Genomic DNA, 57,671 nt, shown 5'->3' with positions numbered 1-57,671 from the left:
GAATTGCCTTTGTCGAAGATGGTGACCTGGGAACCGGCATAGCGGCGGAACTGAAGCGCCAGGAGCGCCAGCAGCACGGACTTGCCGGCGCCGGTCGGCCCAACGATCAGCATATGACCGACATCGCCGACATGGGTGGAAAGCCGGAACGGCGTCGAGCCGCTGGTCTCGGCGTAGAGCAGCGGCGCCCCATCCAGATGGGCGTTGCGCGCCGGGCCAGCCCACACCGAAGACAGCGGCATCAGATGGGCGAGATTCAGCGTGTGGACGAGCGGCTGGCGAACATTCGCGTAGACATGGCCGGGGAGCGAACCGAGCCAGGCTTCCACCGCGTTGACGCTCTCGCGGATGCAGGTGAAACCCATCCCGTTGACGATGCGCTCGACGGCGCGGACCATCTCGTCCGCCCGAGCACGGTCCTCGTCCATGACCGTGATGGTGGTGGTAAGATAGCCGAAGGCGACGTGATCGCCGCCCAGCGCCTGAAGGGCCAGATCGGCGTCCACCACCTTGTTGTCGGCGTCGGAATCGAGAAGCTGGGCCGGCTCGCTATAGAGCACCTCGCGCAGCAGGGCCGTGATCGACTTGCGCTTGGAGAACCACTGCCGGCGCAGCTTCGTCAGCGTCCTGGCCGCCTCGGTCTTGTCGAGGGCGACGAATCGCGTGACCCATCGGTAGGCGAAATCCTGATGGTTGAGCGCGTCGAGAATCCCCGGCCGGGTCAGGTTCGGAAAGCCCAGCACGGTCAGCGTGCGGAGATGCCGGTCGCCCAACATCGGCTCGATACCGCCGCTTAACGAGGTATCGACCAGGATGCCGTCCAGATAGATCGGTGTCTCGGGAACGGCGAGGCGATGCCGCTTGGTCGAGACGGTTCCGTGCAGGTAGGTCAGCGTCCCGCCATCGTCGAGTGCCCGCGCTTCCGGCATGAAGCCGGAGAGCAGATCGAGCACGCGGTCGGTCTCGGCGATGAAGCCGGCTAGGTCCTGCCGCCAGTCTCGGCCCTTCTCCTCACGGTCGGTCTCCAGCAGCGCCCGCTCGGCCCGGCTGACCTGATCGGCGGGCGGCATGTAGAGAAGGGTGAGATGGTAGGCGCTCTCGAAGTGCTGCCCGCGTTGTCCCTCGAAAGCGGCGCGGCGCTCCTCGTCCACCAGCCACGACGCGGCATCGGGGAAGGTCGCGTCTGGATAGCCGAGCGCTTCGACCCGCTCTGCTTCGAAGAAAAGCGCCCAGCCCGAGCCGAACCGCCGCAGCACGTTATTGGCCCGCGCGCAGACGCCGACCAGCTCGGCTTCGGTCGCGCTCTCCAGGTCCGGCCCGCGGAACCGGAAGGTCCGCTGGAAGCTGCCGTCCTTGTTGAGCACGACGCCGGGCGCGACCAGCGCCGCCCAGGGCAGGTGGTCGGCAAGCCTATCCGCCTTCTGGCGATATTCGGCGAGGTTCAGCATGACCACCATGCCTTCTGGCGGAGGTGACGAGCCAGCACCTGCGCGAAGTCGGGATCGCGCTTCGCCGCGAACACCGCCAGCGAATGGCCGACCAGCCACAGCACGATGCCAGCGATCCACATCTGGAGGCCGAGGCCCATTGCGGCGGCCACCGTGCCGTTGACGATGGCGATGGCGCGCGGCGCGGCGCCCAAGAGGATCGGTTCGGTCAGCGCGCGGTGCAGCGGCGCCTCGAATCCCGCCAGGTGATTGGCGCTATGGACGCTCATGACACGAGCGCCCCGCCGCCGAAGGAGAAGAAGGACAGGAAGAAGCTCGACGCCGCGAAGGCGATCGACAGCCCAAAGACGATCTGAATCAGCCGGCGGAAGCCACCCGACGTCTCGCCGAAGGCGAGCGTCAGGCCGGTGACGATGATAATGATCACCGCCACGATCTTGGCGACCGGCCCTTGCACGGATTCCAGGATCTGCTGAAGCGGTTGCTCCCAGGGCATGTTGGAGCCGGCGGCGTGGGCCGTCGCGGTCACGGCCACCGAAAGCACGGCGCCCGAGACGGCCGTTCGCAACGAACGAAGATGAGCACGCATGTTGGGTCTCCCGTCTGTCAGAGGTCATGAAGCCGGTGGGGGGTGAGATCGGTGACGGCGTAATCGCCGTCCGCGTCGAGGCCCGTGACCTCGGCGATGGTCTCGATGCGGCGCGCCAGGCCCCGGCCCTGGATGAAGACGACGAGGTCGATCGCCTCGGCGATGAGGCGGCGCGGCACGGTGACGACGCTTTCCTGGACAAGCTGTTCGAGGCGGTAGAGCGCGGATCGGGCGGAGTTCGCATGCACCGTGGCGATGCCGCCCGGATGGCCGGTGTTCCAGGCTTTGAGCATGTCGAGGGCTTCCGCGCCCCGGACCTCGCCGACGATGATGCGGTCGGGACGCAGGCGAAGCGTCGAGCGGACGAGATCGGCTAGGCTCACCACGCCCGGCTTGGTGCGGAGCGCCACGCAGTCAGGCGCCGCGCATTGCAGTTCGCGCGTGTCCTCTAGGATGATCACCCGCTCGTCGAAGCGTGCCACCTCGGCAAGCAATGCGTTGGCGAGCGTCGTCTTGCCCGAGCTGGTGCCGCCGGCGATCAGCAGGTTGCGGCGGTCACGAACGGCCTTACGCAGCGCGTCTGCCTGGATCGGCGCCAGAATGCGATCGGCGATGTAGTCGTCGAGGGTGTAGACCCTGGCCGCCGGCTTGCGGATGGCGAAGCAGGGTGCGGTCGAGACCGGCGGCAGCAAACCTTCGAAACGTTCGCCGCTGATACCGTCATCGCGCGGCGGTAGCTCGGCGCTGACCACCGGATTGCCGGCATGCACCTCCATTCGGACGTGGCTTGCAACCAAACGAATGATGCGTTCGACCTCGGCCGGTTCGAGCCGTTCCCCGGTGTAGATCCGTCCCTCACCGAGACGATCGAGCCGCAGGCTGCCGTCCGGATTAACCATCACCTCGATGACAGCGGGATCGGCGAGCGCCGCCGCGATCGCCGGTCCCATGGCGGTGCGCAGCATGGCGCGGCGGCGGCCCTGGGCTTCGGGATGAGAGAGACTGCTCATGGCGTTCCCTCTCCATCCGTATTGCCGCCGAGGGTGCGGCCGCCGCCGGCGATCTGCCGGCCGACCTGGTCGATGAAGGCTTGGAAGCGGTCGCGTCCGACCGCGCGCGCCGCTTGACCCGGTTCGGGCAGCGGCGCCGTGACGGTGAGCTGGTAACGGACGAACAGCGCCAGGCTCTCCAGCAGCACTTGGCCGTCGCGCTCGATGCGGTTGAGCTGGGCGCTGATCCGATTGAGGCGGAGCCCGAAGCGGTCGTCGAGTTCCTGCGAGCCGCGCCGGGTGAGCCACGCCGCCACCGCATCGGCCAGGATGGCGGACTTGGACGCGCCGGGCTTCGCCGCCAGCGCCTCTAGCTTCTCGCTGAGATCGGCGTCGAGGAAAAGTTGATGGCGGATCTTGGAGCGTTTCATGGGGCGGCTCCTCAGAAGGACGGCAGCAGGTCGTCGCCGCGACCCGTGCCCTCGTTCATGGCGTGGGCGCGCGCGACCGAGCCGAGACCACGCAGTCGATCCATGGCGCGCTTGTCGGCGGCCGTGTCGGATTCGTCGTCGGCCAGGCCAAGATCGGTTTCGTGCTCGGCGGCGGCTGGCTTGGTGACACCCTCTTCCGGCAGACCAGGATGGCGTTGCTGCTGGAGCCCGCCCTCTTCTTCGGCAAGGCCGCCTTCCTCATCGACCACGGCGGCGAGGCGGATATGAAGGCCGCGCACCTGGCCGCTCCAGTCATCCGGCCGAGACGCCGGCTTGTCGTGATAGACGACATCGGCCAGCACCGGTGCGTCCGCCACGCGCGATGTAAAGTTGCGGTCTTCGTAATAGCGGAGCTTCTTCGCCCGGATCGGCGCCAGGCCGGAGACCAGCACCAGTTCGTCGGCTGGCGGCAATTGCATCACCTCGCCCGGTGTCAGCAGCGGGCGGGCGGTCTCCTGCCGGCTGACCATGACGTGGGAGAGCCACGGCGCCAGACGATGGCCAGCATAGTTGCGCTGGGCACGCAGCTCGGTCGCCGTGCCGAGCGCGTCGGAAATCCGCTTCGCCGTCCGTTCGTCATTGCTGCTGAAGGCGATGCGAACATGGCAATTGTCGAGGATGGCGTTGTTCTCGCCGTAGGCTTTGGATATCTGATTGAGGGATTGGGCGATCAGGTAGGCGCGGATGCCATAGCCGGCCATGAAGGCGAGCGCGGTCTCGAAAAAGTCGAGCCGCCCGAGCGCGGGAAACTCGTCCAGCATCATCAGGAGCTGGTGCTTACGGCGCTTGCCGGGATCGCCCTCCAGCCGCTCGGTCAGCCTGCGGCCGATCTGGTTCAACACCAGCCGCACCAGCGGTTTGGTCCGCGAGATGTCCGACGGCGGAATGACGAGATAGAGCGAGACCGGCCGCGCCGCATCGACCAGATCGACGATGCGCCAGTCGCAGGCCGCCGTCGTCGCCGCCACGGTCGGATCGCGATAGAGGCCGAGAAACGACATGGCGGTGGAGAGCACGCCCGAGCGTTCGTTCTCGGACTTGTTCAGCACCTCGCGCGCGGCCGAAGCGACGACAGGATGAACCCGCGGATGATCCGGCGTGCCGAGATGATTGGTCGCCATCATCCGGCGCAACGTGTGGGCGAAGGAGCGCTGCGGATCGGAGAGGAAGGTAGCGACGCGGGCGAGTGTCTTCTCTTCCTCGGCGTAGAGCACATGCAGGATGGCGCCGACCAACAGCGAGTGGCTGGTCTTCTCCCAGTGGCTGCGGCGTTCCAGCGCGCCTTCCGGGTCGACTAAAATGTCGGCGATGTTCTGGACGTCGCGAACCTCGTCCGATCCCTTGCGCACTTCCAGAAGCGGGTTGTAGCGGGCCGAACGCGGATCGGTCGGATTGAACAGCAGGCAGTGCGAGAAACGTGACCGCCAGCCGGCGGTCAGTTGCCAGTTCTCGCCCTTGATGTCATGAACGACCGCCGACCCGGTCCAGGAGAGAAGCGTGGGAATGACGAGGCCGACGCCCTTGCCCGAGCGCGTCGGCGCGAAGGCCATGACATGCTCGGGACCGTCATGGCGCAGATACTGACCGCCGAGGCGGCCGAGGAAAACGCCGGCGGCCCGGAAGAGTCCGGCCGCATCGATCTCGCGCTTGTTCGCCCAACGCGACGAGCCGTAGGTGGTGACGAGCCGGTTCTGGCGTGCCCGCCACAGCGAGCCGATAACCGCCGCAGCGCACCCCATGAAGCCGCTGGCGCCGGCCAGCATTCCCGCCCGGTCGAAGATGCGCGGGGCGTAGGCCTCATAGGCGTACCACCATTCAAACAAACGCCAGGGGTAATAGACCGGGAGTCCGGTCAACATAAACCAGGGCGTGCCCAATTGCGCCTGATAGCCAAGCTCGGCGGCGGTCCATTGCGTCGACGCCCAGACGCCCGCGATCACGATCGCGAAAACGATCAGGATCGGGCCGATAAGGAGCTTGGTCGGGGTCATTTGCTGTCTCCCGCCGAACGCGGACAGCGCATTCGGGAATGGAGACAGAATTCAGGCAGAAGATAAAAAGAGAAAATCGCCTTTATTTACGACTACTTACGCTCATAAGCGAGGGGATGAAGGAGATCGTAAGAGAGGGTATGAACAACAACGTCCGGCCACATCGAACGATCGTCGATAGTCTCCGGTCGTCAGAAATGAAACACAATTCCAATGACAATGAATATGCCAATTTCGAGCGACTCGTCGCTGCTGTGTCATAGGATGAGCAGCCGGATCTCGGGATCTGCATCAGCAATCCGCCTCATGCGACCATCAGCCGTGACGAGAATGAGGTCGCGCTCCTTCCCCTGCGCGCACATCCACACGTCGTTCTCATCGACCTGGAGTTTCTGTCCACTTGTCTTATCCACCCATTCTTCCAGCCAGCGCGGCCGATCTCGACGGCTCGCCTTGGCCAAATACCGCTTGGCGAGATTGGTCTTCAGTTCGGCATAAGCCGCCGAGGTATGATGGGTCACGTCCAGCACTGCATACGCACGAGCCTCTATCAGCATCTGCTGAAGGGCCGGCAGAGAAGCTCCGCCGAAAGCCTCGGCCATCCGCACACCGAAGGTGAGTTCCGCCAAGGACATCGCGGAGACGAACTGCGCCGAGTCTTGATCCAGTGCCTCGATCGCCGCCCGCACATCGCTGTGCCAGTGGTGTGAAGGGTCGAGGTGAGCCGATAAGACGGAGGTGTCAAGAATGTATCCGTCCACGGCCGATCATGCTCCATAAGTACGCAGGAGCATGGCTTCCCCGTTCGGCAATGGCTGGAACACTTTCTGAATCCAGGAGCCGTGCGGATGAAAACGCCTGGACACGCGCTCAGCCAGTGTCAAACCGGGCGTCGGGTCGCTGACGTCCCAATGCCGCCACGGATGCGCAACAGGACGATCAACGCCACTGAAATATTCCAGAAGCTGGCGTTCCAGTCGTGGCGGCAGATCATAGGCACCAAGCACCGCTGCATCGATTTGCGTAAGAAGCGCCTCCAGTCGCTCCTCGTCCGGATTTAACGCTCTTGGCTCCGTAATTTGCCGAACATACTCCGCCACCAGTTCCCCTACATGAAATGGAAGCACCGATGGAACAGGACTCTGCTCAACGGCAGAGATTCGAATACCCTTTGCGGGGGAATGGACCGCGAGAAAAGCATTTGCAACCGGCCCATTCAGAATCGCCGCGAAGGTCAGAAGCTGCGTGTCAGTAAAAGACTCATGCGGCCACAGTCCAAAGAATTGCTGCGAGCATAGCAGCCCTTCCTTGTCGAGCATCGCCGCGATACGCCATGGTCCGCGGCTTAGGCGCCCCGCGTTTACAACCAGCTTCGGACGGTCCCATGGCAAGTCGATTGCCCTAGCTCGAAGTCTTTCTCCCCGGCAGTCCAGCCATACTGGATTCGGCAACATAAACTGTCGCGCCCCCCGGGCGGTGTGCAGTCCCCGTCTGTAGCCAGCGCGACGGTGAGTGCCCCAAGCCGAGTCTTGCGCCGACTTCCATTCAATCCCGCGATGGATAGTGAAGTGACGCTCCAGTCGCGGTGACGCTTGTAGATAATCCCAGACTGCCTGCAACGGCGGGACCCAAAGTTCTCCCGAGGGCGGATCGCCAACCTCACGCACGACATTGCGTTCCGTCGTCGTTTTCCCAGTTTTCAGGAAAATGACACGATCACGGTCAGACACTTCGGTCGACCGCAAGTTGATGACGGCTGGAGCCGGTGGCCTTGGCTCGCGAGCGATCAGGAGCGCCGATTCGATAACGGACGCGCCAAAGATGCGATCGGGCAATTCGACTAGTTCAACATCGCCATAGAGCTTCTCGATCTTCCGCCGTTGTTCCGCGAATTGCCGGTCCAAAATGAAGGGACGTGGTAAGACGAAGGCGAGCGCGAGTGGATGTACATCAAGCGCAGCGTTCAGCACCGCCACGGGTTTGGAGTAAAACTCGCTCGCGATCGGATAGCGTGATCGTTCCTTGGCGGTAAAGGCTTCGAAAGGCGGATTGCAGAGGACGACATTGCGCCCCTTGATGCGGTCTTGCAGGACCCCGTCCTCGAAGAGGTCAGCTTCGGCAATGTGCCAGCCGTTCTGATTCGGGTAATCAGCCAGAATCAGGGAGAGCGTCGCGACCTCGCAGGCAAAGGGGTCGATTTCGTCGCCCGCGAGATGCCCGACCAGAAAGTCATGGCGCTGCTGGTCGCTCCAATCGATCGGCAGCAAGTCGCGCATATGCCGCAGGGCGGAAACGAGAAACGCGCCAGCGCCGGCGAAGGGTTCATAGACGCTTAGTTCATTCGGCTTGTAGCGATGAAGCTCCAATCGGGCGACGGCATATTCGGCAAGCTGACGCGGTGTGCTGTGCGTGCCAAAATGCTTCCGGGCTTCGGGGGTAACGAGGGTATTCTCATAAACGAAGGCTAGATCGTCCGATGAAATATTGGCGAAGCTGATACCGCCACGCAAACATTCCCAGGCGGCCGAAAACGCAGGCGGCACTTTCTGGCGGCTACTGATCGGAACGGACGCCAGGGAATAGTAAGATTCGATGGCACGGAGAACGGAGGCGAGATCGGCAGCGTCCCAGCCTTGAGCATAGGGGTGCTGGCGATCCTGCAAGACCTTCGCGGCAAGCAAGCGAAATACGACGCGAAACAGCAGCCTTGTTTCGGGGGCCTTGCCGCGTTGGGCGGCGGATGCAGCCGTAAGCGTGTCAACCAAAAGACGGTCGAGTTTGAGATGGATTTCACCCTCGATGGCAGGCAGCAAACCGAGATCGACAAAATCGAGTTGGTAGCTCCGGTCGATGGCGCCGATCGATTTCGCGCGGTGAATAGCATCCGGGCGCCAGGTTTCCCGATGTCGCTCGAACAACGCCGGTAGGTCGTTAACCGGCAATCGTTCAAGCACGCGCGGCGGAGCATCACCGCGAACCTGCCAGAGCGAAACCTGATCGCCTTCGATGACAAACAGCAGCGGCGCGCCGAGCGCGCGGTGCACCTTGACCAACTCCAGCGTATCGCCGTCTCCCACCGAAACAGCAGCGAGTGCGGCCGACCGGTAGGACGGGGGCGTTTGTGTAAAGGCGGCGAGCGAGACTGTTCGCGTCGTGTCCGCCGGATCGAGAACATCGACGAAGGCATAGTCGCGGACGATCGCTTCGTCCCGATAGCCCGTGGATCGCGCGGCCTTGGCGATGATGTCGACGGCGTTCACGATCGGCCTCCCGTCGATACCGCTTCGGTCTTCGAGGGTAGCGGGGTTGGCGGAAAGCGGAGTGTCTCCTGGTTATCGACTTCGCCGTCGGTCAGAAGCGCACCTCGCAGGTGACTCACCAATGGCCGCAAGGGGATGGTGATCACGGGCGTCTCGGAAACGACGTTCTCAAGCTCTGGCCTGATTTGAAGGCGGCCAGTCGCTAGATCGACAATCAGCTTGCTACGTTCCAGAGTTGGCCAGGAGGTGGCGTTGCACGCTTCGAAGAGAGCTTCAGCAATAGCTGAAAGTGCACCGACCCGGACAGCGAGATCAACGGTCAGAACACGCACGATTGCAACGCTGAGTAAATCGCCCGCTGTAAAACAGGGACTATGCCCTGTCCCCCGACGCAGGGGAGCCAAGGCCTTCTTCCAATGACGATAGGTCTCCTGTGGGATTGTCATCGCACCACGGAGTTGACCGGGAGTGTAGTGAACTGCCACCGCTGACCTGCTATCTTGTTGTTAACAACAAGATAGCAGGTCATAATGGCCGTAACAACTGCTAATTAGGTCACCGATGGCCCGCTCCGCTGCCGCCCGATGGTCCAGGAGATGCTGTCGCCGCGCGATGCCGGAGATCTGCTTGCCGAGATGGCGATCTAGCACCGGCCGCCACGGCGCCAGCGTGAACTCGCGGGCTTTCTCAATGACGGCGAACCGGCCACTCGCTAGATCAACGTGCCGGCGGTAGAAGCCGTCAAACTATATTCGGCGGTCCCTGAGCGCCCCTCGTTCCTTTGATCGTCGATGCTCGATCAACCTCGAATCGCCAGTTCCTCTAATTTACCATACACATCAAGGCCTCGGTCACTCCGCAGCATCGGCTGGCACTTCCTCCCCGGCGACAACCTCAGCCTTCTTCTTCCGCTTCTTCTTTCGGCCCTCCGCAGTGGCTGTCTGATCGGTGACGAACATGACCGTGGCGGGCACATCCATCAACTGAAGCGTTTTCATGCTGCGCATGAGGCTGATACGTGAGAATAGCGGCAGATTCAGCGAGCGGCCTGCCGGATCTTTGCGCGTAACAATGCCGAAGACGATGCGGTAGTGCCGATTCCGGATCAATGCCACAAGCGGGTCCGGATCGCCCTCAACTAGCGCCTCTCGGATAAGGGCCTCGAGCCGGTCGATGGCCTGAGGCTCAAGCCGTATCAACTCGACCGCGTTGACTCCCTGGTTGAACAGGTGGCTCAGCTGCGCTGACAGCGTCGAGACTTTCACATGATAGAAGACGGCTGTGTCACCCCGCGATGCCAGCAGGTCGCACGGCTCCACTTGTGTGTGCCCGGCCGGACTGATGTCCTTTCTATCGAGGCAGATGACGGCAGCATCACCCGCGGCGACCGCCTGATTGTAAGCACCTTCACTGGCGTGATCATAGGGCGGAAGGTCATTCACGGCGCAGAGTGGATCGAGATAGGTCTGCAAGCGGGCAATATAGTCGTTGTCGATCCGATACCACCCTCCTTCGCAGAGGTGGTAGGTTTCACCAGCAACTCCGGGCAGGGTGGTATCGAAGACAAGGCTCTTGAAGATGCTGTGACGGTCGCGGCCATTCCCGTCCTCGTCAGTCAGCAAGAGCTTATGACGTTTCAACGTGTCAATGTCGATGGCCGCAAAGTCGATCTCGTTCGTATCCAGGTATTCATAGTACCGGCCGATATAGACATCGTCGTAGATGAGGCTCCGACCTGCCCCTACGAACATGACGTAAAGGTTGTCGCTATAATTGATGATCTCCGGGACCGTTATGTTGAGGTCCGGGTTCCGCTCCCGGAAGGCCACAAGAAGATTGGCGTTCAGAGCGGCGATCCCTCCAGGATCGCGAACAGGAACGATGTTCTGAATTTCGGGAAACGCCGTCTTGTAGTCCTCGCTCTCATAGAGAGCAAGGACCGCCGTGCAAAGTGCCTCAAGCCCCTCGGCGGCAACATCGGTGCTGATACGCAGATTGCTGCTGCCGGTTGCGTGACGAAACAGATCCTTGTGTTCCTCCCTCACTTTGCCGGTAAGGCTACGCAGAATCGTGCTGTCCCGGTCGAAATCGAAGAATGTCAGTTCGGATTCGATCGGCAGTTGTGTGCGCTGCCGTTTGGCGACACCGGGATCGAGAGTATCCGTACTTTTCAGCTTCTGAGGATCGAGACTGTTCAGCGTTACGCGAAGGCCGAAGTCATACTCGTAGCTGGCGTCTTTCAGGTTGTGGGCGACATGACCAAAGGAAAGCGCGAAGCAGCGCGTGCCGAGAGGCAGGAAGACCAGTGCGCCCTTGTGAGCCTGAGTCAAATTTATCCCGATCCCGAAATAAGAACGCCACCATGGTGCTCGCGGTTCGCCGTCCAGTATGAAGATCGACGCGCCCTCGGGAAGGTTAGCAGCTTCGACATCCGAGGCCAGGGCATGATCGTCCTCAAGGGCGCTCGACGCGTCGAAGCTCTCTTTGAGCAGGTAAATCGAAAAAGACCGACTTTTGGTCATATATGACCTGCAGCGCTCGTATTGAGAAACGACCTCCGTTTGCGCGAGTATAGCCAACAGTCCTTCTATGGGCGAGTTTCGTGGCCAATCAGCGCTCTACGACACTGACGGCCCGCTCCGCTGCCGCCCGATGGTCCAGGAGATGCTGTCGCCGCGCACGATGCCGGAGACCAGCTTGCCCAAATTGCGCTCCAGCACGGGCCGCCACGGCACCAGCGTGAACTCGCGAGCTTTCTCGATGACGGCGAAGCGGCCGCTGGCGAGATCGATGTGCCGGCGATAGATGCCTTCGACCTTCTCTCCCGACTTGGTCTCGACATAATTCAGCCCCAGTTCGCCCGATAGCTGCCCGACGGCGCGGTTCAGTTCGCACCGACGCAAGATGCCGAGCATGTTGGCGCGATAGACGATCCGGTCCTGGTCCTCCTGCGCCAGACCTGCCGCGATCAACCATTGCCGTCGACGCGACTGTGCCTCGCGCACGTCCCGCCCGAAGCCCTCGTCGCGCACGGGTTCCGGAGTCTCCGCGACAAGCTCGCGGTCGAGCCAAGTCGCGCCATCGGCGCCGACCTGACGTTCCAGCGGCAACGACGACAGCGTTCGCACAACCACGGGCGAGGCCTGTGCCTGGCGGCGCTCGAACGCCGCCACCCGCTCCAGATGGTCGGGGGCGATCACCCAGGTTCCATCGGGCTCGCGCTCGACGCCGCCGGTGACGCGGCGGATCGCCTCCAGCCGGCGCACATGGGTTTCTGCAAAACCGGCGTTGGCGGACGGGTCGTGACGGAGGTGGATATCGACGTCATACCGTCCACCATTGGCAGCCGCGATTTCGGACACCGTGCGATCGACCTGCCGGGGCTCGGGGCGCTTCGGCTCGATGCGCACGATGGCGCCTTCGGGCGTGGGCTCAGTCCCTTCCCCCTTGCCGATGTCGACATAGTGGGCGCGACCGTCGAGAGCGTCGACGATCAAGTAATGACGGTCGTTGATCTCGTCGGACAGACCTCGTGCGACCACCCGGCCCGTGATCGGGCGGATCTCTTTCGCGGCCGGGTCGAAGATCACGTAATCGGCGGCCGCACGCACCAGAGCTTTCGCTGTCATCTCGCGCTGCATCGTCTTGATGATGTCGCCGCGCTCGCCCATGCGCTTGAGCGTCTCCTCGAGGTCGTCCGCCAGACGCCACTGGCCCGGCCGCACTGCCTCGGCCAGTCCCAGATGTTTCAGTTTCTGCAGGCGGCCGGCCCGCAAGGTTTGCTGTAACGCATCCCTGTCGGTGGACCAGACCAGCCCTTCCCCATCCCGGTCGCGCAGCAGGCGCCGGTCGATACTGGTAAGCCGCTCCTGTTCGACTTCGTTGCGCAGGCGGTTCTCGATCTCCAGATCGGAGCGCGGCCCGAGGTCCAGCGTGACCAGTTCGGCGGCGCGCTCGCGCAGCCCCTTTGTGATGTACTCGCGGGCAATGACCAGGTCCCGGCCCCGGTCGTCCTTGCCGCAGAGGATGATGTGGCTGTGCGGATGGCCGGTGTTGTAGTGATCGACCGCGACCCATTCGAGCCTTGTGCCGAGGTCCTCCTCCATCTGCGTCATCAGGCGGCGGACGAACGGCCTCAGGTCGTCGTATTCGGCGCCATCCTCGGGCGCGACAATGAAGCGGAACTGGTGGCGGTCGCCTGTCGAGCGCTCGATGAACGCCTTGCCGTCAGCGCGATCCTGCTCGGCCGAATAGAGCTCGCCCGGGTGGCCGTCGCGGGTCACGCCATCGCGCTGGATATACCGCAGATGCGCCCGTGCGCCCTTGATGCCGTTGCCGGCGAGCTTGACAATGCGGGATTTGACGACGACACGGCGGCTCCGGAACGACGCATAACGATCGCGCGTGGCGAGCATGCGGCCAATGCTGGCGCCGCGACCGATCTGGCTGCCGTGGAAGGCGCTGCGACGGGGTGACCAACCGCCGCGCACGCGTCCGCCGGCCAGCGCGGTCGCCTGCAGTATCTGGTGCAGATACTTGCGCCCGCGTTTGCTGCCCTGGGACCGTATCTTCCCAAGCTTCGGCTTGAAGTCGTCGTCCTGCGTCATGACCACGCCTCACGGACGATCCATGGTGTCCACGAACACGAGGAAGCAACGCTCTCGCGTCGATCGCAAGGCGTCTCCATCGCCATGCTGTAAATCAACGAGTTACAAGAAACAGTCTCCATGGGCACAGCACCCGTCTCTATAAATAATGATGTGCAGACAAGGACATGGGCGTCTCGTGGAGACAGCCCTTTTATCTTGCCTTACGCGACTTCCGATCTGCTCTCCGTCCGTCCTGCGCTCACCTACGCTCTCGTGCCCGGCCTCGACTCAAGACGATGCCCATGCACCAGGTGGATTCGTCGTCTGAAGTGACGGGAGCGACGCCGTCACGACGCCGCTCCCGAAGCGATCGGCGGGGTCAATCACCGCCCGCCAGAAACGCCTTTTCGGCGCTCTCAAAGCTTTCGAAATGACGTAGCCGGAGCATCCAACGGACGTGACGTTCGGCATCCACGACGCAGGTCGCGACGTAATAGCGGCTGCGGAAATAGCCGATGATCGCGACGGTTTCGAACGCTTCGTCTTGGTCGTCGAGGCTCTCATAGGCGCCGAGATTCATCTCCGCGAGCCGCCCGTCCCAATGGAAATCGGCGCGTTCCGCTTCGATGAAACGCTCGACGTTCGACATGAGTCCCTCGGTGCCGAACTGCTCTTTGACGCTCTCGACGAGCATTGGGAAACGGTCGAATGCGGCGTGCGGATGGATGTGAAGCGTGGTCATCTGAACCTCCAGGGTTGATGTCCTCCTCATCGAGGACAGGCCCTGGCATCGGCCGGCGAAGCGCCGGTCAAGGACGCCGAAGGCGCCGCGCAGCGGGGCGTGGGGGAGCCAAAATGCGCCAGCATTTTGGGGGGACCGCGCATCCTTGACGGGCGTTTCGTCCTGGCTGGTACGATAGGCATACCGAGACGAGGCCCCTCTCTCCGGGAGGGCTCCAATGGCACCAGCGCCGCTCATCGCCGGCCATCCGGCACGGTGGTCAGGGGGACAAACAGATCGCTCGACGGCGCCACCCCATCGCGGCCGGGCGGCGCATCGGCGGTGGTTCGCAGCGCGAAGAACAGCCGCGTTCCCGATGCCACGGCAAGCGGCGACGGCAGACTTGGATCAATCTGCGCAATCGCGGCGAGATAGGCGCGCGTCTCGATCGGCAGAGGCCGGCCATCGCGCAGATACTCGTCGTATCGCTCCGGCCCAGCATTGTAGGCAGCGAACAAGCCGGGATAGCCATAACGGTCGTACATCGCGCGCAGATAGGCCGTGCCTGCCAGGATATTGTCGCGCGGGTCATACGGATCGGAGCCGAGACCATGCGCGCGCCGCATCTCCTCATAGGTGTCGGGCATCACCTGCATCAGGCCCATCGCCCCGGCGCGCGAGGTGATCGGACGGCCGTTAAGCGTTGACCGGCCTCCGCTCTCGGCCTGCAGGACCGCGCGTATCCAGGCCTCGGGCACGCCGAACCGGCGAGACGCCTCGGCGATGAAACCCTGCCAGCGATCGAGCGCAGCATCGGTCGCAGCGACGGGTTCGGCATTGGCAGGCGTGGCGCTTGCGATGGGTCCGATGGCCAATGCGCCGAGGATCAGGAGCATCATTCGATCCATAGCGGAGCGAGCCTCCCTATGATCGCGGCAGTCGGTGTTGGCCCGAAATACCGGCCGTCGAAGGAATCGGAGACGCCCTCCATGAGCAGGAAGACTTCGCCGTCATCGAGAAGATGGCAGCCGGTCCAGGCGGGCAGCGGGCGGCCGAGCCGGTCGCGCGCCAGCCGCTCGGCGACGACGCGGCCATTGATGGAGATCGCATCGCCGGCGGCGCAGACGACGTCACCGTCGAGCGCCGCGACGCGCTTCACCAGCGGAACGTTCGACGGGAGATAACCCCGTTCGGCTGCAAGCTGTCGCACGGCTTTCGGTGTGCGGACGAGCACCAGGTCGCCGCGCACAGCGTCGCCCAGAAGGACACGATAGAAGCCGATGGGCGCGCTGGCGCTGGCGTTCCACACCAGGCACGGCGCCGGCGCCCACAACACAGAATTGGCGAGCGTCGCGAGACCGATCAGGCCGAGCCCGAACAAGGTGAGGGCGAGGACTGTGCGCGGGCGCCTACGCACGCGCCGGCGCCGCTTCGCGCGTGTGAGAAACCGTTCGATCATCGCCGTGGCCCGCGACTCTCAGGCCGGGCGGGATGCTCACGGTCGGGTTCCGAGGTCGAGGTCTTGCCGTGCTCGGCCGACCATTTGTCGAGGTCGTCGATGTGGTAGCGGACGTAGCGGCCATGCTTGCGAAAGCGCGGACCGCCGCCGGCCGTGCGCATCTTTTCGAGCGTCCGGCGCGACAAGCCGACATAGTGGGCGGCCTGGTCGGTGTTCAGAAACGGACTGCCCTTCTTCGCATTGGCGGCCCGGATGATCTCGTCGTCCATGTTCGGCGCTCCCCGGTTGCGATGCAGGCGACGACGGCGAACACGGCAGCGTGCCGAGCGAGGATGGGCGCGATGGGGCGGGTTCCGGGACGCTCGAAAAGGCACCCCCCGCGAATTCGAGCGGGCGTGCGAAATCACACGCAGAAGGAAAGCCCCGCCGCGGCGATCCGCGACGGGGCTTGGGGGCGTTATCGGTCGCGCGGTTCCCACAGCGCGATGTGTGTGGCGCCGTCCCCGTTGGGGTTCTCGAGCTTGACCAGCCGGGCCCGGACCCAGTTCGGCCCGAACTCCGGCGCGCCGATCTTAAGGTTCAGGTAGGTCTCGCCGCTCGACTTCGCGACCTGGCTCCAGGCCGCTCCGACCTCGTAGCGCTGGCCGGCATAGACCCGATAGTCGGGCGCGTTCTCGGACATCTTGTCGATCGGAACGATGGTGAGCGCGGCGGTGACGTTGAGGGTCTTGAGGGTGCCCGTGAAGACGCCGTCGTCGAGCTTGGTGAAGGTGCCGAGGGTGATGGCCATGATGTGTCTCCTTTCGCTTGCGTCGCAGGACCGTCCTGCGATGGCTCGGCGCTCAGAGACCGCAAGGCGCCCCTCATCACCGCGAGCGTGAGCCGAGCGGCCGGAACGCAGTGGAGGACCTGGGAGGCGGGAGAATTTGGAGCGAAGCGTCCGCGAGGAGGCCCGCTTGCGGGCCGGGGAAATTCTTTCGCCGGACAGGTTGGAGAGGGGCGACGCGGACTCTAGCGCTTTGAGAGACATGCAGGGACGGTCTGCGAACCTCAACCCGCAAGGAGACCCTGGCTTGAACACCCGCGCACCTTCACCTTGGTTTCGACCGTGCAGGAACGGGCGCCCCTGACCCGCGTCATCCCGGTCTTCCAGACCCGTTTCGACGATGTCCGCCGCCACATCACACCGGCCGTTAAGGCGGCAGCGCGGGGTCGGTGACGGACTGCCGCGGCAATGCGGTCGAGTGGTGAGACTGGCTGATTCTCATGGCGAACCGGCCGATGACCGGGCTGATGCGTCCCGGTGCCGGCCTCATGATCGGCACAACGACGGACGCAATCTACGCTCACGGCGCGCGGCGGACGCGATACCGATAGCCGCCACGAAGCCGTGCGGATCACCGCCGCGGGGCATGCTGAAGTTCTGAACGCCGATCTCTTGGAACGACTCCGATGGGAGACCATCGCGGCTCGCCTTGATGCCCCTTGGTGCCGGCAACCGTGAGCGCTGCGCTGGGGGGTGGAAGCCCGCTAGCGCTGAGACGCCGAGAGGACACCTCCGGACGGAGCTCTTGCGCACCACCAATCCTTCTCCTTCATAAGACTGGAGAAAGGAATTTCATCTTCTGGCTGTCGACGATATTCGGCACATGAGCCCGGCACGCATCATCGATTCGCGGGCGCCAGAATTCAAAGGGTTACCTTCCGAGAAACGGCCCCAGCGGTGCAGAGCTTTTGGCAGCTTGGCTTGTTGCACCTCTTTACTGATTGTGAAGATTGGGAAAGTGGGACGGTCCGTGAGCAGCATTTAGGTCGCGGCTGCCACCGCGCGCCGGACCGAGTGCAACGGCTGCCTTGTGCGGTGTCTCTGACGGCGGTGCTTCCCAAACACGGTAAACGCCGCCGCGCTGGTCCCGACGGCAGCCATGAACAGAAGTGTCGCGCATAATGGCGGCGTAAGCGAAACGTTTAGGAGCGGGTAGCACGCGCTAGTCTCGCCAACCCTGGCCTTACCGACCGCGTTGCATAACGAGCAGCTTGGGTAAGCAGCGATATGTCCGCGGAAGCGCTGAGTTCCTCCTTTTCGCGCATCGCTGACTACATCAATCCGCTACAGGCCCCCGCTTTTAAAAGCTTTGCCGCCAGCGCGCCGGCTTGACCGGCGGCGTGAACGTTGATGGGATTCCTACGCCGCTGCTTCCATGCGCCTGATCAGAATGTGATCGTTGACCGCCCGTACCCCTGACGTCGTTTCCGCAGCCACGCGAACGGCATTGCGTTCCGTCTCCGAGCTGCTGAAGCCCCAGAGGTCGACGACGCCATCATTCACGGTCACATTCAAAAGGCCGGTGTGAGCCCAGCTTTGCTGTTTGAGCTTCTCCATCAGCTTGTCGCGAACCGTCGTATCCGACAGCGGGATTTCGAGCTTTGTTCCGCTGCTGGCGAAGGCTTGCACAAGATTAGCTCGGCTGACGATTCCGACAAGTTGCCCATCCCTCACAATGGGTACGCGTTTGATCCCATTCTTTTCCATCGTCATCGCTATTTCGTGCAGCGGCGTTTCCGGCGTAGCGGTAATGACCGTTCGTGTCATCACGTCGGCAACCTTGATCGCATGCGTCTTAATGTAGTCGGCTGCAAGCGCCTGTTCCTCCGCGACGAGCAACAGCCACCAGGAACGGCGTCGTTCCGTTCCGATCTCCGATCGGTGGATCAGGTCGCCTTCGCTCACGATCCCGACGAGCCTGCCGGCATCGTCAACAACAGGAACAGCGCTAATCCCACGGTCCAGAAATAGCGTGGCCGCTTCCTTCACCGATGCATAGGGCTTCACCGTAATGACGGGCGATGACATGACGTCACTGGCCTTCATGGTCTTTGCCTCCTTTCATTTGGATCATAGGCGGAACCCATATTCGCGCACTGTCGCGTGTCCGTCCTCTCTCGATGCGCGCCCGCTTCCTTTACTTGCTAGGCCTGTAAAACGATGAACAAGGCGCGTCCCTCCCGTAGGAGATTGAGCAGCAGGCGCTTCGGCGATTCCTGGACTTTGGCCGCAAAATCGCCGGGATTTGCCACCGGCTCCTGATTGACGGATGTGACCACGTCGCCCATGCGCAGCCCGGCTGCCCATGCCGCGCTTCCAGTCTGGATGGTCACGATTTCGATGCCGCGTGCCGTGGCATTTGGGCTTGTCGGAGCGAAGGAAGCGCCCTCCAAGAGGGGGCTGAGCTCTCCGCCCTGCAAAACGGTCCTGGGCCGCGCCGTCAGCGTGGCGCGCACAGTCATGGATCTCCCGCCGCGCAAGACTGTCAGTTCGGTTGTTTCGCCAACGGGCAACAGGCCAATCTTGTTGCGCAGATCGGCGGAGTCCCGCACGGCGGACTTGCCAATTTCGGTGATGACGTCGCCTGCCTTCAGGCCGGCGCGCTCCGCTGGCGACCCCGGTTCAACCCCGGCGATGACCGCACCTCCCTGTTGGGTGTGCAACCCTAGTGCCTGCGCGATATCGGGGGTCAGGTCCTGGATCGTGATGCCGAGCTGTCCCCGCCGAACGTGGCCGTACTTTACAAGCTGGTCCATGACGTCGCGCACCATGTTCGAAGGGATTGCAAATCCGATGCCGACATTACCGCCGCTTGGGCCGATGATCGCGGTATTGATCCCGATCAGCTCGCCCTGCAGATCGACCAGCGCACCGCCCGAATTGCCGGGGTTGATTGGCGCGTCGGTCTGGATGAAGTCCTCATAACCCTTGATGCCGAGGCCAGTGCGCCGCAGGGCGCTGACAATTCCCGAAGTGACGGTCTGGCCCAGCCCGAACGGATTGCCGATCGCCACCACGAAATCACCGACCTCGAGCTTGTCGGAATCGCCAAGCGGGAGCGCGACCAAATTCTCCGTCGGTATCTTGATCACAGCCACATCCGTATCCGCGTCGGCGCCGACCAGTTTAGCCTGAAAGCGACGGCCATCGGTGAGCGTGACCGAGATCTCGTCGGCATGCTCGACGACATGATTGTTCGTGATCACGAGGCCCTGCCGCGCATCAACGATCACGCCCGACCCGGCGGCGCGGATTTCCCTCTCAACGGGCATTTCGGGAATATTGAAGAAGCGACGAAAGAAGGGGTCGTTGAGCAGAGGGTTCTGCTCTTGGGCCATGCGGCCCTTGATCGCGATATTCACGACGCTCGGCATAACTTTTTTGACCAGGGGGGCGAGCGTCGAAACACCTTGCAGCGGACTCGCTGTCCGGACTGGTGGCGGTTCCTGCGCCAAAGCAAACTGTGACAACGCCAAGACAATGGAGAAGGTCGCGATCAAAAGACGCATGGCAGCTCTCCCGATCCCTCGCACAGGCTGCCGTCCGAGCCGCTGATGGGGCTCGGACGGCACTACGCTTCAGTCCGCCGGCTGATTTGCTGGAGGATTAGGCGGCTGATTTGACCTCGATCTTCTTCTCCGGCTTGATCGCCTCGGGCTTCTTCGGGAGCGTGACCGTCAGCACGCCCTTCTTGAAGCTCGCCTCGACCTTGTCGGTGTCGACGCCTTCCGGCACCGCGAAGCAGCGCTCGAAGGAGCCGAAGCTGCGTTCGTGGAGGTAATAGTCCTTTTTCTTTTCCTCCTTCTCCTCCTGCTTTTCGCCCTTGATCGTCAGGCCGCCGTTGGCGAGCTTCACCTCGATGTTCTTCTCGTCCAGGCCGGGAAGCTCGGCCGTAATCTCGTAGGCCTTCTCCTTCTCGACGATGTCAACGGCGGGTTCCGCGGTCCAGCTTTTTGCGCGGCCCCAGAACGGCTCGATGTCGAACATTGAGCGCCGGAACGGTGACCGCCAGAATCCCCGGTCGAAATCCTCGAAAAGCCGATCGACTTCACGTCGCAGGGTTTCGAACGGCCGCCAGGCCTGCAGCGCGGTTTCCCGCGCGGGAGCCTTTTCTTCCATCTTCACCGGTACCTTGCTTGATGCTTCGGCCATGGGTAGGTCCTCCATATGGAATTGGAAACGACGGATTTAACTCATGCGTCCACTGGGATCTGTTCGCCTTGATCCAGGTCAAAGCACCCTCGGCCCCGCCTGATATTTTGTTACTTATGCCCATTATCGGTATCGACCTCGGCACCTCCAACTCGGCCGCTGCGGTTCTCCGCGGAGGCCGGCCGATGATCATTCCGAGCGCCGAAGGCATCACGCTCGGCGGGAAGGCTTTTCCAAGCTACGTCGCGCTCACGGCGGATGGCCAGATCATCATCGGGGAACCGGCGCGCCGGCAAGCAACCGTCAATCCCGATGGGACGGCGACGGCGTTCAAGCGCCTCATGGGCCGGCGCGAGAAGGTCCGGCTGCGAGAGCGCGAGTTTTCGCCGGAGGAGCTTTCGGGGTTTCTTCTGCAGAAGATCAAGCGGGATGCCGAGGCGTTCCTCGGTGAGCCTGTCAAGCAGGCCGTGATCACGGTGCCCGCCTATTTCAACGATAATCAGCGCAATGCGACGAAGGATTCAGCCCGCATCGCCGGCCTCGAGGTGGTGCGATTGGTGAACGAGCCGACGGCGGCCGCGCTTGCCTACGGGCTCGATCGCCTGGGGCAGGAGTTGCGCATTGCGGTCGTCGACTTCGGCGGCGGCACCCTCGACGTGACCATCATGGAATTCGGCAAGGGTGTCTTCGAAGTGAAGGCGACGAGCGGGAACACGCAACTTGGCGGCACCGACATGGACAAGCTGGTGTTCGAGTTTCTTGCCGACCGTTTCAAAGCACAAAGTGGTGCCGATGTGCGTGCGGACCGTATGGCGGCGACGCGCATCACAGAGGCCGGTGAAGTTGCCAAGATAGAGTTGTCCACCAATACGACAACGCATATCACCTTGCCGTTTCTCGCCGCGGGCCCTTCGGGACCGGTTCATTTCGAGATCGACCTCACGCGCACCGATCTCGAGCGTATCGTAAGGCCGGTTGTCGAACGCTGCCGCGAGCCGGTCCTGCAAGCCTTTCACGATGCCGGTATCGAGCCTAACAAGATCGATCGCCTGGTTTTCGTCGGCGGACCGACGCGTATGCCAATGGTGCGAAGCTTCTTCGAGGATCTCACCGGGCATAAGGGCGAGACCGGCATCGATCCGATGGAATGCGTGGCCCAAGGGGCGGCGATTCAGGCCGGTGTGCTGGCCGGCGATGTCGGCTCGATCGTCCTTGTCGACGTTACACCGCTCACGCTCGGCATCGAGACTCTCGGTGGCGTCGCGACGCCGCTGATTGCGCGCAACACCCCTGTCCCGGTCAAGCGCTCGGAAATCTTCACGACCGCGGCCGATATGCAGACCAGTGTCACCGTGCACGTCTTTCAGGGCGAGCGGCCGATGGCGCTCGACAATACAAGCCTCGGACAATTCAACCTCGATGGGCTCCCTCCGGCCCCGCGGGGCGTACCGAAGATCGAGGTCACGTTCGATATTGATGCCGATGGCATCCTCAACGTGACGGCCAAGGACATGGCGAGTCAGCGCTCGCAGTCCATCCGTATCACCGGGTCTACGCGTCTGCCGGACGCGGAAAAGCAGCGCATGATCGATCAGGCGCAACAGTTTGCGGAGCAGGACAAGAGACGCCGCGACCAGGCCGAGAAGCTCAACAATGCGGATGCGATCTGCTATCAGGCCGAGCGCACGCTGGCCGATTTCGGGCCCCAGCTGTCCGACGACCTGCGTCGGCGCGTCGAAACGGCGCTGCGTGAGGGACGCGAGGCGCTTGCAAAGCGCGATGCCGAGCTCGCTTCTCAGAAGGCGGAAGCCTTGAAGACCGTGCTGCAGGAGGCAGGCCAGGTGCTTTACGCGCAGGCACCCCAAGCGGGACCGCAGCCTAGGCCCGATGTGAGCGGGCCAACCGGTGAGGCGCGACCGACCGGACCCGGTCCGGGCGGCCGGGTGGTTGACGCGGAGTACAAGGAGACTGCGGGCGACAAGCGATAGGTGGGCTGGCAGCCGTGGCCGAGCCGCGCGACTACTATGAAGTACTCGGAGTTCCGCGCGATGCGGACATCAAGGTCATCAAAGATGCCTTTCGGCAGCTCGCGCTCAAATATCACCCTGATCGAAACAAGGACCCGGGGGCGAGCGAGCGGTTCAAGGAGATCGCCGAAGCCTATGCGGTCTTGAGCGACCCGAGGAAGCGCGCTGAATACGATGCCCGCGGCCACGCCGGCATTGCTGGCTTTTCCGCCGAGGACCTGTTCGGCGGGATCAATTTCGAGGACATCTTTGGCGGGCTCGGCTTCGATTTCGGCGGCGCCGGCCCGTTCGATCGCCTGTTCCGGCGTCCTAGAGCGCCGCGCCACGGTGAGAATCTCGAGGCGACGGTCACTATCCCCCTTGAGCGCGTCCTGACCGGGGGCGAAGAAACGGTCCATGTCAGGCGTCCGGTACCCTGTCGAGCCTGCCAAGGATCCGGCGCCAAGGCGGGAACAAAGCCGCGCACCTGCTCCAAATGTGGCGGCAGCGGACAGCTCGTGCACAGCCAGCGCAAGCAGGGCGTCACGCTGCAGCAGATTACGACCTGCCCCGACTGCGCCGGCAGGGGAACGATCATCGACACGCCGTGCCCAGAGTGCGGGGGGACAGGGCAAGTCATGAACGACGAAACCCTCACAGTCCGCATTCCGGTCGGGGTGGAGGACGGCATGGCCTTGCGCGTGCCCGGCCACGGACAACCGGCGGAAAAGCCGGGGCTGCCGTCGGGCGATCTCTTCGTCGTCATCCGCACGGCTGACGATCCGCGCTTCGAACGTCACGGTCGCGACCTCTACCGGGTCGAAACCATCGATGTGGTCGACGCGGTCCTCGGCACGAGCATTGAAGTTCCCACGCTTGAGAAGCCGGTCTCGGCCAAAGTCGATCCGGGTACGCAGCCTGACACAGTCCTCCGCTTGCGCGGCAAAGGCCTGCCGCAGTTCGGCGGCGGGGTTCGCGGCGACATCTATGTGCGGCTGCAGGTGCATATCCCGCAGCGCCTGACCGAGCGAGACCGGCGCCTGTTCGAGCAGCTACGGGCGGGAACTCGAAAAGTGGTCTCCACGTGATTTTGGGGGACGGCCGCGGCTTTACGCACGAAGTTTGAGCCAAATCAACGCCGGCGGTTAACTCATGCATTATGAGAGTGTGGACTCCCACGACTTCGACTGCGATCTCAAAACAGGAGATGATTGCCGTGGCCTCCGGCGCCGCATGCGGTGACGATGTCCGAAACATCCTGGGCGATATCGGCGAGTCCAACATTATCGAGATCCTGGCATTGCAGCCGACGCTCGCCGAGATCGAAGAAGCCGCTGTGTGGGCGCTCGGTGACGGCGACGTTCTGGCAAAGAGCGGCCATCCGCAGACCGGACTGATCGCGCAGATCGTCGATATCTTATTGCATGACGAAGAAGAAGCCGAGCAAACCTGGTCAGGCATTCGCGAAGGAGGGTGATCGGAGATGCCACATAAGCAAGTCCTGTTCCGATCGGCCGCGCGGGAAAAGATTCTGCGCGGCGCGACGCAGCTCGCGGACGCCGTGCGCGTGACCTTGGGTCCGAGATCCAAGTCGGTGCTGATCGAGAAGAAATGGGGCGCTCCGATCGTCTGCAACGACGGCGTCACGATCGCCAAGGAATTCGACCTGAAGGATGCTGAGGAAAACCTCGGCGCCCGCATGCTTCGGCAGGCGGCGGAGAAGACAGGTGACATGGTGGGTGATGGAACGAGTACGTCGACTATCCTCGCCCACGCAATCTTCGCCGATGGGGTCCGCAACGTGGTGGCCGGAGCGAGTGCGATCGACATCAAGCGCGGCCTTGATCGGGCCGCCAAATGCGCCATCGCGGCGCTACGCGCATTGTCGCGTCCGGTGAAGACCCAGAAGGAAAAGGCGCAGGTCGCGGCGATTTCGGCGCACAATGATCCGGCGATCGGCGAACTCGTTGCCGACGCCATGGAAAAAGTCGGCGATGACGGCGTCATCACCGTAGAGGAATCCAAGACCACCGAGACGACGGTTGAAGTCGTCGAAGGCATGCGGTTCGACCGCGGCTTTGTGTCCCCCTATTTCATCACCAATCCCGAGAAGATGGAGGCGGTGATGGAGGACGCCCTCATCCTCATCTCCGACCGCAAGATCAGTATCCTCAAGGACCTGGTCCCGCTGCTAGAGCAGATCGCGAAAGCGGCATCGCCCCTCCTCGTCGTGGCGGAAGACGTCGAGGGCGAGGCGCTCGCTACGCTGATCGTCAATCATATCCGGGGGGCGCTGAAGAGCTGCGCCGTCAAGGCGCCGGGATTTGGCGACCGGCGCAAGGCGATGCTGCAGGACATCGCAGTGCTGACCGGCGGCCAGGTGATTTCCGAGGAGCTTGGCGTCAAGCTCGAACATGTGGCCATCGAACAGCTCGGCCGCGCCAAGCGCGTGGTCGTCGACAAGGACAACACCACCATCATTGGTGGCGCGGGCGAGCGCAAGGAGATCGACGGCCGCATTCAGCAGATCCGCCGCGAAATCGAGAAGGCGACGAGCGACTATGATCGCGAGAAGCTGGAGGAGCGTCTCGCCAAGCTCGCGGGCGGGGTGGCGGTGATCCGGGTCGGCGCTCCGTCCGAGGCTGAGATGAAGTCGAAGAAGGAGGCGCTCGACGATGCGATCAGCGCGACCAAGGCTGCGGTCGCCGAGGGTGTCGTTCCAGGCGGCGGACTCGCGCTGCTGCGCTGCGTCGAGGCGGTTGCGGCGGAGGAAGCCAGGTGCGAGGGAGACGAGCGCACCGGAATCCAGATTCTCAAGCGCGCGCTCGAGGCGCCGGCGCGCCAGATTGCAGAGAATTCCGCGGTGGATGGCGGCGTGGTCGTCGCGCGCATGTTGAGTGGGAAAGGTAGCGAGGGCTTCGACGCCGCGCACAAGCAGTATGTGGATCTGATCGAGGCCGGAATTATCGATCCGACAAAGGTTGTGCGCATTGCACTTGAGAACGCCGTTTCGGTTGCAAGCGTCCTGTTGCTGACCGAGGCGACGATGACGGAAATCCCGGAAGCCAAGAAGGAACACACGCCGGAGTCCGAAATGGCGATGTGACGGAGCGTGATTTCCCCACGCGCCATTCGCTGCACGCGGGCCATCGCCCGAAGAGCAGTCACCGCTTCCGCATGCCACCATGGGTGATACGACCATGGGAGGGCTTCAATCAGCCAACGGCTGGCTAAACGAATCGCGGTGAGCGCCTTGGACCGACTGGAATTTGCTGCGGCTACCTTTGTTACATTCTTCGTCGTCATCGATCCAATCGGCGTCCTCCCCATATTCATGGCTTTAACCGCGCGGAAGAGCGCAGCCGCGCGCCGCAGAATCGCAGTCCGTATGGTCGTTTTTGCCGCCGTGGCATTGTTGGTGTTTGCGCTCGCAGGAGACGCCGTTTTCCGCTTTCTGGGAATATCGCTTCCGGCATTTCGAGTAGCAGGCGGTCTGCTGCTATTGCTACTTTCTGTTGATATAATCCTTGTGCGGCCCAGCGGGCTGCGCACCGCGACTGAAGCCGAAGAACGGGAGGCGGAAGAAAGCACCGATATCGCTGGCGTTCCTCTTGCCGTGCCGCTCGTTGCCGGTCCCGGCGCCATAACGTCGGTTATACTCATTACCGGAAAGGCGGGCAGCGATATCGTTCTTCAGTCCAGCGCGGTGGCCATACTAATTGCGACCTTGCTGTTGTCTCTAGCGGTCTTTCTATTCGCGTCACGGTTGATGAGCCACCTTGGTCTGATCGGTGTCAATGTCGCCGGCCGAGTGTTCGGCATCGTGCTCGCCGGCCTCGCCATTCAGTACATCATCGATGGACTTGCGGCGTCCTTTCCGGTTCTCGTCAGCCCGTGAAGACCTATAGAACCGAGTAGAGCCTGCTTCGACCGCCGCGCCTTGCTGGAGCGACATGGGGCGCTGCGCCGGCACCCAGAGCCATTCGCCGCACCCATCTCTTGAAGCCGAGGACCTCGCCCGAAACGGAGTGCTCGCGGTTGTTGACCTCGTTGGCTTGTCGCAAGCAAGACCGCGGCCAGCTAGATCTTGCCTGGCTCGGCGATGACGGTTGACACAGGTCAATGTCGGTGTACGTCGCGGCGCTGATGATCGATTGCACCTCAGAACGCCTTCAATCGTCGTTCCATGCCCTCCCGCGCGGCCATGTTTCGTAACTCGTGCGTGAACCGGCCATGACTGGACCGTCTCGTCCTCTCCGACGCTCCGTCTCCTCGCTCCGTCCCGGAGCGATCGCAGAAGTCGACGCCCTGACGCGGGCGCAGGCCGCGCGTGAGCTGAAGCGGCTCGCGGCCGAGATTGCCGAGCACGATCGGCGCTACTACCAGAAAGACGCGCCGATCATCTCAGATGCGGATTACGACGCCTTACGGGCGCGCAATGCGGCGATCGAGGCGCGGTTTCCCGATCTCGTGCGAGCGGACTCCCCTTCTCGCCGGGTGGGTGCCGCACCCGCCGCCGCTTTCGCCAAGGTGCGGCACCGCGTGCCGGTCCTGTCGCTCGATAACGCGTTCACGGATGAAGATGTCCGGAGATTCGTCCAACGGGTTCGCCGGCTCCTGGGACTGGGTGGTGACGAGGAGATCGCGTTGCTCGCCGAGCCGAAGATTGACGGTCTCTGTCTGTCGCTGCGCTACGAATCGGGACGGCTCGTCGCGGGCGCCACTCGCGGTGACGGGACGGAAGGTGAGGACGTCACCGCGAACGTCCGAACGGTAACGGACATTCCCCATCGCCTGACGGGCAAGGCACTGCCGGAGATTTGCGAGATCCGTGGCGAGGTCTACATGACCAAGTCCGTCTTTCTCGCCCTGAACGAGCGGCAACGCGCTGCCGGGAAGCCAGCTTTTGCCAACCCCCGGAACGCCGCAGCGGGCTCGCTGCGCCAGCTCGACCCCACGATCACGGCGTCGCGGCAACTCGGCTTCTTCGCCTATGCCTGGGGCGAGATGAGCCGCATGCCGGCGGATACGCAGTCTGGGATGGAAAGGTGGTTCGCCGAATGCGGCTTCAAGACTAGTCCATTGACGAAGACCTGCCGCGCCGCCGAGGCTCTCCTTGCCTTCCATCATGCCATGGAGCTGCAACGGGGCACGCTCGACTATGACATCGACGGCGTCGTCTATAAGGTCGATCGCATCGATTGGCAGGAGCGCCTCGGTTTTGTCTCCCGCAGCCCGCGCTGGGCGCTGGCGCACAAGTTTGCAGCGCAAAAAGCAACAACAGTCATTAACGCGATCGACATTCAGGTCGGGCGCACCGGCGCGCTGACGCCCGTCGCCCGGCTTGCACCCGTCACCATCGGCGGTGTCGTGGTCGAGAACGCGACGCTGCACAATGCGGACGAGATCGCGCGGCTGGATGTGCGGATCGGCGACACCGTGACCATCCAGCGCGCGGGGGACGTGATCCCCCAGGTGCTGGGCGTGGTGCTGGAAAAGCGGCCGAAAAGCGCGAAGCCATATCATTTTCCGAAGAAATGTCCCTGCAGACTGAAGACCGATGTCGTGCGCGACATCACGGCCTCCGGTGAGAAAGGAGCGATCTCGCGCTGCACGGGCGCGTTCGCCTGCCCTTACCAGACTCTCGAGCATCTGAGACACTTCGTCTCGCGCCGCGCCTTCGATATCGACGGTCTCGGTGAGAAGCAGATCGCATTGTTCTTTGCGGAGGGATGGGTCAAGGAGCCGGTCGACATCTTCACCCTCGAAGCACGCAACGGAAGGATCAAGCTTGAGGAACGCCAAGGCTACGGGCAAAGATCGGTGGGCAAGCTGTTCAGAGCGATCCGCGCCCGGCGCGAGATTGCACTGGAGCGCTTCATCTATGCGCTCGGCATCCGTCATGTCGGCGAGAGCACCGCGCGCCTTCTTGCCCGCGGCTATGGGTCATGGAACGCGCTTCGCGACGCGTGTATGAAAGTTGCGAGAGGCGACGTTCAGGCGCGGCGCGCGATGGATGCTCTGGGTCAGATCGGCGATGCGGTGATCGACAGTCTCGCGGAATTCTTCAGTGAGAAACACAATTGCGACCTTGTCGAACGGCTCACCGCGCAGATCCGCATCCGCGATGCCAAACGTCCGGCCGAGAGCAGCCCTATTGCGGGAAAAACCGTTGTCTTCACTGGAACCCTAGAGCGCATGACGCGCGACGAAGCGGAAGCAGAGGCCAAGCGCCTGGGCGCCAGGGCGGCCGGTTCGGTCTCCAGGAGCACGGATTACATCATCGCCGGTCCGGGCGCCGGCGCGAAGCTCGACAAGGCCAAGGCGCTCGGTGTCCCGATCCTCTCCGAGGACCAGTGGTTGGCCCTCCTGCGCAAGCACGGCCGGCAGGGGTGACGAACGCGCACCACCCGGATTCGGGGGATAGCGCGCTTCGGCGAACATTCGGCTTCGGCGGATTGCCCATACCCTAAACCATTGCATCGGATGACTGCCGAGCGTGAGCTTGAGCGGCTATTGACTCAAATCAATGAGTCGTCCGTGAAGAATCGCTGCCGAGTGATTTTTCAGGCTGAGCGGGCCGTGGGAGCGGACTGAAGGAAGGCCTGGAACAGGGCACGCCAAAAGGCGGCGAGCCAGCGCAGGAGGAGGCCGAAGTTGTAGCCGGCGGCGGCGAGGACGGCGTTGATGCGGTCGCCGTCGCGGCCCTTCAGGTGGTTGCGGTCCATACGGTGCTCGGCCTTGAGGTGGCCGATCACCGGCTCGACGGCGGCGCGCCGTTTCATCTCGCGGCGGATGGTCTTGGTGACGCGCCGCACCCGACCGGAGATCCAGACCCGGAACCGGTGCGGGTGGTTGTGTCCGCGATAGCCCTTATCGACGTGGATGCGGCGGACCTCGACGCCGGTGAGCCTCTGCATGTCGGCGATGACGGGGCCGAGGGTATGGCCGTCGAACGGGTTGCCGTGCAGCGCCTTCGTATGCAGCACGAACTGGCCGCCCTTGGGCTGGGTGACGGGAGTGGCGACGCTCACCTTGCAGCCGAACTCGTAGGGGGCGCGCGCCTTGCCTTTGCCGATGCACTCGACCTCGGGCGCATGCAGCGAATAGACCTTCGGCCCGCGTTGCCGGTGGTCCTGATGGCGCACCTTGACCGCGAGGCCGAGGAGCTGCGCGAAGCGGTCTTCGAGCGCCGGATCGCCATCGATCTTGCGCCGGATGTCGCGGATGACCCGCCCCAATCGCGTGCGCAGGAACCTGAGCGCGCGCCGCGCCCGGTTGAACTGGTGCGCGTGGCTGTAGCGCCCGACCATGATCGCGGCGCGCTTGGCGACCCGAAGGTAGCTCTGGCGCAGCGGCACGCCTTCGCGCTTGGCCAGACCGACCAGCTTCTCCAGCGCCCGGTGCATCAGGCGCGCGTCGGTCGGGTGCGCGATCGCCTTCGGCTGCACGGTGGTATCCACCGCTACCCGCTCGAGGTCCCGGGTCGCCAGCGCCCCGGTCTTGTGCGCCACCGCCAGGCTCTCCTGGAGCAGCGCAACGAGTTGCGCCTCGCCCAGCCGCTGGCGCCAGCGAGTCAAAGACGAGCGATCGAACGGCAGCTCGTGCCGGAACACGACCTCGCCGCAGAAGTACTGGTAGTACGGGTTCTCCAGCCAGCGCGCGCACAGCGCCTCGTCCGACAGCGCGTGCATGTGCTTGAGGAGCAGCAGCCCGGCCACCAGCCGCGTCGGCAGCGGCGGTTGGCCCGGACCCGAGCGACAGACCGAAGCGAAGCGGCCCGACAGGAACCCCCAATCGATCTCCCCGGCCAACCGCGCCAGCGGATGCTCGAGATCGATGATCTCCTCCAGCGGCGGCCGGAACAGGTCCTTCTGACGCTCGTCGCGTGGCTTGCTCATCCCTCGTCCCCGACACCAGACCCGGATCGAGAGAATCACGAACCGCAGCCCGCGGGAATCCCAAAACGCAAGAAAGCGGGCGCGAAAGCCCGCTTTCCTGCAAAAACGATTACTTCCACGCCGTCGATCTGTTCAGCCCCTCAGTGGCTTACGCATTCTTCACGGGCGACCAATGAGGGCAGCTGCAAAACCAGATTTCCTGTGTGTCCGACCATGGGCTCTTCGAGCCCAGAGGCTCGGGACAATCACATCAACACTGGAACCTGGTAGCGCTGGGCCAGATCGGCCACGCTCGCTTGTTCTCGCAGCGCCTCCAAGGCGATCTTCGCCTTCAGCGCCGCGTCAATCTTTCGTCTCGTTCTCTTCGTCATGATCCGCTCCGTCTAGCATGACGGAACGGCCCGCGCTCCAACTAATCAACTGGTCCCAAATTCGGGGTCCACTTCAGAGTAGGACGAAAGGGCGCTCATGTTTTCTTGATACATTGAGCGGGCAGCCAAGCCATTGATTCAAATCAAGGTGGGCTACTTGTCGCGACAAACCGCCCTTGCCCGCGGCGCGTTTCTAAATCTCCACTGGCGCCTCGGCGTCTCCTCCGAGCGTTCAAGCTTCACGACCCGAGATCTTTGATCGTTGGTTCGGGCGCAGACAGATGGCAGGGTCGGCCCGCGGTACGATTGCCAAATACCACGATCCTGTGCGGCGGTGGGCGCGGAAGTGGAGGCCGGCAGTGGACGATTGGATCTGCCAGAAAAATATCGAGCACTTCCGCGCGCAACTTCGCACGCTTCGTGAAGAAAGTCGACGCAAGGTATTGATGGAGCTACTGGCGGCTGAGGAGGCACGGCTGGGTCGGCTAAGTCTGAGGCGGCGGCCCGATAACCGCGCTGATGATCGCGACTATTCGAGCCCGGGAGCGCCGAATGCGGATGCGAGCGTTCCCCTTCCGACGGAGGGCAGCAATGGTTGACTATCGCTGCTATTTCTTGGGTGCGCCAACGATCCATTGTGGCATGACCCAATCAATTGACGCCGCAGAAGACTTCTCCGCGAGCAGCGACGAAGAGGCGCGCATCAAGGTGGAAACCATGTATCACCAGCGCCGCAATCAGATTCACGGGTTCGAGATTTGGCAGAGGGATAGGCTGGTGTTCCGGTATCAAGCGCCGCAAGACTGTAGGGCAGCCGGCTAGGTGCGGCCAGTAGCTGATTTTCTCGCGGGAAAGGCTTCTGTGAGATGGGTAGTATTGAAGTCACCCGGTTGCCGTCGCCTCGGTATGGGCACCGGTTCTCGACGCAAGAGCATGCATGCTTTGACTCTCCGGAGGAGGTCAGATGAATGGGCTGCATCAATGGGGGAATTCCGGCGTTGAGCCTTCAATTGCCGAACTTCTTTCTGATCCGATCACTCAAGCCGTGATGCGGGCGGATGGCGTCAGGGTCAAGGACGTTCTTGCGATTATTCGCCGGGTTCAGTGTCGACCAAATGCGCTCCGACTTTTGAATCAGTTGCGTCGCGAAACCTTGCGGCACGGGTCCGCATCCGCGATGCCGGTCGCCCGGCCGAGAGTAGCCCAATTGCGGGAAGAACCGTAGCGTTCACCGGGAGGTCGAGCGCATGACACACGAGGCAGCAAAAGCTGCGACCGAGCTACTTACTCCAAGACGGCAAGCTCGATGTCTAAGAGCACGGAATACGTGTTATCGAGTTCAACGCCACCGACGGTGCTCCGCAGAAGCAGAAGTAGCTGCGGCATCCGACGAGATAGCGCGATAGTTCCTCGGCAATCTGCGTGAGACTCGCGCTTCGTGGCTGTCGCGTCAGTTCTCGGATCCCGCGTCTTAGAACCGAGCGAAGACCTGGGACGCGATGCGTCGCCCGTAGTCAATTCGCAGACGAGAAGCTGAAGCGTAAGAACTTGTGGCGGCCCGGGTCAACAGGAACACCACATAAAGAGATACACGTGATGTAAACAGGCCCAGGGTTTTGAATGGTGGTGGTCCAGCCCCGCCGGCGATCGGACGAACGGCGCCTAAGCGCCGCCCTCCTCGCTGAACCGCCACACCGGGATGCCCATCTTGCGGGCCTTGTCGGCGAGGTTGGCGGAGATGCCCGAGCCGGGGAAGACGACGACGCCGATCGGCAGGGCTTCGAGCATCTGGTCGTTGCGCTTGAAGGGCGCGGCGTTGTGGTGGCGGTTCCAGTCGGGCTTGAAGGCGACCTGCGCGACCTTGCGGTTGTCGGCCCAGCAGGCAGCGATGCGCTCGGCGCCGCGTGGACTGCCGCCGTGCAGCAGCACCATGTCGGGATGCTTGGCATGGACCTTGTCGAGCGCGGCCCAGATGCGCCGGTGATCGTTGAAGTCGGAACCGCCGGTGAAGGCGATGCGGCTGCCCGCGGGCACGAGCAGTTGCGCCTCGGCGCGGCGCTGGGCGGCGATGAACTCGCGGCTGTCGATCATGGCGGAGGTGAGCGCGCGATGGTTGACCATCGAGCCCGAGCGGGGCCGCCATGCTGAGCCGGTGACGGCCTCGTAGTGCTCGGCGGCATGGTCGCGGCAGAACTCGAAGGCGTTGCGGCGCTCGACCAGGCTGAGGCCCTGATCGATGAGGCGCTCCAGCTCGACCGAGCGGACCTCGGTGCCGTTCTGCTCGAGCTGCGAGCGGCGCTGCGCCTGCTCGTTGGCGTCGAGATCGCGCTCGATGCGGGCGATCTTGCGGTGGAACAGGTTGACGAAGGACCAGAGCAGGTCGTCGAGATCGTCCTCGAGCCGCGTGTCGGTCAGCATCGCGGCGAAGCCGTCGACGATCGCGCCGAGCTCGGCGCGGACGGCATCCGCCTCGGGCAGCGGACGCGGATCGGGCTCGTCCTGGCCAGGGCGATGGCCGCAGAGCGCCAGCTCGTCGAGCAGATGCGCGGTAGGCGAGAGAGCGTGCGGCTCGTCGCCGGACTCGGTGTCGGGGGAGAGGAAGGGCAAGGATTCGTGCGTCATGGCGGGCTCCTGTTGCGGTCTGGCCGCGCCCATCGCGGCCTTCACGGCGATCGCCCGCCGGGGACGGAACCGGGCCCGCACCCCGCCGCCGGCCTGCCGGCAAGGGGCCGGAGCGCCAGCGGAGGATGGCGGGAGGCGGCTATTCTGTTTCGCGATGCAAAGCCGGGCGGCCTGCCGCCCGGCGGCGGAAAATAGTCGCTGGACGCCATTGCGGGACCGGGGCCGGCTCTGGCAGATCGCCGCTCGGGAAGGCCGCAGGCGCGCGCCTCTGACCGGGCCAGGCGTCCCGCCGCACGCCTCCCCGCCCCCTTCCGGCCCGACACCGAACCGCAGGAGATGCCGCGCTCGGCCTTCCGATCAGGCTGCATCGCGACGGCGCAGGAACCGCAGGACGTCGGCCGGGGCGAGCTGATCCGCCAGCCGGGCCAGCATGACGTCCGGGCCGAGCCGGCGCAGATCGACGTTGAAATCGCTCCTGGCCGGCATGAGATCGCGGACCTCGATGCCCGCGTCGCGACCGCGTGCGTGAAGCCGTTCCGCCGCCATCCGGCCGGCCGCATCGCGATCGCGCGCGACATAGAGCCGGGCCAGCATCGGGGCGAGATCCAGGGCGGCGAGATGGTTGGCCGAGAGCGCGGCGATCATCGGCAGGTCCGGCAGCACCGATTTGAGCGCGAGCATGGTCTCGATGCCCTCCCCGGCGGCGAGCACGTCGATGGCGCGGCCGAAGCGCACGCCGTTGCCCAGCAGTTGGCCGAGCGCGCGGCGCGGATCGGCGAGCGGGGCCTTCTCGGGACACTGCCGGTCGAGCCAGGTGCGATGGACGCCGGTGATCCGGCCGTCCGCGTCGGTCACGGCGGCGAGCAGTCCCGGCCAGGACTCGCGGGCAGCATCGCGGTCGGACCGGTACCAGAGCGCGGAATGGAAGCGCAGGGACGGCCAGTCAAGCCGTGCGGTGATGCCGCGCGCGCGCAGATAGGCTTCGGCCTGGGTGCCGGCGACGGGCCGGCCGGCTCGAAACAGACGGCGGGCGGCTTCAGGCGACCCAGCGGGCGGCGGCGGTTCGCGGGTCGGATGCGCAGGCTCGGAGCGTGGCAGCCAGAGGAAGCGGCGCGCCTCGTCAAGCACGTCGCGGAAGGCGTCGAGCCCGCGATTGAGGGCGATCAGGTCAAGGAGATCGCCGTGCTCGCCGGTGGCGGCGTCGGTCCATTTGCCGGCGGCGCCGGGACCGGACTCTGGCCCCGTGAGACGGACATAGAGGCTGCGGCCGGGCGTGTTCCGAACATCGCCGACTAGCCAATAGCGGCCATGGCGGCGGCCGTTGGGAAGATAGTGGCGGCAGACGGCCTCGGCATCCCGCGCGAGACGACGCGCCAGATCGGCTGCTTGGCTGGACATGATCGCCTCCCTTCACGCCGCGTTACGGTCGGCGATGCGCACGAGCGGATGGCGCTCCATCAGCGCGCCGAGGATCGCCGGGCCGGTCGCGCCGGTGGGCACGAACAGCCGGAGCTTCCAGGCGATGATCTCGGCGGTGAGCCCCGTCGCCTTCAGCCGGTCGACCATCCCATCGGTGAAGCCGGAGAGTTCGACGCGGAATGCGCCCATGATCCTGGCACGACGAAGCTGGAGGCCATCGGCGAGCTCCAGCACGGTCCGGCCGTCGAGCACGGCGGTCCAGGCATCGGCGGGGTTGATCGTCGGGACGTCGGTCGCGACCGCCTGGGCGACCCAGGCCGGCGAGACGAGACGGCCGATCACCCGCTCGCCATCATCGGTCTGGAGGCGGTAGACTCGGCAGCCTTCGTCGGGAAGCCGCTTCCAGATCGGCAGAAGAAGACCGGTGACGATATGGATCCGGCTGTCGGTGAACTCCGGCAGATCGGCGAGCTCGGCTTTCCAGGCGGCGGCGAAGGCGTCGCGGTCGGCTTCGCGCCAATGGGTCTGCGCCATCATGGCCAAGGGGATGGCGGTACGCTCCATCGGCCGTAGGAGGCGGACGCGCCGCTCGACCTCGCCGTCATCGAGCATCAGGCTTGGTGCGGGAACCTGGACGGCGGCGCGGCCCGACTGGCCGTTGATCAGAAGCGTTGCCCGGGGATCATCGGCGCGGTCGAGCGCCTCGGCGAGGCCGAGCGGCCGGTTGCGATCCCGGCGTGCAACGATGAAGACCTGCGTCTCGGCGCCGCTGCCGGGATGGGCGTAGATGCTGCGGCGATCGGTGATGCGCAGCGATTCCGCCGTGACCGTCTCGACGCCGAGATCGTAGGTGCCGGAGGCGACGGCGCCCTCGATCTTCGCGCGCAACAGTTCCTCGAACACGCCGAACAGGACGTTCTGCAGGTCGATGGTGAGCGCTAGCAAGCGGTTGAGAAAGGTGGTGATCGGCGGCAGCTCCTCGCGCAGGCTGCCGTCGCCGTCTGTGAGCTTGAGACCGGTGGCGTCCTCGAACGCCTGCAAGGAACAGCCTTCGACCTTGCCGGAATAGAGCAGCACGTAGAGCTGGCGCAGCGCGGCGCGGCCATAGACGGATTCGAGGTTGTCGTCAGCGCGGAACAGCCCTTGCCCGCCGGTCTGGCGCTGGCCCTTGGTGATGGCGCCGAGCGTGTCGAGGCGGCGGGCGATGGTGGAGAGGAAACGCTTCTCCGCCTTCACGTCGGTGGCGATCGGCCGGAACAGCGGCGGCTGCGCCTGGTTGGTGCGGTTGGAACGCCCGAGACCCTGGATCGCCGTGTCCGCCTTCCAGCCGGCTTCGAGCAGGTAGTGAACGCGCAGGCGGCGGTTCCTGGCACCCAGATCGGCATGGTAGCTGCGGCCCGTGCCGCCGGCGTCGCTGAACACGAGGATGCGCTTCTCGTCGTCCATGAAGGCTTGCGTCTCGGCGAGGTTGGCCGAGCCGGCCCGGCTCTCGACGCGCAGACGGTCTGCGTGCCGGACGATGCGCCGCGAGCGGCCGGTGACCTCCGCGACCAGATCCGTGCCGAAGCGCTGGACGATCTGATCGAGCGCGCCCTGCACCGGCGGCAGCGCCGCGAGCTTCTCGATCAATCGGTCGCGACGCTCGATGGCGTCACGGCACTGGACCGGCTGGCCATCGCGGAACACCGGGCGTGAGGACAGATTACCCTCACTGTCGGTGAAGGGCTCGTAGAGCTGTGTCGGGAAGGAGTGCGCCAGGTAGTCGAGGACATATTCGCGGGGCGTGATGTCAACCTGCACGTCGCCCCATTCCTCGGTTGGAATCTCCGCGAGGCGTCGCTCCATCAGCGCCTCGCCGGTCGAGACGATCTGGATGATTGCGGCGTGGCCCGCGTCCAGATCGCGATCGACGGCGGCGATCAGCGTCGGCGTCTTCATCGCCGTGATGAGGTGATTGAAGAAGCGCTGCTTGGCGCTCTCGAACGCCGAGCGCGCGGCGGACTTCGCCTGACCGTTCAGCGTGCCGCCCTCGCCCGTGATGTTCGCGGCCTCTAGCGCCGCGGTCAGATTGTTGTGGATGATCTGGAAGGCGCCGGCGTAGGCGTCGTAGATGCGGATCTGTTCTGGGCTAAGGAGGTGCTCGACCATCTCGTATTCGACGCCCTCATATGAAAGAGAGCGAGCGGCATAGAGACCGAGCGCCTTCAGGTCGCGGGCCAGGACCTCCATCGCCGCGACGCCGCCGGCCTCGATCGCCTGGACGAACTCGGCGCGTGTAGCGAAGGGGAAGTCATCGCCACCCCAGAGGCCGAGCCGCTGGGCATAAGCGAGATTGTGGACGGTGGTGGCGCCGGTCGCCGAGACATAGAGGATGCGGGCGTTGGGCAGCGCATGCTGCAGGCGAAGTCCGGCACGGCCCTGCTGAGAGGGCGCCTGATCGCCCCGTTCGCCCTTGCCACCAGCGGCGTTCTGCATGGCGTGGCTCTCGTCGAAGACGATCACGCCATCGAAGTCGCGGCCCAGCCAATCGACGATCTGCTGAACGCGGGAGGCTTTCGCTTCCCGCGCATCGGAGCGCAGCGTTGCATAGGTGGTGAAGAGAATGCCCTGCTCCAGCCGGATCGGCGTGCCCTGGCGGAAGCGGGCGAGCGGCGTGATCAGCAGCCGTTCCTGTCCGAGCGCGGACCAGTCGCGCTGGGCGTCCTCGATCAGCTTGTCCGACTTCGACACCCAGACCGCACGGCGGCGGCCTTGCAGCCAGTTGTCGAGCAGGACACCCGCGACCTGGCGGCCCTTGCCAGCGCCGGTGCCGTCGCCCAGCATCCAGCCACGACGGAAGCGGACGGCGGCCTCGGCATCGTCGGGCGCGGCCGCGACGATGTCGAAGGTCTCGTCGACGGTCCACGAGCCGGCGAGGAAGCCGGCATGAGCCTCGCCGGCATAGATGACGCTCTCGAGCTGGGCGTCCGACAGCAGGCCGTCCGTGACGACGGCGGGTGGGAGATGCGGGCGGTAGCTCGGCTTGGGCGGCGCGACCGACGCCATCGCCGCCGATTGCACCAGCCGCGTCGGATGTGGTTTGGCCTCGGCGATACGGATCGACTGGAGGGCGTAGTTCTCATAGAGCGCCTCGCTGATGCGCCCGTCTTCGGCTGGCGCCCAGTCGCAAGGTTCGTAAGCGACATCGACGGCGTCCTCTGAAACGGGTCCAATATGCTGGGGCGGCGCTACATGCGGCGCCGAACGTGCAAATCCCGGACGCCGCGCGGGCGTCGCGGCCCGTATCGCTGGGGAAGCCACTGGGGCGGCACGTGGCGGGACGTGACGGATTACCCAATCGAGCAAGGTGGCGGCGTCAGGTGCTGCGCCCGGCGAAAGGAGGAACGACGCCGGATCGTCGGCGGGGGTGCGGTCGATCACGGTCAGGCGTGTCTCGACGCTGGTGCCGTGACGGGCATAGACGCGGCCGTCGATGGCGGCGGAAAACACGACGCGACCCCGCTCCTGGAGCCGGACGAAGCCGTCGCGCCAAGTGGGATTATCGGGCGAGAAGTTGGCGCCGGTGATGGCAACCAGGCGGCCGCCTTCGGCGAGACGCGCCAGCGCCGACGAGACATGGCGCAGGGCTGCGTCGGCGACCTTGCCGTCCACATGCGCCGCCACCGAGAAGGGTGGGTTCATCAGTACGACACTGGGCGCGATGCCGGCGTCGAGGTGATCGTGGATATGCGCTGCGTCATGACGGGTGACGGACGCGTCGGGGAAGAGAGAGTCGAGCAGCCCGGCACGGGTCTCGGCGAACTCGTTGAGGACGAGCGATGTCCCGGCCAACTCGGCGAAGATCGCCACCAGGCCCGTCCCGGCCGACGGCTCCAGCACGAGATCGATGGGGCTGAGCGCGGCGGCGATGCTGGCGGCGAAGCCGAGGGCGATCGGTGTCGAGAATTGCTGAAGCGCCTGGCTCTCCTCGGAACGACGCGTCTGCGACGGCAGAAGAGCGGCGACCTTGCCGAGCATGGCGAGCTGGGCGGCCCGTGTCGCGGCGCGCGCCCGGATGGCCGGGCCGAACTTGCGCAGGAAGAGCACCTGCGCGGCCTCGCAGGCGTCATAGGCGTGTTTCCACGCCCAGGCGCCTTCGGCGTCGGAGCCGCCGAAGGCCTGTTCCATGGCGGCGCGTAGTTGCCGTGAACCAACGGCATGGCCGCGTTCGAGATCCGGGAGCAGGAGATTTGCGGCGCGGATTAGGCAGGTAGCCGTGTCCGGGCCGGTGATGGCGGGGGTACGGGGCGCGGCCGTGGTGACGGCCGCGGATACTCTGATCGGGTGCATGGGCGGATGTCCGGGAGAGCGGGAGGGGAGAGACCGGCAGGCCGCTCTCTCTGAAGCCCGGCCGGCTCAACCCCGTCCCGGCCCCCTCTTCCTCTCAACCGGCCGGCGGGGACCGGTGCACGCCAGAACAGCGAAAGCCCGGCGCGATGGCCGGGCTCGTTGCACAAGATCGGATGTGGAAGATTCAGTCGATCTGCGAGCGTCGTCGCTCGGCCTCGCGAATAGCGCGGAGGGCGGCGCGGAAGCGGGCGGCGCCCTGTTCCTCCGCCAGGCCGGCACGTTCGGCGACCGCGATACAGGCAGCACGGATATCGGCGTCCGTCACCGCCTCAGGCGCCAAGGCCGCGAAGGCAGGATCGCTTTCGATGACCACCCCGACCTCATGCTTTACCGACGCTTCGTCGAGCGCCAGCAGCACATGCGATCCCGCGCCGGGCGAGACGGAAAGCATTGGATCGTCTTCCTCGCCCTCAGCGAAGAAGTCTTCCAGGATGTCGTGGGTGGACTTGCCCTTGATGGTGTCGGCGGTGATCAGCACGGCCATGCCCCCGAAACCGTCCGTGCGCATCTTGGTGCAGGTGAACGCCGAGACGACGGTGATGTGATCGAGGGTCCGCGACCGGCGGACGATGTCCTGGAGGATGAACTCCCACGACGTTCCGCTGAGGTCGATCTCGATATAGGTATCGTCCGCGCCGGCAAGGGCCAGCCGCTCGATGACGTAGTCGTAGGCTGTGCTCGGAACACCGTCGGACGCCGAGAGCGCCGTGCGGAGTTCGTCGAGTGGCAGCTCGATGTCGTCATTCGGACCGGTCTCGCTGTAGAAATAGAGTCCGTCGCCGTCCGGCTCGCAGTCCAGGATGCGCGAGAGCAGCAGGCGCTCGAGCGGGGTCATCTCGCGATCTGGAATCGTCGGCTGCACCACTGTCGGTGAGTGATAATCGGCCATGAGAGTTCTCCTGAGATGCGAAGAGCCCGGCGCCCCTTCGACAAGCTCAGGAGGTCGGGCTCTTCGACGGTGATGATGACGGAAAGGGCGTCAGGCGGCGGTCGCCGCGAAGGGATCGACGTCGCGGTGGATGGGCTGGGCCCGGCCCATCCAGGGTTCGGGCCGTATGCAGCGGACCCACTCGGCGAAACTCGGGATGAAACCGAGATCCTCGCGCACATGCTGCTCGCCGATCAGCCGGACCGGCACAACGCGGCCCGAGGAGATGGTGATCGTCGGGCCGAAGAAGCGCTCCAGCATGAAGATGCCTTCGGCATGGTGGCGCAGCGCCCGGTGACGGAAGTCGGCGGTGATCGCCTTGGACTCGTCGAACCACTGATGAAGCGGGAGATAGTCCTCCGCCGCGCCGCCCCATTTCTTCACCGAGGAGACGGCGTGATGATAGCAATGTCCCATCGTCGCCCCCTCAGAATGCGTGCTGGTAATATTCGGACGTCATCATTCGCTCGTTGTATTCGAGCGTGATGGTCCGGCTCTCGACGTCGAAGGTGAAATCGCCATAGGCGCCTTCGTTGTTCTCCCAGCCGCCATGGGTTTCCTCGAGGAAGACGTAGGCGAGCTTCTCGATCGCGTCGCGAACCGACAGGGTGGATCGCTCCAGCCCCGAGCCGTCGTAAAGTGGCTCGGCGATCTCGATCTGGTCGGGGGGAAGAGCGATGGCCGTGTCGTCGGCATGGGCCTCGATGTCCTCGATCTGTCCGGAATCGCCATAGCCGTCGAAGCGGACGGTGACGACGCTGATGCCGGCGGCGGCGAGCACGTCGAAGAGGGCGGCCTTGTTGGCGGGAAGGACGTCCTTGGCGAGCCGGTCACGTTCTCGGGCCTGAGCCTGCCAGGCCTCCCAGTCCGGATTGACGGTGGGGGTCGATGTGGTGTCGGTCATGATTGATCTCCCGATGCGGGTTGCGGAACGGCCGGCGGGCTCTCTCTCGGCCCGATCCGGCTCGCCCCGCTCCCGGTCCGCCTCTGGCTCTCACGCGGCTCGGACCCCGCCCCGTCCCTCGGCATCACCGCGCGGACCCGCTCGGCGAGCGCCGGAATGTCATCGAGGAGCCGTAGCGGCGCGAAATTGTTGGGTCCGCCGGTATAGTCCCGTCGCCCCTTGCAGCTGCGGATCAGGATGCCGCTGTCGGCGCCGGTCGCCGGTTGGCAGACCTGCACGTAGACATGCTCATGATGCAGGGTGATCTCGCCGGAGACGGCGATCCCGCCCTGGTTCGAGCGCAGGTCGAACGAGGATGGCGGGAAGCGGAGTTCTGCTGCGAGACGGCGAAGCCGCGCGCGAGTGGCGGCATGGAAGCGGCGCTTGGCGAGCGGATCGTAAGCGGAGCGGGCGTACCAGTCGGTCATGGTTGACTCCAGAAAAGAACGAGCCCGGCGCCCCTTCGACAAGTTCAGGGGGCCGGGCTCGAAGGGTTGGGGGAATGCGGGACGGCTCATCGCCGCCCCGCGGGTCGATCATTCAGCCGCGACGGTCCGCGGCTCCGAGGGATCCCCGGCGGCGGCGCTCTCGTCCTCGTCGAGGAAGGCGGGGAGCTTCTCCGCCTCGACCGTTGCGGCCTCGGTCGCCGGGTGGTCAGTCGTCGGCATCCGAAGCGGCTCGGGCAGCCAGCTCGAACCGGCGAGCAGGCGTTCGGCCTCCTTCGCCATGTCCGGCTTCTTGAGGTGATCGATGAGCTGCGCCGACGCTTCGCCCTTCGCCTCGCGCACGGCTTCGAGGATGCGCGCCTTGGTGACCCGGCCGAGATAGTTGTCGACGGTCGGCGTCCAGCCGGCCGCCACCATGTCGAGACCGACGGCCTGGGCGAGCTGGCCGGCATGGATGATTCGGCTGGGGTTGCGGTTCCACGGCTCGTGCACCGCGTTGACCGAGAGCGACGCGCAGTGCGCGAACAGCGTCGACCGGCTGTCGCCGTCGAAGGCGATCAGCGCGTTCCAGAGGTCGCCAGCGTCCTTCGGCAACTGTGCGACCCATCGCGCGTGCCGGTCGTCGATCGACTTGGCAGAGGCGCTGTCGTTGAGCCCCGGCGCCTGGGTCCCGAAGCTCGCGCTCTTCGCCGTGATCTCCAGGCAGGTCTCCGACGCGTAGCGATAGAAGGCGTTGAGACAGAGCGCATGGAGAACCGCGACGAAGGCGGTGTCGGGATCGTTCGCCAGCGCGTAGCGTAGCGCCAGCGTGCGATGGGCGGTCAGCTCGGTGACGAGCCGGTCAGGCAGCGGCTTGATGCCGTCTTCCTCCTCGGCCGCCTCGACCGCTGCCGACGATCCATCGCCGCCGATGGTGATCACCGTGCGCTGGACATCGCCGTCGTCCTCGGAACCTTCGGGCGCTTCGCCGTCGGCGTCCGGCTCGGCCGGCGCTTCGTCCTCGGGGCGCACATAGCCACGCTCGATGCACAGATCGCCATCGCCATTGATGCTGACGAAGGCGCCCGCGCGGGCGATCTCGGCCGGATCGTAGATCGCCGGGCGAGCATCGAAGGTCTCCAACGCGGTTTCGATCTCACCGAGACGCTGATCGACCTCGTCGGGGAGTTCGTCGGCTTCGGCATAGGTCTCTTCGAGCTTGTCGTACTCGGCGCGTAGCGCGTCGTGGCTCGCCCGTTCCTCGTCGGTGAGCGACGCCGTCTCTCCGGTCAGGCGGCGCAGCCCGGAGGTGTGTCCATACGGGAACTCGGCCGCGACCTCGATCCATTTCCAGCCCTCGCCGCGGAGCGCCTCCGCCTCGTTTGTCAGCTTCTCGACGACAAGCCGGTCGAGCAGCGCCGGATCCCGCAGCCAGCCGCCATCGTCCTGCTGGAAGAGATCGCGCATGACGGCGCCACTGGCCGCCTCATACGCTTCGACGCCGACGAACCGCGCCCGCTTGTCGGAAGCGCGGATGGCGCCCTCGGTGAGTTGGCGGCGGATGAAATAGGGCTCCTTGTTGTGGGAGCGGCTCAGCCCTTCCCATACCTGCTCCTGGCGCGCATGGTCGGCGGTGACCGTGAAGGCCATGAGCTGCTCGAGCGTCATCTCGTCCTCGGCATAGAGGTCGAGAAGCTTGGGCGAGACCGCGGCGAGCTTGAGGCGCTGCTTCACGACGCTGGGGTTCACGAAGAAGCGCGCCGCGATTTCCTCCTCGCCCAGACCCGACTCGCGCAGGGTCTGGAAAGCCCGGAACTGATCGAGCGGATGGAGGGCGACGCGCTGGACGTTCTCGGCGAGCGAATCTTCCTCGGCGAGGCCGTCGGTGCGTATGACGCAAGGGACCGGGGCGTTCTTGGCAAGGCGCTTTTGCTTCACCAGCAGCTCCAGCGCCCGGAAGCGACGGCCGCCGGCCGGCACTTCGAACATGCCGGTCTCCGTGCCGTCGGCGTCCAGCACCGGCCGCACGCTGAGGCCTTGCAGCAGGGTGCGCCGGGCGATGTCCTCGGCCAGGTCCTCGACCGAGATGCCGGCCTTCACCCGGCGCACGTTCGCCTGGGACAGCACGAGCTTGTTGAAGGGAATGTCCTGGGACCGGCTCAGGACGATCTTGGGATTGGCGGTAGCCATGTCGGTTCTCCATGACGGGCCGGCCGGGAGCCTCTCTCTCGACCTCCAAACCCGTCACAAAAACCCCCTCCTGCCTCTCCCTTTGGAGCCGCCGCCCCGTCCGGCGTGACCCGCGGCGTCAGCACGCAAGGGTGGTTCCATGGCGGATGCTCCGGGTCGATCCGGCCCGTGTCGACGCTGTGCAGCAGGTCGAGCAGGTAGACGGGATCGGCCGGATACGGGCAGCCGCGCCAAAGCTGGAGCAGCACCCGGCGCAGATTGTCCCCATAGGCGGCGAGCCGTGCACGGGCGCGTCGCCAATCATCGGCACGGCGATCGCGATCGCGCTGCTGCACCTTTGGCCACCATGCGGCGCGGCGCGCCATTTCGGCATCGGCGCTTGGCTGCTGTTCCGCGATAAGCGGGGCGAGCAACGGGAGCTTGTCGCGCCGGGCCTGTTGAGCGCGAGCCAGGGCGGCGCGCTTGCGGGGCGTGTCCTCATAGACCGACACGCGCGGCCAGCGGCGAAATCGCATCACGCCGCCTCCCGCTCGTCTTCGTCTACGGCCATATCGACGGGCTCGTCGGGAATTGGCCGGAAGGCGAGCAGATAATCGGCCGCTTTCGACGCGGCGCTCGCGGCGCGAACGATGGCGCGGTCATCGTCGCGCAGCACGTCGAGCCAGGAACCGATGTAGTCGGCATGGCGCACCGTCGGCACGATGCCAAGCGAGGCGCAGACGAAGGCGCTGCTCATCTCGGCGCAAAGTTCTTCCTTGGCATAGAGCGCGGAACCGAATCCACCCGACAGGTCACGGCCGAGCCGGGAGGGATGGCCGCTCCAATGGCCGAGCTCGTGCAGCGCCGTGCGGTGCCAGTTGATCGGCTCGAAATAGGCGTCGGGCCGTGGCACCTGGATGAAATCGTGCGAGGGGCTGTAGAAGGCGCGGTCACCGCCGATACGGAAATCCGCAGCGGTCGCGGCGATGAGCGCCTCGGCCTGCGGCAGGATCAGCCCCTCGGCCAGGGGCGGTGGCGTGGTCGAGAGCTCCGCCGGCAGGCCGTCGCACTGGTCGGTGTTGAACACCGTGAAGCGCTTCAGGAAGGGGATCGCCCCGTTCGGCCAGGAAACGCTCCCCCGGAGCGTTTCCTGTTCGGCCTCACCATCCCCGTCGCGTTCGGCCCGGCGGCGCTCCTCGTCCGGCACGAAGCGGTCGGCGTAGACGACGGTCGTGCCGGTCTCGCCCTTGCGGACATGACCGCCGAGCCCGAGCGCTTGTCGAAACGTGAGCCAGCCCTGACCCGAAAAGCCGCGCTCGATCACCGCGCCCCAGAGGATAAGCACATTGATCCCAGAATAGCGGCGTTGGGTCGCGGCATTCTTCGGCATGGCGAGCGACGCCTTCGCCGCAGTCGTACCCCAAGGCTGGGCCCAGGGCACGCGGCCGGCCTCCAGCTCGGCGATGATCTTGTCGGTGATTTCCTGATAGAGGCTCGCCCGGTCCCGGCCGGGGCGAGCGCAAGCGGCTGAACGTGGCATCGCGGATCTCCGCGACGGGCCGGCGAGAGCCTCTCTCTCGCCTCCTCAACCCGTCACGGAAACCGCAACCGCCCTCTCACTCCCACCACCTCCCAAAGCCACAGCCCCTGCCGCGTTCCGGCTCATCGCAAGAGATCGCGGTAGCCGCCTTTCACCAGCTTGTCAGCGGTGCGGATCAGCCGCTGCACCCGCAGGCGCAAATAATCGGATCGGCCGGACCAGTCCTCCCGCACAACTTCCTCGCCGAAGAGTGCCGCCGCGATGTCGCGATGGCTGGCGCCGACCCGCACCCCGTCATAGGCCTGAAGCGCCATCGCCCAGCGGCGGGCACGACGTTCCGGCGGGAAGAGCCCGCGTGGGAAACGCCCAAGCCGACGGAGTAGCAGGAGGCGGCGCAGCGTCAGCGTCTTCGCCTCGATATGCCTGAACCCCGATAACTCGTAGCGGAAGCAAACAGGGCCATCGAGCACGCTGCCGGCCGTCACGTCGATCTGGAGGCGATGATCCCCATCGCTGAGCAAAAGAAGCTGATGGCCATCGGCCTGCCGCAGCACGGTCGCCAGGCGGTCAAAATGTCGGATGTCGAAAGCGTCGCCATCGCCGCGCGGCACCCGCAGCGTCTCGACGGCCAGCACCGACACATCCCAGTCGGCCCGCCAGAAGATGCAGGCATCGGTTACCCGGCGGCTTGACGCCTCGGCGAAAATGCAACCCCCAGTCGAGCGCCTCATCGGCACTTGACGCAGTGATGATCCGCAATCGCGTGCCGGGTTGATTGACTGGTACGCACGTGGGGAGTTGGGCTGTTAGGGCGATGTAATCGGGATTGCGCCGAAGCCATTCCCATGCCCAGCCGGCGCGGTCGAGAGTCAGAAAGCATTTGTAATTCGTGGGATCGCGCCAACTGGCGCGTGACGGCTCGCCGGGTTCTTCGGACCTTTCCTCGGACATGGGCTCCGCCTCCTCCCATCGCGCCGCTCGTGGCATAAGAATCGCCGGGCGGGGCTGTTCGACGATCTGTCGCTGGGAAGCATGGCTCGCCGCTCAAGCGCGGCACGGGCCTCGGGAAGAATATTCCAGCGACACCTGTCGATATCGGCACGCGGGAGATGCGCGGCTTCCGAGTTCAACCGGAGATTGTCGGAGAAACGGGGTAATCGTCGGATGATGGGCTGGCATAGTGCCGCAGCGAACGAAGCCGTCGCGGCCCATGGCCGTGTAGCACGAAATCGATTCCGGTTCTGATACTTGTTCCGTCAACGGATGTCGCGTTCGTGCTTCCAGCCTTCGTCGGTCTGGACCAGAACGTCGGTCGCGCGGCCACTGGGTTTCGCCAGTAAGGCCCCAATCTGCGGGAAAGCAACCGCGATGTCCACCCCCTTCGCCCACGGCTCCACGTCCGTCAGTTCATAAGCATAAGTGACGCGCGAGACCTTCAGCCCCATCGCCTCGGCCGGCTCGGTGAAGGACTCGATCTTGACCACCTTGCGCCAGGCAAAACAGATGTCCGTCCCGCCGAGAAAACTGTTCGCGCCCTTTCGCACGGCCTTCTCGCCGGCGGCGGTCGGCGCGTAGCGGAGATAGTCAACCGCGCGCGCTTGTCCTGAAGCGGCGGGTTCGTTCTTCTGGATCGTCGCGACCGAGATCAGACCAGCCGTGACCAGCGACTCCAGCTGCCGCTTCCTGGCGGCATCTCCATCGCTGCGGAGTTCGACGGGGAACGTCAACGGGGATCGCGGCGCAGACGGGGTGGGCGTCGTAGTAGCTCTGAAGCGCCTTTTCGAAGCTGCTCTTGTCCGCCTTCGGCGGATTATCGCAGGCGGCGAGGAAAGACAGCGCAGCGACGCAAACGACCAGATTGCAGCGCGAACTCATCAGATGCTCCTCCGCTTCTGCGCACGGCGCCGTAAGTTACCAAACATTGAAATAAAGTAAAAATAGTAAAACTTATATTAACATTGACGGTAATTGTCCTCGAAATACTCGCCTTATGCTTGACCTAATCTTTTACTATTCCTTCCTCTATTGCGCGAGGCTGGGATCAAAGCGATCGAGACGATATATGGATACTCGACATTTGGATGCCAACCTCGGCCATCATTGGATGGAGGCTTCGAGGGATGCCGGATTCGCAGCCCAAGAACCTAATAGAGCTGATCGACTTCGGCGCCGAAACTCCTCCTGCTCGGTTATCCTATGCCGAGCGGATCGTCCATGGTGGAGTCGGAGTCAGCCGCTGCACATTGCAGCCAAATCCGGGCGCGATGCTCGGCGCGTCACAGTTCATCGTCGCCATCCATGAGGGCGAGCCGTTCGAGATGGAATGGCGCCTACCCGAGAACCGGCAAACGGAACGGCGCCGGATCGTCGCCGGGGAACTTCATATCAATCCCGCCGACCGGCCGATCTTCCTGCGCTGGACGAGTTCGCCTCGGGTTTTCGTCATCGCGATGGAACGGACCTTCATCGAGCAAGTCGTGAGCGATGCCTTCGATGGGAACGAGCCAGTGCTGCGAACCGTGATCGGCATCCGCGATCCGGTCATCGAGGGCATGACAGCGGCGTGGCGCCAGGAACTGGCCGAACGCGGCGCGGGCGGCCGGCTCTATACCGAAGGCCTGGGATCGGCGCTCGCCGTCCACATCTTCCGTACCTATGGCGATGGATTGAAGCGGTCGCCGCCGGTGATCGGGGGACTCGGCGCGCTGCGCCTACGGCGCGTCGCCGACTACATCGAGGCGCATTTGGCCGAAGCTGTGAGCCTGCGCGATCTCGCGGCGGTAGCGGGTTTGAGCACGCATCATTTCGGCGAAGCTTTCAAGACCTCCACCGGCAGGCCGCCGCATCGCTACCTGATCGAACGGCGCATCCGCCGAGGCAAGGAGCTGCTGCTCGGTGCCGACCGGTCGATCGCCGAGGTCGCGCTCGCCGTTGGCTTCGCGAGTCATAGCCACTTCACCGACAATTTCCGGAAGCTGACAGGCACAACGCCATCCCGTTTTCGGATTGATCGGCGCTGATCTGCAAAACGGTTACGATAGCGATCCCTCATGCGCACCCGAAGTGATATGTCGATAGCGTGAGTGCGCGACGGACAGACGCGCCTGGACCAGCCTGCGAAGTCCGGACCGCCGACGAAGTGGCCTATGCTCTGGTGCGCTTTGGTCGGCGACTTTGAATCGGAGGGGGCAAAGGTTCGTCGGCATGAAGAAGGTTCGAGAGCAATGCGCAGGGGTCTGTTTCAAGCGCTTGCGCGACCTCGACGAATTCAACGACATCCAGCCTGCGTTCGCCGCCTTCATACTTGGCTACAAAGGACTGCGGGCGATCGAGCCGTTCGGCAACATCGGATTGCGTGAGCTTTCTGGCTTTCCGGACTTCGGCTAATAATGCTTGCAGTCGTTCTTGCCGCGGCGTGCGGAGCGATTTGGGCATGAAAACCGGCTAAATGGTGAGGCCGGCTCTTCCATTAATCCTGATTTCGGATTATCCCATATCGGGATACTGTTCGACGGTAGCGCCTCCGTCTGCACACAGCGGAGACGGACGGCTTCAGGAAGGCCGGATTATGACCGAGCTCGATCCCGACGTTGCCGACGACGTGCCTTGGTCAAACAGCATCACCCCTTACGACGAGCAGCACTTCGTCACCTACCTCCGGCTGCTGGATGCAGAAGACGAGGGTGCCGACTGGCGAGAGGTGGCGCGGGTCGTCCTGCACCGCAACCCGGCAGCCGAGCCCGACCGAACACGGCTATGCTGGGAGACGCATCTGAAGCGGGCCAAATGGATGACGGAGAGTGGCTATCGAAAACTGCTCCTGGATGTCCGCGACACGCTGAGCCGGAAACATGGTGGATCGCATTAAGGCGGGGTCGGCCGCCACTCCAGTCAAGTCGGCAGAGAATGGGATCGAAGCGGCGGGTCCCTGAAGCTAAGGCGCCCGTCGCCCAAACCGACGCCCATCCCGTTGTATCCCTTCAGAACATATTGGACAGAATCAGGTGACTGAATAAGGGAGGGTTTCCGGCTCATCGTAGCCCCTAAGGCGGCGAAGACGAGACAGAAACGAGACACGACCCAGAGAGCGCGGAGAAAACGATCCGCGACATTCGGCGGGCCACGCACCGCCAGTATTCGGCCGAGGAAAAGATCCGGATCGTGCTGGCCGGCCTTCGCGGCGAATGCTCGATCTCGGAGCTGTGCCGGCGCGAAGGGATCGCCGAAGAGGTCCATGGCCGGACGATGGGGGCACTGAACCAGATCGTAAAGCATGGCGGCGGTGATGGGGGCGTCGGCATGGTCCGATCCCCAAAGGGGCGGAAAACATCGGGTGACTGCTGAATGCATCGTGACATAGTTGGTGTAATTTGCATATCATGTTCGACGGAGCAACGGGAGACCCGACCATGGCGGCCAGGCCGGAGAGGAAAGAGTTTCGGACGTCGGTCATCTTGACCGAAACGCAGTTCAAGCGTGTCCGGGATATAGCCAGGACGAACGACGCCTCGATCGCCTGGGTGCTGCGACAGGCCCTCGACCGCTATCTGGACATGCAAGGCAGACCGCCGAACCCACGGCGCGTGTTGCCCGACGACGCATCCGGCAAACGATAGATCGAAGGGGAGACAGCGGCATGGCCCGTGGACACGCGAAAAAATTCGCCGCTGGCGCGCCGGCCGCAAAGGCCGCCAAGCCGGCCAAGACCCCGAAGGCCAACGGCAACGGCGCCAACCTGGGCTTCGAGGCGCAGATGTTCCTGGCCGCCGACAAGCTGCGCAAGAATCTGGAGCCGTCCGATTACAAGCATGTTGCGCTCGGGCTGATCTTCCTTAAGTACATTTCGAACGCCTTCGAGGCCAAGCACGCGGCCCTGCTCGCCGAGGAGCCCGCCGCCGCCGAGGACCCCGACGAATACCTGGCCGAGAACGTCTTCTGGGTGCCGAAGGAGGCCCGCTGGTCGCACCTGCAAGCTAATGCCCGCCAGCCCACGATCGGTAAGCTGATCGACGACGCCATGGGGTCGATCGAGGCGCACAACCCCGGCCTCAAGGGCGTGCTGCCCAAGGACTACAACCGCCCCGCCCTCGACAAGGTGATGCTGGGCGAGCTGATCGACCTGATCTCGGGCATCGGCCTTGGCGAGCCGGGCGACAAGGCCAAGGACATATTGGGCCGCGTCTACGAATATTTTCTGGGCGGCTTCGCCGGGTCCGAAGGCAAGCGCGGCGGCGAATTCTATACCCCGCGCTCGGTCGTGCGCGTACTGGTCGAGATGCTGGAGCCCTTCAAGGGCCGCGTCTACGATCCCTGCTGCGGCTCGGGTGGCATGTTCGTTCAGTCCGAGAAGTTCGTCGAAAGCCACGGCGGGCGGATCGGCGACATCGCCATCTACGGGCAGGAAAGCAACTACACCACCTGGCGGCTGGCCAAGATGAACCTCGCGGTGCGCGGCATCGACGCCGACATCCGCTGGAACAACGAGGGCAGCTTCCACAAGGACGAACTCAAGGACCTGCGCTTCGATTACATCCTCGCCAATCCGCCCTTCAACATCTCGGACTGGGGCGGCGAGCGGCTGCGCGAGGATGCCCGCTGGGTGTTCGGCGCGCCGCCCGTGGGCAATGCCAACTATGCCTGGCTCCAGCACATCTGGTGGCACCTGGCGCCTGCCGGCACGGCGGGCGTGGTGCTGGCCAACGGCTCGATGTCCTCGGCCCAGTCGGGCGAGGACGCGATCCGCCGCGCCATGGTCGAGGCCGACGCGGTGGACTGCATGGTGGCGCTGCCGGGGCAGCTTTTCTATTCGACCCAGATTCCGGCCTGCCTGTGGTTTCTGGCGCGCGACAAGTCGAACGGCATCGCGCGCGATGCGAAGCTGCGCGACCGGCGCGGCGAGGTGCTGTTCATCGACGCGCGCAAGCTAGGCCACATGGTGGATCGCACGCGCAAGGAATTCTCCGACACCGATATCGCGAAGATCACGCGCGCCTATCATGCCTGGCGAGCTGAAACTGAAGCGGGTGCTTATGAAGACGTGCCGGGGTTCTGCAAGGCAGCGACACTTGAAGAAGTAAGGCAGCAGGCTCATGTCCTGACACCAGGACGGTACGTTGGATCGGCCGAATTCAGCGAGTTTGACGGACTTTTCGCGGATCGCCTCGCAGAGCTGACAGACAAGCTCCGCAGTCAGTTTGGCGAAGCAGAAGTTCTCTCTGCCCGCATTCTCCAAAACCTTCAGAGAGTGACGGGCTGATGGCGCGTGCGCAAACCATAACCGGTGGACGCGACGCCACTGCCGCCGTGATTCCGGGGCGCTACGCGCTGTCTGTTGGGCTACCTAATTTGCCGGCACCAGAAGGATGGCGTTGGACGCCGCTGTCGTCGGTCGCAAGACTTGAATCCGGTCATACACCAAGCAGACGGCATCCGGAATACTGGGGCGGCTCGATCCCGTGGATCGGCATTCGTGACGCGACAGGAAATCATGGCCGCGTCATTCAAGAGACAATTGAATACACGAACGAACTTGGGATTGAAAATTCCTCGGCTCGCGTTCTGCCGAAGGACACTGTTTGTCTGTCTAGAACGGCCTCCGTCGGTTACGTCGTCGTCATGGGTCGTCCGATGTCGACCAGCCAAGACTTCGTGAACTGGATCTGTTCAGAGGATCTAAACCCGTATTTCCTGAAGTATGTTCTGCTTGCTGAGCGCGAAGCCCTTCTGATTTTCGCGGTCGGGAGCGTCCACCAGACGATCTACTTCCCTGAGGCCAAGGCTTTTCACATCTGCATGCCGGATCGAAAGTCTCAGGATGCGATTGTCGAAGTCCTTGGTGCGCTCGATGACAAGATCGAGTTGAACCGCCGGATGAACGAGACGCTGGAGGCGCTGGCGCGGGCGATCTTCAAGGACTGGTTCGTCGATTTCGGTTCCACCCGCGCCAAGATGGAAGGCCGCCCGCCCTACCTCGCCCCCGACCTCTGGTCCCTCTTCCCCGCTCGCCTCGACCCCGACAGCAAGCCGGAGGGGTGGGCGACTTCGACCATTGGACAGGAAGTTGATGTCGTCGGTGGCTCTACGCCTAGCACAAAAGAACCCGCCTTCTGGGGCGGTGATATCGCTTGGGCGACACCGAAGGATTTGTCCTCTCTGAGCACGCCCGTCTTGCTGCAGACTGGACGGCAGATCACGGCGGAGGGCCTCACGCAGATTGGCTCAGGTTTGCTGCCTGTTGGGACAGTGTTGCTGTCCTCCAGGGCTCCTATCGGCTACTTGGCCATCGCGCAGATACCGACAGCTGTGAACCAAGGATTTATTGCCATGGTCTGCCGGAAGCGATTGTCCAACGTCTTCGCTTGGCTTTGGACCCAGGCGAACGTGGAGACTATCCTACAGAAAGCGAATGGTTCGACGTTCCAGGAAATCAGCAAGACTAACTTCCGGCCCATACCGGTTACTGTCGCGTCACCCGCTGTTCTGAAGGCGTTTGATGAAACAGTGCGTCCGCTATTTGATCGGATTGTCGCGAATGACAAAGAAAACAGAGCCCTAGCTGCTACGCGGGATTACCTGTTACCAAAGCTCATGTCTGGCGAAGTCCGAGTGCGCCAAGCCGACAAACTCGTCGGGGAGGCTGCATGAGTAACCTTACAGACATAGAAAAGCGTTACTTAGAGAAGCTGCTCGGCATGCAGAGCGGGTATGTGCTCGATTATTCGGACGCGACCTTTGGTGAGTTCTTCGCTAGGCACAAAGTCGATATCCACGGCGCAAAATATCAAAAATACGGCACGTCGAAAGCCAAGAAGGTGCGAGCGTTCTGGGAGCAGGAGTCCGACGCGCTTGCAGGGCGCGTCCTTTCCGAATTGCTAGATGCCTATCAAGCCGATTGCGACCTCAATGGAAGAGAGCGCGACGCCGGGTTACTTGATAAATGCCGGGCGATCGTCGCTCGATTGGCCGGAAAGCCTGTGGCCACCGCTCCCATCGAAACCGTTGATGCGTTTCTCGAGCGGGAGTTCGCGATCCCTAATGTCCAAAAATTGCCGGTCGAAGCAATGGCCGTGTCGATTATCCAGAGCCGTCTTGACGAGGGGCGGAAGGCTTTGCAGGCCGGGGCCTATCTCTCCGTCATTTTTCTGTGCGGAAGCGTTCTTGAAGCCGTGCTGCTGGGAGCGGCACAGAAGGACCCGGCGCGTTTCAATCGCGCAACAACGAGTCCGAAGGCCGCCGATGGCTCGGTCAAGCGCTTTCACGAGTGGAGTCTCGCACAGTTCATCGACGTCTCCTGTGAGGTCGGCATTCTAAAGCTCGACGTGAAGAAGTTCAGCCACGGTTTGCGCGATTTCCGTAACTACATTCATCCTTACGAGCAGATGGTTTCGGGCTTCACGCCCGACGAACACACTGCCAAGGTCTGCTTTCAGGTGCTTAAGGCAGCGCTTGCCAGCGTCGCGGGAGATCGGCGATGAAGCGTGTTGAGATCAATCCTGCGCTGCTGACCTGGGCTCGCATGCGTGCCGGGCTGGAGCCGTTTGACCTTCAGCATCGCTTTGCGAAGCTCGATGCCTGGGAGGCGGGCGAGACACAGCCGACGCTGAAGCAACTGGAGGCTTTCGCGCGCGCTGTGCATGTGCCGATCGGCTACCTGTTTCTGCCCCAGCCGCCGGATGAACCGCTTCCCATCCCGGATTTCCGCACCATGGAGGGCCGTGCTGTCCTCCGGCCCAGCCCCAACCTGCTCGACACGCTCTATGCCTGCCAGGAGCGGCAGGGCTGGTATCGGGAATTCGCGTTGGCAATGCGCCAGAAGGAGGCCGATTTCGTCGGCAGCGTCACGCTGGCCGCCGCGCCAGAAACAGTGGCGGCGCGGATGGCTGCGGCGCTCGGCTTCGACCTCGACGCGCGGGCGTCGTGCCGCACCTGGGAGGAAGCGTTCCGCCTGTTCATCCGGCAGGCCGACCGCTTAGGCGTGCTAGTAATGGTGAGCGGGGTTGTCTTGAGCAACAACCGCCGCACGCTCGACCCGCAAGAATTCCGGGGCTTCGCGCTGGCCGACCGGCGCGCGCCGCTGGTGTTCATCAATGGCGCGGACAGCAAATCGGCGCAGATGTTCACGCTGGCGCATGAGCTGGCGCATCTTTGGCTGGGCGCCTCGGCGCTGTCCGATGCCGGCGCGGCGCCGCTTGCCGGCCATAGGCGCGAGGAGGTCTGGTGCAACGCGGTGGCGGCGGAACTGCTGGTTCCCTTGGCAACCTTGCGGGCCGAGCTGGTCCGTGGCGAAGAGCTGAGCGACACCCTGCAGAGGCTGGCACGGCGTTTCAAGGTCAGCACACTGGTTATCCTGCGCCGCCTGCTCGATGCAGGTTGGCTTGATCGGCCTGCCTTCGATGCCGCCTGGGCCGCCGAGCGGGAACGCCTGCGCGACATCGCCGCCCGCGGCGGCATGGGCGGCGGCGACTTCTACCGCACCACGCTGTCGCGGGTGAGCCGCCGCTTCGCGCGCGCCTTGGTCGAAAGCACGCTGGAAGGCCAGACCCTCTATCGCGACGCCTTCCGCATGCTCGGTGTCGCCAGGACCGAGACATTCAACCATATCGGGCGCGAAGTGGGGGTCATTCCGTGACCCGTTACCTTCTCGATGCCAACATCTTCATCCAGGCCAAGAACCTGCATTACGGCTTCGATTTCTGCCCGGCTTTCTGGGACTGGTTGGTGTCCCGGAACCAAGTGGGCCAGGTGGCAAGTATCGAGAAGGTCGGCGACGAACTGCAAGCAGGCGGGGACGAGCTTTCGGACTGGGCCACGGTGCGCGGACGTGCCTTCTTTCTGCCACCGGACGATCCGGTCCTGCCCGCACTCGCCCGGGTGAGCGCATGGGCGACCGGGCAGACATACGAACCCGCCGCGATCGCCACCTTTCTGCAGGTCGCCGATTACTGGCTGGTGGCGCATGCGCTCGCGCACGGCTTTACCGTCGTCACGCACGAAGTGCCGGCGGACTCGACCCGCAAGATCAAGATACCCAATGCCTGCATCGGTCTGAGCCTGACCTGCGTCAGCCCCTACGAGATGCTGCGGCGCGAACGCGCGCGTTTTGTCTTGGGTACGGGGGGAACGCGCCCATGAGCCATTTTGCCGAAAGCCATGTCGAGGAGGCCGCGCTCGCCTGGTTGACGGAGCTTGGATACGCGACGGCGAACGGGCTCGATATCGGCCCCGACGGCGGCGCGCCGGAGCGCGCGAGCTACGGCGATGTGGTCCTGATCGAGCGCACCCGCGCGGCGATCGCACGCCTCAATCCCGCCCTTGCGCCCGAGCCCCGCGCCGAGGCACTCAGCAAGCTCATCCAGGCCGAGACGCCCTCTCTCCTCGTCGAGAACCGGCGGCTGCACCGCTACATGATCGAAGGCGTGCCGGTGGAGGTGCGCCGGGCGGATGGGTCGATCGGCGGCGAGCAGGTCAGGCTGATCGACTTCGACGATCCGGACGCCAACGACTGGCTGGCGGTGAATCAGTTCACCGTGATCGAAAACAAGACGAACCGGAGGCCGGACGTGGTGGTGTTCGTCAACGGCCTGCCCGTCGGCGTGATCGAGCTCAAGAACCCCGGCGACGAGAACGCCACGCTCGACGGCGCGTTCAACCAGTTGCAGACCTACAAGGCGCAGATCCCGTCGCTGTTCCGCACCAATGCCGCCCTTGTCATCTCGGACGGTATCGCGGCGCGCATCGGCTCGCTGGCGGCGGACCGGGAGCGCTTCATGCCCTGGCGCACGGTGACGGGAAACGGTCCGGCCCGCAAGGGCACGCCCGAGCTGGAAACGCTTCTTAGGGGCGTGTTCGATCGGCGCTTGTTCCTCGATCTCGTCAAGGACTTCATCGTCTTCGGCGACACCGGAAGCGATGTCGTCAAGATCCTCGCCGGCTATCACCAGTTCCACGCCGTGCGCCACGCCGTGGAGCGAACGCTGGCCGCGAGCGCGCCGGAAGGCGACCGCAAGGCAGGGGTCATCTGGCACACCCAAGGGTCGGGCAAGAGCCTGCTCATGGCCTTCTATGCCGGCCAGATCGTCAAGCACCCGGCGATGCGGAACCCCACCCTGGTCGTCCTGACCGACCGGAACGACCTCGACGACCAGCTCTTCGCCACCTTCAGCATGTGCAAGGACCTGCTGCGCCAGACCCCGCAGCAGGCGGCGGATCGCGAGGATTTGCGCAGGGTGCTCGACCGGCCTTCGGGCGGGGTGATTTTCACCACCTTGCAGAAATTCGCGCCAGACCCCGGTACGACCGATTATCCGGTCCTGACCGACCGCCGCAATGTGATTGTGATCGCCGACGAGGCGCACCGCAGCCAATATGGATTCCGCGCCAAGGTCGCGCGCACGACCGGCGACATTTCCTACGGATTCGCCAAGTACCTGCGCGACGGGCTGCCCCATGCGTCCTTCATCGGCTTCACCGGTACGCCGATCGAGAAGGAGGACGTCAACACGCCCGCCGTGTTTGGCGACTATATCGACATCTACGACATCAGCCGCGCCGTCGAAGACGGGGCGACGGTTCCGATCTATTACGAAAGCCGCCTGGCGCGGATCGAGCTGGACGAGGACGAGAAGCCGAGGATCGACGCCGAGATCGCCGAACTGACCGAAGACGAGGCGGAAACCGAGCAGGAGCGGCTTAAGCGCAAATGGGCGAGCGTCGAGGCGCTGGTCGGTTCGCAAAAGCGCCTGACCCTGGTGGCCGAGGATCTGGTCCGGCATTTCGAGGACCGGGCGGCGGCGCTGGACGGCAAAGCGATGATCGTCTGCATGAGCCGCCGCATCTGCGTGGCGCTCTATGACGCCATCGTGAAGCTTCGCCCCGCGTGGCACAGCGACGACGACGAGACGGGCGCGATCAAGGTGGTGATGACGGGCGCCGCCTCCGATCCGCCCGCCTGGCAGCCTCATATCGGCAAGCGGCCCAAGGCGCGGCGGGAGCTGCTCGCCAAACGCGCCAAGGATCCGAAGGACCCGCTCAAGCTGGTGATCGTGCGCGACATGTGGCTGACCGGCTTCGACGCGCCCTGCATGCACACGATGTATGTGGACAAGCCGATGAAGGGCCACGGGTTGATGCAGGCCATTGCCCGCGTCAATCGCGTTTTCCGCGACAAGCCCGCGGGCCTCGTCGTGGACTATATCGGCATCGCGCAGAACCTTAAGAGCGCGCTCGGGCAGTATTCCGGCGACGACCGCGAGCAGACTGGCATCGACGAAGCCGAAGCCATCCGCGTCCTTCTGGAAAAATTCGAGATTGTGCGGGCGATGTTCCGGCCCGGCATGCCGGGTGGCTTCGACTACCGTCCGGCGTTCGATGCCGCTGCCACGCCTCAGGCGCGGCTGGCCATCATGGCGGGCGCCATCGACTGGGTGCTGTCCTTCCAACAGGAG

General features: G+C 64.2%; 52 protein-coding genes and 3 pseudogenes (2 of these 55 only partly in view). 18 read left to right on the top strand and 37 right to left on the bottom strand.

Annotation, left to right across the window (positions count from 1 at the left end; genetic code table 11):
• The 20 genes and pseudogenes from trbE to AB1781_07235 form a co-directional block, all read right to left on the bottom strand.
• Window positions 1-1,448, bottom strand: partial view of a conjugal transfer protein TrbE gene (trbE, locus tag AB1781_07330; GenBank protein MEW5704377.1) — the 5' portion only. Its footprint begins 988 nt before the window's first position; only the first 1,448 of its 2,436 coding nucleotides appear in the window; it begins with the start codon at window positions 1,446-1,448; the stop codon falls past the left edge of the window.
• Window positions 1,442-1,717 (bottom strand): VirB3 family type IV secretion system protein, encoded by a 276-nt coding sequence (locus AB1781_07325; GenBank protein MEW5704376.1) that lies wholly within the window; start codon window positions 1,715-1,717, stop codon window positions 1,442-1,444. The genes trbE and AB1781_07325 overlap by 7 nt, the downstream gene beginning before the upstream one ends.
• Complete coding sequence (locus AB1781_07320) at window positions 1,714-2,037, bottom strand: TrbC/VirB2 family protein (GenBank protein ID MEW5704375.1); 324 nt, start codon at window positions 2,035-2,037, stop codon at window positions 1,714-1,716. Before AB1781_07320 ends, AB1781_07325 begins: the two co-directional genes overlap by 4 nt.
• Before the next feature lie 17 nt (window positions 2,038-2,054).
• A complete protein-coding gene (gene trbB / locus AB1781_07315; GenBank protein ID MEW5704374.1) occupies window positions 2,055-3,047 on the bottom strand; it encodes a P-type conjugative transfer ATPase TrbB in 993 nt (330 codons plus the stop codon).
• The gene (locus AB1781_07310; GenBank protein MEW5704373.1) at window positions 3,044-3,457 is read right to left on the bottom strand and encodes a CopG family transcriptional regulator; all 414 of its coding nucleotides are present in this window, start codon (window positions 3,455-3,457) and stop codon (window positions 3,044-3,046) included. Before AB1781_07310 ends, trbB begins: the two co-directional genes overlap by 4 nt.
• A gap of 11 nt (window positions 3,458-3,468) precedes the next feature.
• Window positions 3,469-5,508, bottom strand: a complete 2,040-nt coding sequence (locus tag AB1781_07305) for a conjugal transfer protein TraG (protein MEW5704372.1) — start codon at window positions 5,506-5,508, stop codon at window positions 3,469-3,471.
• A gap of 257 nt (window positions 5,509-5,765) precedes the next feature.
• Window positions 5,766-6,269, bottom strand: a complete 504-nt coding sequence (locus AB1781_07300; GenBank protein ID MEW5704371.1) for a PIN domain-containing protein — start codon at window positions 6,267-6,269, stop codon at window positions 5,766-5,768.
• A gap of 6 nt (window positions 6,270-6,275) precedes the next feature.
• Entirely contained in the window at window positions 6,276-8,768 is a 2,493-nt protein-coding gene (locus AB1781_07295) for an N-6 DNA methylase (GenBank protein MEW5704370.1), read from the bottom strand.
• On the bottom strand, window positions 8,765-9,100 hold the full coding sequence (locus AB1781_07290) for a hypothetical protein (protein ID MEW5704369.1): 336 nt from the start codon (window positions 9,098-9,100) through the stop codon (window positions 8,765-8,767). The genes AB1781_07295 and AB1781_07290 overlap by 4 nt, the downstream gene beginning before the upstream one ends.
• 174 nt (window positions 9,101-9,274) lie before the next feature.
• Window positions 9,275-9,502: pseudogene (locus AB1781_07285) on the bottom strand (DUF3363 domain-containing protein).
• 117 nt (window positions 9,503-9,619) lie between these two features.
• Window positions 9,620-11,290 (bottom strand): DUF6119 family protein, encoded by a 1,671-nt coding sequence (locus tag AB1781_07280; GenBank protein ID MEW5704368.1) that lies wholly within the window; start codon window positions 11,288-11,290, stop codon window positions 9,620-9,622.
• A gap of 96 nt (window positions 11,291-11,386) precedes the next feature.
• On the bottom strand, window positions 11,387-13,375 hold the full coding sequence (gene rlxS / locus AB1781_07275) for a relaxase/mobilization nuclease RlxS (protein MEW5704367.1): 1,989 nt from the start codon (window positions 13,373-13,375) through the stop codon (window positions 11,387-11,389).
• Between the two features lie 361 nt (window positions 13,376-13,736).
• Window positions 13,737-14,099 carry a hypothetical protein gene (locus AB1781_07270; GenBank protein ID MEW5704366.1) on the bottom strand — a complete coding sequence of 121 codons (363 nt, stop codon included), beginning with the start codon at window positions 14,097-14,099 and terminating at the stop codon, window positions 13,737-13,739.
• A gap of 233 nt (window positions 14,100-14,332) precedes the next feature.
• Window positions 14,333-14,986 (bottom strand): lytic transglycosylase domain-containing protein, encoded by a 654-nt coding sequence (locus AB1781_07265; protein MEW5704365.1) that lies wholly within the window; start codon window positions 14,984-14,986, stop codon window positions 14,333-14,335.
• Window positions 14,974-15,495, bottom strand: coding sequence for a S26 family signal peptidase (locus AB1781_07260; GenBank protein ID MEW5704364.1), 522 nt, complete (start codon window positions 15,493-15,495; stop codon window positions 14,974-14,976). The genes AB1781_07265 and AB1781_07260 overlap by 13 nt, the downstream gene beginning before the upstream one ends.
• 38 nt (window positions 15,496-15,533) lie before the next feature.
• Window positions 15,534-15,806: a helix-turn-helix domain-containing protein gene (locus AB1781_07255; protein MEW5704363.1), complete on the bottom strand. Its 273-nt coding sequence runs from the start codon at window positions 15,804-15,806 to the stop codon at window positions 15,534-15,536.
• Window positions 15,807-15,994: 188 nt separating this feature from the next.
• Window positions 15,995-16,327: a DUF736 domain-containing protein gene (locus AB1781_07250; protein ID MEW5704362.1), complete on the bottom strand. Its 333-nt coding sequence runs from the start codon at window positions 16,325-16,327 to the stop codon at window positions 15,995-15,997.
• A 1,395-nt stretch (window positions 16,328-17,722) separates the two neighbouring features.
• The gene (locus AB1781_07245; protein ID MEW5704361.1) at window positions 17,723-18,409 is read right to left on the bottom strand and encodes a CBS domain-containing protein; all 687 of its coding nucleotides are present in this window, start codon (window positions 18,407-18,409) and stop codon (window positions 17,723-17,725) included.
• A gap of 98 nt (window positions 18,410-18,507) precedes the next feature.
• A complete protein-coding gene (locus AB1781_07240) occupies window positions 18,508-19,872 on the bottom strand; it encodes a DegQ family serine endoprotease (GenBank protein MEW5704360.1) in 1,365 nt (454 codons plus the stop codon).
• A 97-nt stretch (window positions 19,873-19,969) separates the two neighbouring features.
• On the bottom strand, window positions 19,970-20,515 hold the full coding sequence (locus AB1781_07235) for an Hsp20/alpha crystallin family protein (protein ID MEW5704359.1): 546 nt from the start codon (window positions 20,513-20,515) through the stop codon (window positions 19,970-19,972).
• A 116-nt stretch (window positions 20,516-20,631) separates the two neighbouring features.
• Between AB1781_07235 and dnaK the strand changes: the two genes are divergently transcribed.
• From dnaK to ligA, 6 genes are all read left to right on the top strand, one after another.
• Window positions 20,632-22,503 carry a molecular chaperone DnaK gene (dnaK, locus tag AB1781_07230; GenBank protein MEW5704358.1) on the top strand — a complete coding sequence of 624 codons (1,872 nt, stop codon included), beginning with the start codon at window positions 20,632-20,634 and terminating at the stop codon, window positions 22,501-22,503.
• Window positions 22,504-22,517: 14 nt separating this feature from the next.
• Window positions 22,518-23,609, top strand: coding sequence for a molecular chaperone DnaJ (dnaJ, locus tag AB1781_07225; protein ID MEW5704357.1), 1,092 nt, complete (start codon window positions 22,518-22,520; stop codon window positions 23,607-23,609).
• 119 nt (window positions 23,610-23,728) lie between these two features.
• Window positions 23,729-23,998, top strand: coding sequence for a hypothetical protein (locus AB1781_07220; protein MEW5704356.1), 270 nt, complete (start codon window positions 23,729-23,731; stop codon window positions 23,996-23,998).
• A gap of 6 nt (window positions 23,999-24,004) precedes the next feature.
• The gene (groL, locus tag AB1781_07215; protein MEW5704355.1) at window positions 24,005-25,627 is read left to right on the top strand and encodes a chaperonin GroEL; all 1,623 of its coding nucleotides are present in this window, start codon (window positions 24,005-24,007) and stop codon (window positions 25,625-25,627) included.
• Between the two features lie 147 nt (window positions 25,628-25,774).
• The gene (locus tag AB1781_07210) at window positions 25,775-26,419 is read left to right on the top strand and encodes a MarC family protein (protein MEW5704354.1); all 645 of its coding nucleotides are present in this window, start codon (window positions 25,775-25,777) and stop codon (window positions 26,417-26,419) included.
• A gap of 335 nt (window positions 26,420-26,754) precedes the next feature.
• On the top strand, window positions 26,755-28,917 hold the full coding sequence (ligA, locus tag AB1781_07205) for an NAD-dependent DNA ligase LigA (protein MEW5704353.1): 2,163 nt from the start codon (window positions 26,755-26,757) through the stop codon (window positions 28,915-28,917).
• 170 nt (window positions 28,918-29,087) lie between these two features.
• Here ligA and AB1781_07200 read toward each other — a convergent pair whose 3' ends face one another.
• Together AB1781_07200 and AB1781_07195 are read right to left on the bottom strand one after the other, a co-directional pair.
• Window positions 29,088-30,422, bottom strand: coding sequence for an IS5 family transposase (locus AB1781_07200; GenBank protein ID MEW5704352.1), 1,335 nt, complete (start codon window positions 30,420-30,422; stop codon window positions 29,088-29,090).
• A 245-nt stretch (window positions 30,423-30,667) separates the two neighbouring features.
• Window positions 30,668-30,793: a hypothetical protein gene (locus AB1781_07195; protein MEW5704351.1), complete on the bottom strand. Its 126-nt coding sequence runs from the start codon at window positions 30,791-30,793 to the stop codon at window positions 30,668-30,670.
• A 359-nt stretch (window positions 30,794-31,152) separates the two neighbouring features.
• Between AB1781_07195 and AB1781_07190 the strand changes: the two genes are divergently transcribed.
• On the top strand, window positions 31,153-31,392 hold the full coding sequence (locus AB1781_07190; protein MEW5704350.1) for a hypothetical protein: 240 nt from the start codon (window positions 31,153-31,155) through the stop codon (window positions 31,390-31,392).
• On the top strand, window positions 31,385-31,615 hold the full coding sequence (locus AB1781_07185) for a hypothetical protein (GenBank protein ID MEW5704349.1): 231 nt from the start codon (window positions 31,385-31,387) through the stop codon (window positions 31,613-31,615). The genes AB1781_07190 and AB1781_07185 overlap by 8 nt, the downstream gene beginning before the upstream one ends.
• A gap of 488 nt (window positions 31,616-32,103) precedes the next feature.
• On the opposite strand, the gene AB1781_07180 is transcribed toward AB1781_07185, so the two are convergent.
• The 14 genes and pseudogenes from AB1781_07180 to AB1781_07115 form a co-directional block, all read right to left on the bottom strand.
• A complete protein-coding gene (locus AB1781_07180; protein MEW5704348.1) occupies window positions 32,104-32,256 on the bottom strand; it encodes a hypothetical protein in 153 nt (50 codons plus the stop codon).
• 199 nt (window positions 32,257-32,455) lie between these two features.
• Entirely contained in the window at window positions 32,456-33,415 is a 960-nt protein-coding gene (locus AB1781_07175) for a DUF2493 domain-containing protein (GenBank protein ID MEW5704347.1), read from the bottom strand.
• Window positions 33,416-33,772: 357 nt separating this feature from the next.
• Complete coding sequence (locus tag AB1781_07170) at window positions 33,773-34,813, bottom strand: toprim domain-containing protein (GenBank protein MEW5704346.1); 1,041 nt, start codon at window positions 34,811-34,813, stop codon at window positions 33,773-33,775.
• Window positions 34,814-34,825: 12 nt separating this feature from the next.
• Window positions 34,826-39,163, bottom strand: a complete 4,338-nt coding sequence (locus AB1781_07165; GenBank protein ID MEW5704345.1) for a strawberry notch-like NTP hydrolase domain-containing protein — start codon at window positions 39,161-39,163, stop codon at window positions 34,826-34,828.
• 184 nt (window positions 39,164-39,347) lie between these two features.
• Complete coding sequence (locus AB1781_07160; GenBank protein MEW5704344.1) at window positions 39,348-40,112, bottom strand: hypothetical protein; 765 nt, start codon at window positions 40,110-40,112, stop codon at window positions 39,348-39,350.
• A 90-nt stretch (window positions 40,113-40,202) separates the two neighbouring features.
• Window positions 40,203-40,568, bottom strand: coding sequence for a hypothetical protein (locus tag AB1781_07155; GenBank protein MEW5704343.1), 366 nt, complete (start codon window positions 40,566-40,568; stop codon window positions 40,203-40,205).
• 10 nt (window positions 40,569-40,578) lie between these two features.
• Window positions 40,579-41,055 carry a DUF6878 family protein gene (locus AB1781_07150; protein ID MEW5704342.1) on the bottom strand — a complete coding sequence of 159 codons (477 nt, stop codon included), beginning with the start codon at window positions 41,053-41,055 and terminating at the stop codon, window positions 40,579-40,581.
• A complete protein-coding gene (locus AB1781_07145) occupies window positions 41,052-41,522 on the bottom strand; it encodes a hypothetical protein (protein ID MEW5704341.1) in 471 nt (156 codons plus the stop codon). The genes AB1781_07150 and AB1781_07145 overlap by 4 nt, the downstream gene beginning before the upstream one ends.
• A 108-nt stretch (window positions 41,523-41,630) precedes the next feature.
• A complete protein-coding gene (locus AB1781_07140; GenBank protein ID MEW5704340.1) occupies window positions 41,631-43,709 on the bottom strand; it encodes a ParB/RepB/Spo0J family partition protein in 2,079 nt (692 codons plus the stop codon).
• Complete coding sequence (locus tag AB1781_07135; protein ID MEW5704339.1) at window positions 43,679-44,227, bottom strand: hypothetical protein; 549 nt, start codon at window positions 44,225-44,227, stop codon at window positions 43,679-43,681. The genes AB1781_07140 and AB1781_07135 overlap by 31 nt, the downstream gene beginning before the upstream one ends.
• The gene (locus tag AB1781_07130) at window positions 44,224-45,228 is read right to left on the bottom strand and encodes a zincin-like metallopeptidase domain-containing protein (GenBank protein MEW5704338.1); all 1,005 of its coding nucleotides are present in this window, start codon (window positions 45,226-45,228) and stop codon (window positions 44,224-44,226) included. The genes AB1781_07135 and AB1781_07130 overlap by 4 nt, the downstream gene beginning before the upstream one ends.
• 122 nt (window positions 45,229-45,350) lie before the next feature.
• Window positions 45,351-45,959 (bottom strand): DUF2285 domain-containing protein, encoded by a 609-nt coding sequence (locus tag AB1781_07125; GenBank protein ID MEW5704337.1) that lies wholly within the window; start codon window positions 45,957-45,959, stop codon window positions 45,351-45,353.
• A gap of 22 nt (window positions 45,960-45,981) precedes the next feature.
• Window positions 45,982-46,179: pseudogene (locus tag AB1781_07120) on the bottom strand (DUF6499 domain-containing protein).
• 305 nt (window positions 46,180-46,484) lie between these two features.
• Window positions 46,485-46,955, bottom strand: a complete 471-nt coding sequence (locus AB1781_07115; protein ID MEW5704336.1) for a hypothetical protein — start codon at window positions 46,953-46,955, stop codon at window positions 46,485-46,487.
• Window positions 46,956-47,348: 393 nt separating this feature from the next.
• Between AB1781_07115 and AB1781_07110 the strand changes: the two genes are divergently transcribed.
• Window positions 47,349-48,248, top strand: a complete 900-nt coding sequence (locus tag AB1781_07110; protein ID MEW5704335.1) for an AraC family transcriptional regulator — start codon at window positions 47,349-47,351, stop codon at window positions 48,246-48,248.
• 124 nt (window positions 48,249-48,372) lie between these two features.
• Here the strand turns inward: AB1781_07110 and AB1781_07105 are convergent, their stop codons facing one another.
• Complete coding sequence (locus AB1781_07105) at window positions 48,373-48,663, bottom strand: helix-turn-helix transcriptional regulator (protein ID MEW5704334.1); 291 nt, start codon at window positions 48,661-48,663, stop codon at window positions 48,373-48,375.
• A 133-nt stretch (window positions 48,664-48,796) separates the two neighbouring features.
• Here AB1781_07105 and AB1781_07100 point away from each other — a divergent pair, with 133 nt between their 5' ends.
• The 9 genes and pseudogenes from AB1781_07100 to AB1781_07060 all read left to right on the top strand — a co-directional run.
• Entirely contained in the window at window positions 48,797-49,096 is a 300-nt protein-coding gene (locus AB1781_07100) for a DUF2285 domain-containing protein (protein ID MEW5704333.1), read from the top strand.
• Window positions 49,097-49,329: 233 nt separating this feature from the next.
• A pseudogene (locus AB1781_07095) lies at window positions 49,330-49,464 on the top strand (transposase).
• A 143-nt stretch (window positions 49,465-49,607) separates the two neighbouring features.
• Window positions 49,608-49,844, top strand: coding sequence for a hypothetical protein (locus AB1781_07090; protein ID MEW5704332.1), 237 nt, complete (start codon window positions 49,608-49,610; stop codon window positions 49,842-49,844).
• 137 nt (window positions 49,845-49,981) lie between these two features.
• A complete protein-coding gene (locus AB1781_07085) occupies window positions 49,982-51,484 on the top strand; it encodes a class I SAM-dependent DNA methyltransferase (protein ID MEW5704331.1) in 1,503 nt (500 codons plus the stop codon).
• Window positions 51,484-52,872, top strand: coding sequence for a restriction endonuclease subunit S (locus AB1781_07080; GenBank protein ID MEW5704330.1), 1,389 nt, complete (start codon window positions 51,484-51,486; stop codon window positions 52,870-52,872). Before AB1781_07085 ends, AB1781_07080 begins: the two co-directional genes overlap by 1 nt.
• Window positions 52,869-53,702 carry a hypothetical protein gene (locus AB1781_07075; protein MEW5704329.1) on the top strand — a complete coding sequence of 278 codons (834 nt, stop codon included), beginning with the start codon at window positions 52,869-52,871 and terminating at the stop codon, window positions 53,700-53,702. The genes AB1781_07080 and AB1781_07075 overlap by 4 nt, the downstream gene beginning before the upstream one ends.
• Window positions 53,699-54,856 carry an ImmA/IrrE family metallo-endopeptidase gene (locus AB1781_07070; GenBank protein MEW5704328.1) on the top strand — a complete coding sequence of 386 codons (1,158 nt, stop codon included), beginning with the start codon at window positions 53,699-53,701 and terminating at the stop codon, window positions 54,854-54,856. The genes AB1781_07075 and AB1781_07070 overlap by 4 nt, the downstream gene beginning before the upstream one ends.
• On the top strand, window positions 54,853-55,359 hold the full coding sequence (locus AB1781_07065) for a DUF4411 family protein (protein ID MEW5704327.1): 507 nt from the start codon (window positions 54,853-54,855) through the stop codon (window positions 55,357-55,359). Before AB1781_07070 ends, AB1781_07065 begins: the two co-directional genes overlap by 4 nt.
• On the top strand, window positions 55,356-57,671 hold the 5' portion of the coding sequence (locus tag AB1781_07060) for a type I restriction endonuclease subunit R (GenBank protein MEW5704326.1). Its footprint extends 855 nt past the window's final position; 2,316 of the gene's 3,171 nt are visible here — the first part of the coding sequence; it begins with the start codon at window positions 55,356-55,358; its stop codon lies off the right edge, out of view. The genes AB1781_07065 and AB1781_07060 overlap by 4 nt, the downstream gene beginning before the upstream one ends.

The sequence above is a fragment of the Pseudomonadota bacterium genome (assembly GCA_040752895.1).
Classification (GTDB): Bacteria; Pseudomonadota; Alphaproteobacteria.
The sequence above is the reverse complement of the archived record's forward strand: the minus strand, read 5'-3'. Positions and strand labels throughout refer to the sequence as shown.

Coding starts and splice junctions, on each gene's coding strand:
- AB1781_07100 (MEW5704333.1), top strand. CDS start 48,797: ATGACCGAGCTCGATCCCGACGTTGCCGACGACGTGCCTTGGTCAAAC.
- groL (MEW5704355.1), top strand. CDS start 24,005: ATGCCACATAAGCAAGTCCTGTTCCGATCGGCCGCGCGGGAAAAGATT.
- AB1781_07235 (MEW5704359.1), bottom strand. CDS start 20,515: ATGGCCGAAGCATCAAGCAAGGTACCGGTGAAGATGGAAGAAAAGGCT.
- AB1781_07170 (MEW5704346.1), bottom strand. CDS start 34,813: ATGTCCAGCCAAGCAGCCGATCTGGCGCGTCGTCTCGCGCGGGATGCC.
- AB1781_07310 (MEW5704373.1), bottom strand. CDS start 3,457: ATGAAACGCTCCAAGATCCGCCATCAACTTTTCCTCGACGCCGATCTC.
- AB1781_07105 (MEW5704334.1), bottom strand. CDS start 48,663: ATGCCCAAATCGCTCCGCACGCCGCGGCAAGAACGACTGCAAGCATTA.
- AB1781_07075 (MEW5704329.1), top strand. CDS start 52,869: ATGAGTAACCTTACAGACATAGAAAAGCGTTACTTAGAGAAGCTGCTC.
- AB1781_07320 (MEW5704375.1), bottom strand. CDS start 2,037: ATGCGTGCTCATCTTCGTTCGTTGCGAACGGCCGTCTCGGGCGCCGTG.
- AB1781_07280 (MEW5704368.1), bottom strand. CDS start 11,290: ATGACCAAAAGTCGGTCTTTTTCGATTTACCTGCTCAAAGAGAGCTTC.
- AB1781_07110 (MEW5704335.1), top strand. CDS start 47,349: ATGCCGGATTCGCAGCCCAAGAACCTAATAGAGCTGATCGACTTCGGC.
- AB1781_07125 (MEW5704337.1), bottom strand. CDS start 45,959: ATGAGGCGCTCGACTGGGGGTTGCATTTTCGCCGAGGCGTCAAGCCGC.
- AB1781_07080 (MEW5704330.1), top strand. CDS start 51,484: ATGGCGCGTGCGCAAACCATAACCGGTGGACGCGACGCCACTGCCGCC.
- AB1781_07270 (MEW5704366.1), bottom strand. CDS start 14,099: ATGACCACGCTTCACATCCATCCGCACGCCGCATTCGACCGTTTCCCA.
- AB1781_07160 (MEW5704344.1), bottom strand. CDS start 40,112: ATGGCCGATTATCACTCACCGACAGTGGTGCAGCCGACGATTCCAGAT.
- ligA (MEW5704353.1), top strand. CDS start 26,755: ATGACTGGACCGTCTCGTCCTCTCCGACGCTCCGTCTCCTCGCTCCGT.
- AB1781_07150 (MEW5704342.1), bottom strand. CDS start 41,055: ATGACCGACACCACATCGACCCCCACCGTCAATCCGGACTGGGAGGCC.
- AB1781_07265 (MEW5704365.1), bottom strand. CDS start 14,986: ATGGATCGAATGATGCTCCTGATCCTCGGCGCATTGGCCATCGGACCC.
- AB1781_07220 (MEW5704356.1), top strand. CDS start 23,729: ATGATTGCCGTGGCCTCCGGCGCCGCATGCGGTGACGATGTCCGAAAC.
- AB1781_07140 (MEW5704340.1), bottom strand. CDS start 43,709: ATGGCTACCGCCAATCCCAAGATCGTCCTGAGCCGGTCCCAGGACATT.
- AB1781_07245 (MEW5704361.1), bottom strand. CDS start 18,409: ATGAAGGCCAGTGACGTCATGTCATCGCCCGTCATTACGGTGAAGCCC.
- AB1781_07200 (MEW5704352.1), bottom strand. CDS start 30,422: ATGAGCAAGCCACGCGACGAGCGTCAGAAGGACCTGTTCCGGCCGCCG.
- AB1781_07250 (MEW5704362.1), bottom strand. CDS start 16,327: ATGGCCATCACCCTCGGCACCTTCACCAAGCTCGACGACGGCGTCTTC.
- AB1781_07145 (MEW5704341.1), bottom strand. CDS start 41,522: ATGACCGACTGGTACGCCCGCTCCGCTTACGATCCGCTCGCCAAGCGC.
- rlxS (MEW5704367.1), bottom strand. CDS start 13,375: ATGACGCAGGACGACGACTTCAAGCCGAAGCTTGGGAAGATACGGTCC.
- AB1781_07305 (MEW5704372.1), bottom strand. CDS start 5,508: ATGACCCCGACCAAGCTCCTTATCGGCCCGATCCTGATCGTTTTCGCG.
- trbB (MEW5704374.1), bottom strand. CDS start 3,047: ATGAGCAGTCTCTCTCATCCCGAAGCCCAGGGCCGCCGCCGCGCCATG.
- AB1781_07195 (MEW5704351.1), bottom strand. CDS start 30,793: ATGACGAAGAGAACGAGACGAAAGATTGACGCGGCGCTGAAGGCGAAG.
- AB1781_07185 (MEW5704349.1), top strand. CDS start 31,385: ATGGTTGACTATCGCTGCTATTTCTTGGGTGCGCCAACGATCCATTGT.
- AB1781_07130 (MEW5704338.1), bottom strand. CDS start 45,228: ATGCCACGTTCAGCCGCTTGCGCTCGCCCCGGCCGGGACCGGGCGAGC.
- AB1781_07175 (MEW5704347.1), bottom strand. CDS start 33,415: ATGACGCACGAATCCTTGCCCTTCCTCTCCCCCGACACCGAGTCCGGC.
- AB1781_07090 (MEW5704332.1), top strand. CDS start 49,608: ATGTTCGACGGAGCAACGGGAGACCCGACCATGGCGGCCAGGCCGGAG.
- AB1781_07240 (MEW5704360.1), bottom strand. CDS start 19,872: ATGCGTCTTTTGATCGCGACCTTCTCCATTGTCTTGGCGTTGTCACAG.
- AB1781_07325 (MEW5704376.1), bottom strand. CDS start 1,717: ATGAGCGTCCATAGCGCCAATCACCTGGCGGGATTCGAGGCGCCGCTG.
- AB1781_07155 (MEW5704343.1), bottom strand. CDS start 40,568: ATGGGACATTGCTATCATCACGCCGTCTCCTCGGTGAAGAAATGGGGC.
- AB1781_07255 (MEW5704363.1), bottom strand. CDS start 15,806: ATGGACGACGAGATCATCCGGGCCGCCAATGCGAAGAAGGGCAGTCCG.
- AB1781_07070 (MEW5704328.1), top strand. CDS start 53,699: ATGAAGCGTGTTGAGATCAATCCTGCGCTGCTGACCTGGGCTCGCATG.
- dnaK (MEW5704358.1), top strand. CDS start 20,632: ATGCCCATTATCGGTATCGACCTCGGCACCTCCAACTCGGCCGCTGCG.
- AB1781_07085 (MEW5704331.1), top strand. CDS start 49,982: ATGTTCCTGGCCGCCGACAAGCTGCGCAAGAATCTGGAGCCGTCCGAT.
- AB1781_07165 (MEW5704345.1), bottom strand. CDS start 39,163: ATGCACCCGATCAGAGTATCCGCGGCCGTCACCACGGCCGCGCCCCGT.